This window comes from [Mycobacterium] fortunisiensis (genome assembly GCF_019050325.1).
Taxonomy (GTDB): Bacteria; Actinomycetota; Actinomycetes; order Mycobacteriales; family Mycobacteriaceae; genus Mycobacterium; species Mycobacterium fortunisiensis.
Genome location: NZ_VOMB01000020.1, coordinates 402,843 through 459,678, shown reverse-complemented (window position 1 = coordinate 459,678; position 56,836 = coordinate 402,843). Strand labels below are relative to the sequence as shown.

Below are 56,836 nucleotides of genomic sequence, written 5' to 3'. Positions count from 1 at the left end.
GAGGCACTCAAGCGTCGCTGTCTGTTCCTGCACATCGACTTCCCCGACCCGGAGCTGGAGCGGCGCATCCTGCTGTCCCGGGTGCCCGAGCTGCCCGAGCGCATCGCCGCAGAACTGGTGCGCATCATCGGGGTGCTGCGCGGCATGCAACTCAAGAAAGTGCCCTCGGTCGCCGAGACCATCGACTGGGGCCGCACCGTGCTGGCCCTGGGCCTGGACACCATCGACGACGCGATGATCGCGGCCACCCTCGGCGTGGTGCTCAAGCACCAGTCCGATCAGGTCAAGGCCTCCGGTGAGCTGAGGCTGAATTGATGGGGCCGAACTGATGGTGCCCCGCCGGGTTCGGCCCTCCCAGCCGCTGGCCCCCAACGGCCTGCCCGGGCATCTCGTCGAGTTCGTCGAATCCCTTCGCGGTCAAGGGATCTCGGTCGGTCCGTCGGAAACCGTGGACGCCGGCCGGGTGATGACCGTGCTGGGGTTGGGCGATCGGGAGGCGCTGCGCGAAGGGATCGCCTGCGCGGTGCTGCGCCGTGCCGATCACCGCGACACCTACGACGCGATGTTCGATCTGTTCTTCCCGGCGGCGCTGGGCGCGCGCACCGTGCTCTCGGACGAGGATCAGGACGACGCCGACACCGGCGACGCGGACCGGCCCCAGCTGCCGCCCGAGGACATCGAGGCCATGCGTGAGGCCCTGGTGCAGATGTTGGCCGACAATGAGGATCTGGCCAACCTGGACGACCGGTTGTCGGCGATGATCGCCCGGATCGTGGAGGCCTACGGCCGCTACAACTCCAGCCGCGGCCCGTCGTACTCGTCGTATCAGGCGCTCAAGGCGATGAGCCTCGACGATCTCGAAGGCAGGCTGCTGGCGGGTCTACTCGCCCCGTACGGTGACGAGCCCACCCCGACGCAGGAGGAGATCGCCAAGGCGCTGGCCGCCCAGCGCATCGCCCAACTGCGCAAGATGGTCGAGTCCGAGACCAAGCGGCGCACCGCCGAACAGTTGGGCCGTGACCACGTGCAGATGTACGGGGTGCCGCAGCTGGCCGAGAACGTCGAGTTCCTGCGGGCCTCGGGGGAACAGCTCCGGCAGATGCGCAAGACGGTGCAACCTCTGGCCCGCACCCTGGCCACCCGGTTGGCCGCCCGGCGGCGACGCTCCCGGGCCGGGGAGATCGATCTGCGCAAGACGCTGCGCAAATCGATGTCGACCGGCGGGGTGCCCATCGACGTGGTGCTGCGCAAGCCGCATCCGGCCCGCCCGGAGCTGGTGGTGCTGTGCGATGTGTCCGGGTCGGTCGCCGGGTTCAGCCACTTCACTCTGATGCTGGTGTCGGCGCTGCGTCAGCAGTTCTCCCGGGTGCGGGTCTTCGCATTCATCGACACCACCGACGAGGTCACCGACATGTTCGGGCCGGAGGCCGATCTGGCGGTCGCCGTGCAGCGCATCACCCGTGAGGCCGGGGTCTACACCCGCGACGGGCACTCCGACTACGGGCACGCCTTCGTGTCCTTCCTGGACAAGTACCCGGGTGTGCTGTCCCCGCGCAGCTCGCTGCTGGTGCTGGGCGACGGGCGGAACAACTACCGCAACCCCGAGGTCGAGCTGCTCGAGCACATGGTGTCGGCCAGCCGCCACGCCCACTGGCTCAACCCCGAGCCCAAGCACCTGTGGGGCAGCGGGGATTCCGCGGTACCCAAATATCTCGAGGCCATCCCGATGCACGAGTGCCGCTCAGCCCGGCAACTGGCGGCGGTGATCGACGGGTTGCTGCCGGTCTGAGCCCGCACCACCTGCCGTAAGCTGCCTCTTTGTGGCAGCACGGCGCAGGCTGGGGGTGATGGGTGGGACATTCGATCCCATCCACAACGGGCACTTGGTCGCCGCCAGCGAGGTGGCCGACCTGTTCGACCTGGACGAGGTGGTGTTCGTCCCGACCGGTCAGCCCTGGCAGAAGAACGACCGACGGGTCAGCGCGGCCGAGGACCGGTACCTGATGACGGTGATCGCCACCGCGTCCAACCCGCGGTTCTCGGTCAGCCGGGTCGACATCGACCGGGGCGGGGCGACGTATACCAAGGACACCCTGCGCGACCTGCGTGATCTCAACGCGGACACCGATCTGTATTTCATCACCGGAGCCGATGCGCTGGCATCGATCCTGTCCTGGCAGAACTGGGAGGACTTGTTTTCCATGGCGAGGTTTGTCGGCGTGAGCCGACCCGGCTACGAGCTGGACGGTGAACACATCGCGGCGGCGCTGCGGGAGTTGCCGCCGGAGGCGTTGACGCTCGTGGAGGTGCCCGCGCTGGCCATCTCGTCGAGCGACTGCCGTCAGCGGGCCGCCGAGGAGCGCCCGATCTGGTATCTGGTGCCCGATGGTGTGGTGCAGTACGTGGCCAAGCGCGGGCTGTACACCGCGGACGCGCGGAACACCGGCAACCCGGCGGTGGCCCGATGAGCGCCACCGAGGAAGCCGTCGCGATGGCGACGGTGGCCGCCCGGGCCGCCGCGGCCAAGCTGGCCGACGATGTCGTGGTCATCGACGTGTCGGGCCAGCTCGTGATCACCGATTGCTTCGTGATCGCCTCGGCGTCCAACGAGCGTCAGGTCAATGCGATCGTCGACGAGGTCGAGGAGAAGATGCGGCAGGCCGGGTACAAGCCGGCCCGTCGCGAGGGCACCCGCGAGGGCCGGTGGACGCTGCTGGACTACATCGACGTGGTGGTGCACATCCAGCATCAGGACGAGCGCGACTTCTATGCGCTGGACCGGCTGTGGCGGGACTGCCCGACGGTCCCGGTCGATCTGGATGTTCCTGCGGACCCGGAGCTGCCGGAATGAGGGCGCGATGACGGTCCGCCGGCTGGTGCTGCTGCGGCACGGCCAGACCGAGTACAACGCGGGCAGCCGGATGCAGGGCCAGCTCGACACCGACCTGTCCGATCTGGGCCGCGACCAGGCCGCTGCCGCCGCCGAGGTGCTGGCCAAGCGGCAGCCGCTGCTGATCGTGTCCTCGGACCTCAAACGTGCGCTGGACACCGCGGTCACCCTGGGTGACCGCGCCGGCATTGCCGTCGCGGTGGACAAACGGTTGCGGGAGACGCACCTGGGGGACTGGCAGGGACTGACCCACCTGGAGGTGGACACGATGGCCCCGGGGGCCCGTCGGGCCTGGCGTGAGGACGCGCGGTGGGCGCCGCACGGCGGTGAGAGCCGCGTCGACGTCGCCGACCGCAGCATCCCGGTGGTCGCCGAACTGGTTGCCGGACAACCGGAGTGGGGCGTGGACACCGCCGGCGCCGGTGCCGACCGGCCGGTGGTGCTGGTGGCGCACGGTGGGCTGATCGCTGCGCTGACGGCCGGATTGCTGGGGCTGCCGGTGGACAACTGGCCGGTGCTCGGCGGCATGGGCAACGCCAGTTGGGTTCAGCTGTCCGGGCATTCGCCGGATTCGGCCGGACCCGGCGAGAGCACCGGCTTCGATTCGATCCGCTGGCGGCTGGACGTGTGGAATGCCTCGGCGCAGGTGGCCAACGATGTCCTCTGAACGCTGCGATGACCGCAAGCCGGTGCTGTTGGTGTTCGCCGACTCGCTGTCCTATTTCGGTCCGACCGGTGGTCTGCCTTCCGATGATCCGCGGATCTGGCCCAACATCGTGGCCGAACAACTCGGCTGGGATGTGGAGCTCATCGGCCGGATCGGCTGGACCTGCCGGGATGTGTGGTGGGCAGCCACCCAGGATCCGCGGTCGTGGGCGGCGCTGCCCCGCGCGGGGGCGGTCGTCTTCGCCACCAGCGGGATGGATTCGCTGCCCTCGCCGTTGCCGACGGCGCTGCGCGAGCTGATCCGGTATGTGCGGCCGTCCCGGTTACGCCGGTGGGTGCGGGACGGTTACGGCTGGCTGCAGCCGCGGCTGTCGCCGATCGCCCGCGCGGCCCTGCCCCCGCATCTGACGGTCGAGTACCTGGAGATGACGCGTAACGCCATCGATTTCAACCGGCCCGGCATCCCGGTGCTGGCCTCGTTGCCCTCGGTGCACATCGCCGAGACCTATGGGAAGGCCCATCACGGCCGCGAGCCCACGGTCAAGGCGATCACGGCCTGGGCGGCCGAGCACGACGTCACGTTGGTGGATCTCAAGGCCGCGGTCGCCGACGAGGTGCTGGGCGGGCGCGGCAACCCCGATGGCATCCACTGGAACTTCGAAGCCCACCGGGCGGTGGCCGAGTTGATGCTCAAGGGGCTGGCCACTGCTGGTGTGCCACAACAGAATTCCACTGATTGACGATGGCGGTCATGATAGTGACCGACTCGACGTCCCGGTTGGCGCCCGAGTTGTGTCAGAAGTGGGGTATCCGGCAGGTGCCGCTGCACATCCTCGATGACGGCAGTGACCTGCGCGACGGGGTCGATCCGATTCCATCGGACATTCACGATCGGGCAAAGGCCACCACCGCCGGGGCGTCGCCGGCCGATCTGGCCGCCACGTACCGCGAGGCGCTGGCCGCCAGTGGCGGCGATGGCGTTGTCGCCGTGCATATCTCGGCGGCCCTGTCGGGCACCTATAGCGCAGCGGCGGCGGTTGCCCGGGAGATCGGACCGAGTGTGCGGGTGGTGAACTCGCGGGCGGCGGCGATGGGGGTGGGGTTCGTCGCCCTGGCTGCCGCCGAATCGGCTGGTCGCGGTGACGGTCTCGATGCCGTGGAGGCTGCGGCGCGTGCGGCGATACCGCGTGGGCAGGCGTTCATCGTGGTGCACCGGCTGGACAACCTGCGGCGCGGCGGCCGGATCGGCGCGGCGGCATCGTGGCTGGGCACCGCACTGTCGCTCAAACCGTTGCTGCGCCTCGACGTGGACGGCCGGTTGGTGCTCGCGCAACGGATCCGGACCATTTCGAAAGCCCATGCGGCCCTGGTCGATCAGATCGCCGAGGCGGCGGGGGAGCGTCCGGTGGACGTCGTCGTGCATCACGTCGACAACCCGGACGGGGCCGAGGAGATCGCCGCGACGCTCACCGATCGGCTGCCGAACCTGCGCTCGCTGGCGGTGACGGAGATGGGTCCGGTGCTCGCGGTGCATGTCGGCGGCGGGGCAGTCGGGGTGTGTATTAGCGTGGAGGACGCGTAAGGGGCCAGTTCCGGCTCGGCTCTGAGGTGGCGATACCGATGGCAACCGTGATGATGTTGGCGCGCGACGAGCGTGCGGATTTCGCCGACTTCCTGGAGAAACTGACCGCACAGCAGTGGGAGGGCCCGTCGCTGTGCCAGGGCTGGCGGGTCCACGACCTGGTGGCCCACGTCATCAGTTACGAGCCGTTGAGCGCGAGACAAACTGCCGGTCGGGTGGTCAGGGGACTGGTCACCAAGGGCGGTCCCAACGCGATCGGCGTGGCCGAATTCTCGGCGCTACCGCCCGACGGCCTGATCGAACTGTTCCATCGCTACCCCGAGCCGCGCGGTGCGACTGCGAGTTTCGGCGGTCGTGTCGGGCTCACCGACGGCTTGATCCATCAGCAGGACATCCGCCGTCCGCTGGGGATGCCCCGACGCATCCCGGCCGACCGCCTGCTTGTCGCGTTGGACTTCGCCAGGTGGGCACCGCCCATCCGAGGTGGGCTGCGGGCCCGTGGTCTGCGCCTGGTGGCCACCGATCTGGATTGGTCGGCCGGCCGTGGGCCCGAGGTGTCCGGACCGGCGGAAGCGCTGCTGATGGCGATGGCCGGCCGGGCCGACGCCGTGGCCGACCTCGACGGGCCGGGGTGGTCGCGGTTCGCGCAGCGGTTGGGCGCCGGCGGCTAGGTAGCGGGTTTCGACGACCGGCCCGCAGCGGCGGTCGTGGCGAAAAGCGTTGGCACGCCGATCAGCCGGCGAACCGCCCGGTGATCGGCGGCAGATCCTTGAGCGTGACGATCCCGGGTGCGGCGGCCACCACGGCAGGCACCGCGTTGGTGACCGGCAGTGCGGTGTAGATCGAGCCCAGTCCGGAGAAGCTGGGCTCGGACCAGTCCTTGGGTGGCAGGCAGTGCAGCACTGTGCGCATGTTGGGCAGCCCGAACACCTGGATGACATGTCCGTCGGCCACCGGCTTGGGCGGCGTCACGTGGCTGCCCATGATCCAGTTGAAGCCGACGCTGACGACATTCTTCTCGCCGACCCAGCCGCGGTGATAGCCGTACACGCTGCCGACCGTCCCGGCCGGGATCTTCATGAACCCCAGGTCGCTGTCGGCGGTGGCCGCGGTGAAGGTGACGTCGAACGTGATGCGGTCCAGGGTGGCGCCGATGGCGTCGGCCATCATCGCGGCGGACTCGGCGAACACCTCGCTCTCGCGACGCACACTTTCGGTCAGACCTGGGGTGTCGGGGTCCTGGGCGAAGCCCATCGCGGCCATCGTGTCCGCTGACTCGTAGGTGGAACAGTCCACCGATTCGGTGATGCGGATTTCGTCGACCCGTTCGCACGAACCGGACAGCACCATGCCCACCATGTTGGTGACACCGGGGTGGGCGCCGCTGCCGAACATCGTGGAACTTCCTGTCTCACAGGCCTTCCGGATGCGGTCGAGGTCTTGCGGGGTCTGCTTGCCGCCGGTGATCCAGGCCGCGCTGGAGCACACGTTGACCCCGGCCTCGAGCAGCGCGACGAGTTCATCGATGTTCGGCCACAGCGGGTTGTAGCAACAGGCATCGGGTTCGAGCGCGATCAACTCGTCGATGGAGTTGGTGGCCCGGACACCGGTGGGTTCAGGCCAGCCGGCCAACTCGGCGGCGTCGACGCCGACCTTGTCGGCGCCGTGAGCGTAGACGCCGACCAGTTCCATGTCGTCGCGGCTGATCATCGCGTGCAGCGAGCGTCGGCCGATGTTGCCCGTGGTCCATTGGATGACCCGAATCGGCTTACCTGCGGTCATGATCATCTCCCTCGCTCAGCCCTGTGTGCGGACTAGACACTATCGCCGAAGGTGTCTACCCCGGTAATCCCCAACCCGAGATTCATCCACAGCCGGCCGGCCCTGAGGGCCCGGCGGCCCGGCATCGTCGCAATCCGCCCCTAACGTCGCGGGCATGGGAACCGAACTGTCGGTGCAACGCCTCCGTCGTCTGGGTGGCCGGGACGATCCCGGCACCGAGGCGGACGACACCGCCGAACCTGACACCGTGTCCGAGAGCACGCTGTCGCGATGGCTACCCGATACCGCAGCCTCCGATGGTCCGGGCTGGCTGGCCGCCGTGCGTGCCGACCCGGGCCGCGCCGGGGCCCTGGCACTGGCCGGTGTCGGTGTGCTCGCCATTCTGGTCACTGTCTTCACCCTGATCCGACATCAGCCGCCACCGGTGGCCTCGGCGAATCTGCCTCCGGTGCAGATGGTTTCATCGGCCGTCCCGAAACCCGATGTGGCCGACGGGCCGGTGGTGGTCAGCGTGGTCGGTCTGGTGCACAAGCCCGGGCTGGTGACCTTGCAGGCCGGAGCCCGCATCGCCGACGCGTTGGAAGCTGCCGGCGGGCCGCTCGACGGTGCCGACCTGCTCGGGCTGAACATGGCTCGCCGGGTCGCCGACGGGGAACAGATCGTGGTGGGCATCGAGGCGCCGCCCGACCAGTCCAGCAGCATGGCCAGTTCGGTGGCCGGTGGTACTTCCGACGCTGCACCCGGCAGTGCTCCGGGCACCGCGACAACCGCGGCCACTGCCGCCACTGGGCCGGTGGATCTCAATACCGCCACCGCCGAGGACCTCGACGCCCTGCCCGGTGTCGGTCCGGTGACCGCCGAGGCGATCCTGGCCTGGCGGGCCGCGCACGGACGGTTCGACAGCGTCGATCAGCTCGGTGAGGTCGACGGGATCGGCCCGGCCCGGTTGGAGAAGCTGCGTGAGCTGGTCCGGGCATAACGAGTCGGGTGGCGACGGCCCACACGACGACCGGGGTGACCGGCAGCGCGACGGCCGGAGCGCCGAGGCGCCGGCCGAGGCGCAGCCGCTGGATCTGCGCATCGTCCCGGCCGCGATCACCGCATGGTCGGTGACGGCGTCGGGCATCGTGTGGAATGCCGGCGTCGCCGTGGTGGTGGGGCTGGTGGCGGTCGGGCTCACCTGGCTGGTGACCCGGCGCGGCGCGGGCCCCGGCGCACCGCACGCGACCATGGCCGCGGTGCTGGCGGTCGGCGCCGTCGCGGCCGGGTTCGCCGTCGCGGTCGGGTTACGGGTGCAGCAGGTCGAGCACCATCCGGTGACCAGCCGCTACGGCGGTGCCACCACGGTCGAGGTGGTTCCGGCGGAGACCCCGCGGGTGCTCAACGGTGGGCGACTGATGTTTCGCGCCGCCCTGCGCCGGGTCGAACAGGTGCCCATGGTGGGGCGGGTTCTGGTGTTCGCACCGGCATCCTTCGGTCAGGTGGCCGTGGGCCGCCCGGTCAGTTTTCGCGCCGCCGTGCAGCGCCCCAAGCGGCGGGATCTGAGCGTGGCGGTGCTCGTGGCTTCCGGTAGGTCCGCCTCAGGGCAGGCGTCGGCCGTGCAGCAGGTGGCGCAGCGGATCCGCAACGGCTTCACCGACGCGGCGCGCGCGGCACTGCCGGCCGATCAGGCCGCCATGCTGCCCGCCCTGGTGCTCGGAGACACGTCAACCGTGACCGGCCGGACCACCGAACAGTTCCGCACGGTGGGGCTGACGCATCTGACGGCGGTGTCGGGGGCCAACGTGACGATCGTGTGCGGCGCGCTGCTGCTGTCCGCCGCGCTGATCGGGCCCAGGGCGGCGGTGCTGCTGGCCGGCGCCGGGCTGGTCGGCTTCGTCATCGTGGTGGCGCCCTCGCCCAGCGTGCTGCGGGCCGCGGTGATGGGTGCGGTGACCCTGCTGGCCGTGCTGACCCACCGGCGCCGGCAGGCGGTTCCGGCGTTGGCCGCCAGCGTGATCGCGCTGATGATCGCCGCGCCGGAGCTTGCCGTCGACGTCGGGTTCGCGTTGTCGGTGGGCGCCACGGCAGGCATCGTCGTGCTCGCACCAATCTGGTCGGCCCGGCTACAGGCCCGCGGGTGGCCGCGCCCGGCCGCGGCGGCGGTCAGCGTCGCCGTGGTGGCCCAGCTGATCACCGCCCCGCTGGTGGCCGGAATTTCGGGCACGGTCAGTCTGGTGGCCGTGGCGGCCAATCTCGCGGTGGCCGGCATCATTCCGCCGATCACCGTGCTGGGTACCGCGGCGGCCGCGATCTCGCCGGTCTGGCCGGCCGGGGCCCAGTTGTTGATCCGGTTCACCGGTCCCGAGCTGTGGTGGCTGTTGTCGGTGGCGCGGTGGGCTTCGAAGCTGCCCGCGGCCGCGCTGCCGACACCGTCGGGCCTGGCCGGTGTGGTGGCGGTGGCGGTCGGCGGGGTGGCGCTGAGCGTGCTGTGGCGGCTGCGCTGGGTGCGCCGCGGGCTGGCGGCGCTGGTACTCGGCCTGCTGGCGTGGGGGCTGGCGGGCCAGGTGGTCGGCGCTGTCGCCTCGACGTGACACGATCATCGGCGTGACTGAACAGATCGACGGTCTGCATCTGGTTCTCGGAGATGAGGAGCTGCTCGTGGAGCGCGCGGTGGCCTCAGTGCTGCGCGGGTTGCGGGCGCAGGCCGGTTCCCCTGATGTCCCGGTGGACCGGATGCGTGCCGGTGAGGTCAGCACCAGCGAGCTGGCCGAGTTGCTGAGCCCGTCGCTGTTCGCCGAAGAGCGCATGGTGGTGTTGGAGGCCGCCGCCGAGGCCGGTAAAGACGCTGTGGCCCTGATCGGCTCGGCCGCCGCCGATCTGCCGCCGGGCACCGTGCTGGTGGTTGTCCACTCCGGGGGCGGGCGGGCCAAGGCGCTGGCCGATCAGTTGAAAAAGCTTGGTGCACAGGTGCATCCGTGCGCCCGCATCGCCAAACCGGCCGAACGCGCCGATTTCGTGCGGGCCGAGTTCCGCCGGCTGCGGGCCAAGGTCTCCGAGGACACCGTGACCGCGGTGCTCGACGCGGTGGGCTCGAATGTTCGTGAGCTCGCCGCAGTCTGCTCGCAGTTGGTGGCCGACACCGCCGGACAGGTCGACGTGGCCGCGGTGCGGCGGTACCACAGCGGCAAGGCCGAGGTGAAGGGCTTCGACATCGCCGACAAGGCGGTCACCGGTGATGTCGCCGGGGCGGCCGAGGCATTGCGGTGGGCGATGTTGGCCGGTGAACCGCAGGTGGTGCTGGCCGACGCGCTGGCCGAGGCCGTGCACACCATCGCGCGGGTGGGGCCGCTGTCGGGAGATCCGTACCGGCTCGCCGGAGAGCTGGGGATGCCGCCGTGGCGGGTGCAGAAGGCGCAGAAGCAGGCCCGCCGCTGGTCACGCGACTCAGTGGCCGAGGCGATGCGGGTGGTGGCCACCCTCAATGCAGACGTAAAGGGCGCAGCGGCCGATGCCGACTACGCCCTTGAGACAGCAGTGCGCCGGGTGGCCGAACTCGCCACCCGGTGAACAGCCGTGGGATCAGTCCCGAAAGGTCAGAGCTTGTTGAGCGCCAGGGCCAGGGCCGACTTCTTGTTGGCGGCCTGGTTGGCGTGGATGACGCCCTTGCTGGCGGCCTTGTCGAGCTGACGGCTGGTGGAGACCAGCAACTCGGCGGCCTTGTCCTTCTCGCCGGCCTCGACGGCCTCGCGGAAGCCGCGGACGGCCGTCCGCAGCGACGACTTCACCGACTGGTTACGCAGCCGACGACGCTCGTTGGTGCGGATGCGCTTTTCCTGCGACTTGATGTTGGCCACGTAGAAATTCCTTCGTAATTCTCTTGCTGGGGTTACCGAAGTCTGGGTGCGCCCACCCGCACTGCGGGCAGCGACTGTTCAGGTTACCAGCGAGACGTGCGAACTCCCAAAGCGGCGCTGGTGAAACGGGGGTGCTGCCACGTCGGGCGCCACCTGCCGATACCACGTCAACCCGCCGTTGGCCTGCCGAAACGGGCCGCTCGGTTGGACGGCGAAACGGCGGCGGGTGCGGCAGCATGAGGGGGATGAGCCTGCGAACGGTGCGTGCGCAAGATGCGGAGCCCAACGGGTCGGCGGGGGCCGGGCGCCGTGCCGCCGCGCCGCGGCGGGTCAACCATCAGGGCATCTTCGACGGCTATCACCGGACCGGCCACTACTCGGCCGCCTTCGACGAGATGTTCGACCCGGCCGGCAACGTCCGCGGGCCGTACAAGGGCATCTTCACCGAGCTTGCTCCGTCGGACGCCTCGGAGCTGCGGTCCCGGTCGGACGCGCTGGGCCGGGCATTCATCGACCAGGGCATCACGTTCTCGCTGTCCGGTCAGGAGCGGCCGTTCCCGCTCGATCTGGTGCCGCGGGTGATCTCGGCGGCCGAATGGTCGCGGCTGGAACGCGGCATCACCCAGCGGGTCAAGGCGTTGGAGATGTATCTCGACGACGTCTACGGCGAGCAGGAGATCCTGCGTGACGGGGTGATCCCGCGCCGGCTGGTCACCTCGTGCGAGCACTTCCACCGGGAGGCCGCCGGCATCGTCCCGCCCAACGGGGTGCGCATCCACGTCGCCGGCATCGACCTGATCCGGGACGCCAAAGGTGATTTCCGGGTGCTCGAGGACAACCTGCGCTCGCCGTCGGGGGTGTCCTATGTGATGGAAAACCGGCGCACCATGGCGCGGGTCTTCCCGAATCTGTTCGCCTCCCACCGGGTGCGGGCGGTCGGCGACTATTCCTCCCACCTGCTGCGGGCACTGCGCAACGCCGCGCCGACCAACGTCGCCGATCCCACCGTGGTGGTGCTCACGCCCGGGGTGTACAACTCGGCCTACTTCGAGCATTCCCTGCTGGCCCGGCAGATGGGTGCCGAGCTGGTGGAGGGCCGCGACCTGTTCTGCCGCGACAACGTGGTGTACATGCGCACCACCGAGGGCGAGCGCCAGGTCGACGTCATCTACCGCCGCATCGATGACACGTTCCTGGACCCGCTGCAGTTCCGCCCCGATTCGGTGCTGGGGGTGGCCGGGCTGCTCAACGCCGCCCGGGCCGGCAACGTCGTGATCTCCAGCGCGGTAGGCAACGGTGTCGGCGACGACAAGCTCGTCTACACCTATGTGCCGACCATCATCGAGTACTACCTGGGGGAGAAACCGGTGCTGGCCAACGTCGACAGCTACCGCTGTTGGTTGGACAACGAGCGTGAGGAGGTGCTGGACCGGATCGACGAGCTCGTCATCAAGCCCGTCGAGGGCTCGGGCGGTTACGGCATCGTGTTCGGCCCGGAGGCCTCCGAGAAGGAGCTCACCGCGGTTGCCAGGAAGATCCGCGCCGACCCCCGGGGCTGGATTGCCCAACCGGTGATGCAGCTGTCCACGGTGCCCACCCAGATCGGCAACAAACTGGCGCCCCGGCACGTGGACCTGCGTCCGTTCGCGGTCAACGACGGCAACGAGGTCTGGGTGCTGCCCGGTGGGCTGACCCGGGTCGCGTTGCCGGACGGATCGCTGGTGGTCAACTCCAGCCAGGGCGGCGGGTCGAAGGACACCTGGGTACTGGCCTCGCGCACCTCGGCGGCCGACCGGGAGTTGGCCGCCGCCGAGGTGGTGCGGTCGCTGCCCAAATCCGCCAACGGCCCCAAAGGGGATGGCGCGCTTGATGGTTCGTCGTCCCAACAACAACAGCAGTAGGGGGTGCACAGATGCTGGCGCGCAATGCCGAGTCCCTGTACTGGATCGGCCGTTACGTGGAGCGGGCCGATGACACGGCCCGCATTCTCGATGTCACGGTGCACCAACTGCTGGAGGATTCCAGCGTCGACCCGGACGTCGCGTCCCGGACCCTGCTGCGGGTGCTCGGGATCCCGCCGCCCGCCGAGCGCCTGGACGTGTGGTCGCTGACCGACATCGTGGCCTTCAGTCGGGACAACAGCGGCAATTCGATCGTCGACGCGATCTCGGCTGCGCGCGAGAACGCCCGCGGGGCCCGAGAGGTCACCTCGACCGAGATCTGGGAGTGCCTCAACACCACGTACAACGCGCTGGCCGAGCGGGAGCGGGCGGCCAAACGGCTGGGCCCGCACGAGTTCCTGTCGTATGTGGAGGGGCGGGCGGCGATGTTCGCCGGGCTGGCGGATTCGACCTTGAGCCGTGACGACGGCTACCGGTTCATGTTGCTGGGCCGGGCGATCGAACGGGTCGACATGATGGTGCGGTTGCTGCTCTCGCGCGTCGGTGACAGCGGTTCGTCCCCGGCCTGGGTGACGTTGTTGCGGTCGGCCGGCGCCCACGACACGTATCTGCGGACGTATCGCGGCGTGCTCGACGCCGGCCGGGTGGTCGAGTTCATGCTGTTGGACCGGTTGTTCCCGCGTTCGGTCTTCCACTCGTTGCGGATGGCCGAACACAGTCTGGACGAACTGCTCAACCGGCCGCACAACCGGTTGGGCGCCACCGCCGAGGCGCAGCGGCTGTTGGGCCGGGCCCGCAGCGAGCTCGAGTTCCTGCAGCCCGGTGCCCTGCTGGAATCCCTGGATGCCCGGCTGGCCGGGTTGCAGCACACGTGCCGCGACGTGGGAGAAGCCTTGGCGCTGCAGTACTTCCATTCGGCTCCGTGGGTGGCCTGGACCGATGCCGGGCACGGCGAGCCAGTGGTGATCGAGGAGGGCGAGGTCTAGATGTGGCGGCTGAGGATGGTGCACTCGACCGGGTTCGCCTACAAGTCGGCGGTGACGGCGTCGTTCAACGAGGCCCGGCTGACCCCGCGGTCGGATTCCCGCCAGAACGTGATCCTGAACCGGGTCGAAACCGTTCCGGCCACCCGGTCCTACCGCTACGTCGACTACTGGGGCACCGCGGTGACGGCGTTCGACCTGCACGCCCCGCACACCGAGCTGGAGGTGACGGCCTCCTCGGTGGTCGAGACCGACGTCGCCGAGCAGCCCGAGGAGTTGGTCGGCTGGGCTGATCTGGCCTCCGAGGCCGTCGTCGACCGCTTCGACGAGGTGCTCAGCCCGACGCATTACACGCCACGCAGCCCGCGCATCGCCCGGGTGGGACGTCGCATCGCCAAGGATCACGATCCGTTCCAGGCGGTGCGCGCCGTCGCGCAGTGGATCCGCAGCGAACTCGACTACGTGCCGGGCACCACCGGGGTGCACTCGTCGGGGCTGGATGCGTTGCGCGAGGGGAAAGGGGTGTGCCAGGATTTCGCCCACCTGTCGTTGATCATGTTGCGGTCCATGGGGATTCCGGCCCGTTACGTCTCGGGCTACCTGCACCCGACGGGTGACGCGGTGGTGGGGGACACGATCGACGGGCAGAGCCACGCCTGGATCCAGGCCTGGACCGGCGGGTGGTGGCACTACGACCCCACCAACGACACCGAGATCAACGAGCAGTATGTCAGCGTGGGCGTGGGGCGGGACTACTCGGATGTGGCTCCGCTCAAGGGAATCTATTCCGGCGAGGGTTCGACGGATCTCGACGTGGTCGTCGAGGTCACCCGGTTGGCTTGACGCACATCCCGGGATGGACCTGCACGCGGTGCAGATCGTCACCGAGTTCGATCTGACGGTCGAACTCGGCGGCCGCCAGCGCCCGCCACTGCTCCTCGGTGCCCGCGGCGATCGCCGGCACGTAGTGGGTGAGGATGAGGATCCCGACGCCGGCCCGTGCTGCGGTGGCCGCTGCCTCCTGCACCGAGGAGTGGTAGTCGCAGATGTCGCGAATCCGTTGCTGTGCAAGAAGATCGATCAGGTCCTTGCGGATCACCGTGTGGACCAGGGCGCCGGCGCCGGCGGCCAGGGCATCCAGGCTGGGGCAGGGCACGGTGTCGCCGGCGGCCACCACCGAGGCGCCACCGTGTTCGATGCGGAAGGCGATCGTGGGTGTCACCGGCCGATGATCGGTGGGGGCGACCCGGATTCGGACGTCGTCGTGCTCCCACACCGGCCCCTCGGTGTACTCGTGCACCTCGACCGGCGGCGGGCCGGTGAGATCGGCGTGGTGGGCGATGCGGTAGCCGATGTCGAACCCGAACGCCTTCAGCGTCGCGTCCACCACCTCGGCGGTGCCCGGGGGCCCGATGATCGGCAGCGGCGGTGCGTCCGGGGCAAACGTGCTGACCCAGCGAGTGATGAGGACATCGCCCAGATCGGCGATGTGGTCGCTGTGCAGATGGGTGAGAAGCAATGCGCTGAGCTGGTGGGCGCCCGCGCCGACGGCGGCCAGGCGTTGCAACACCCCGCGTCCACAATCGATCAGGAACATCTGGCCGCCCGCGCGCACCAGGGTCGACGGTCCGGCCCGGTCCGGATCGGGGATCGGGCTACCGGTGCCCAGCAGAGTGACCTCGATCATGGCCTCCTTCCTACTCCGTGTCGCCGCTTCGGGGCGTGGGTTCTTTCCTCTCGGCCGCCGCCGACTTAGCCTGGTGTGATACAGCTCACGATCGGAGGCTGCCGATGCGAATTGCGGACGTGCTGAAAAACAAGGGCGCGGCGGTGGTGACGACGTCACCGGAGGCCACGGTGACCGAGCTGCTGGCCGGGCTGACCGAGCTGAACATCGGCGCCATGGTGGTGCTCGGCCCGGGTGGGAGTGTGGCCGGGATCGTCTCGGAGCGCGACGTGGTGCGCAAGCTGCACGAACGCGGCAGCAGCCTGCTGGCGCAGCCGGTATCGGAGATCATGACGACGGTGGTGGCCACCTGCACCCCGCGCGACAGCGTCGACCATCTCAGCGCCCTGATGACCGAGAACCGGGTGCGCCACATTCCGGTGCTCGACGGCGGGCGGCTGGCCGGGATCGTCAGTATCGGCGACATCGTCAAGACCCGGATGGAGGAGCTGGAGGCCGAGCAGGAGCAATTGCAGGCCTACATCACTCAGGGGCGTTGACCCTGCAGCGAGATCAACTGGTGCAGAACCGAATTGGATGTGCAAGGGTGGGCGTGTGGTTTCCGTAGAGGTGTGCCCCGTGCACAAGTCCGAGGTCAAGGGTCTGGCCGCTGTCCTGGGGCGGGCTTTCTACGACGACCCGGTGATGCGGTGGATGCTGCCCGATGAGGCCCACCGACAGCGGGCACTGGCCCGGATGTTCGCCACCATGACCCGGCACCATTTTCTGTCCGGCGGCAGCAGCGAGGTCGCGTATCGCCAGGACCGGATCGGGGCGGCGGCACTGTGGGATCCACCCGGCCGGTGGCGGCAGACGCCGCTGGAGGAACTTCGGATGATGCCCGGTTTTGCCCGGGCGTTCGGGCGGCACTTCACCCGCGGCAAGCAGGTCGCCGAACTGATGAAGAAGCATCACCCCCAGGAGCCGCATTGGTACCTGGCCGTCATCGGCAGCGACCCAACAGTGCGCGGCGGCGGGTTCGGGCAGGCGCTGATGCGGTCGCGGCTCGACCGGGTGGACGCCGAGCATGCCCCGGCGTATCTGGAGTCGAGCAACCCCGACAACGTTCCGTACTACCTGCGGTTCGGTTTCGAGATCACCGGCGAGATCGAGTTGCCCGACAACGGCCCGGTCATGACCGCCATGTGGCGCCGGGCGCGCTGACCACAAGCGTGGCCGGCTCAGCCGGTGGTTCCCGTCATCTTCAGCACCAACAACACCCCGACCGCCACGAACACCCCGATGAGCAGCACGAGAGCCACGATCGTGGCCACCGAGGTGGGCGTGATCCGATTGCGCGGCCGCGGTTCCGGCTCGCCGAGGCCCGACGTCTGAGCCGAGTCCGGGGGAGTGGCGCCGGGCGTGACCCCGCCACCGGGCTCCAGGTCAGGGGTCTGGGCCGGGTCGGGATCGGGTGGCAGGGCGGTCATCGGCAGGGAATACCCGTTCACCCCGATTTCATACGCTGCCCCGCCGCGCGGACGAGCCGCCCGCATCGTGGCTGTTACAGTGCGAGGGCCGACCAGCAGGGGAATCCGGTGCGAAACCGGAACTGACGCGCAACGGTATGGGGCAGTGCCTCGAGTCCGATCACCTGCGGCCGGGAATGACCGTCGACGGCTCCGCGACCGAGCCCCGCATCGAAGGAAGTCCTGGGCGTGCGTATCTCCGCCGTGCTGCTGTGTCTGTTGTCCGTGACGGTGACCCTTGTCGCCGCCTGCGGTTCGCCCGACCCTGACCCGGGTGCGGACCCCGCTGCCGGTCCCGGCCCGACCAGCTATCCGCTCACCCTCGAGAACTGCGGTGTGCAGGTCACTTTCGACCGTCCACCGCAGCGCGCGGTATCGCTGTACCAGTCCTCCACCGAGATCCTTTTGGCGCTCGGTCTGGCCGACCGGATGGTCGGCACCTCGACCTGGTTCGACCCGGTGCTGCCCGAACTTGCCGCCGCCAATGCCACCGTTGCACGGTTGGCGGACAACGATCCCGGGTTGGAGGCGGTGCTCGATGCCGAGCCCGACCTGGTGACCTCGGCGAGCGCGCACACCTTCACCCCTGCCGTGGTCGCCGAGCGCAGCCGGTTCGCCCAATTGGGCATCCCCACATATCAATCACCGTCGGTGTGCGTCGGAGCGACGGTGGCCGGCGAGACCGTCACCCGCACCCAGCCCTTGGCCCTGGACACGCTGTTCCGGGAGATCCGCGAGTTGGCCGAGATCTTCGATGTGCCACAGCGGGGCGAGGATCTGGTCGGCCGGCTCACCCGGCGGTTGGAGAGCGCCGCGACGGTCACCGCGCCGGACACCAGCGTGGCGTTCTGGTTCTCCGGGTTGCGCACCCCGTATCTGGCCGGCTGCTGCTCGGCGCCCGGTCTGTATGCCACCGAACTCGGCGTCACCAACGTCTTCGCCGACGCCCGCGCGGACTGGCCGGAAATCAGCTGGGAGGCACTGGCCGACCGTGATCCGGACGTGCTGGTGCTGGCCGATCTGCAGCGCAGGCGCATTGACGGCGACGCCCTCGAGACCAAAGTGAAGTTCCTGGAATCGAATCCGGTCACCAAGAACATGACGGCCGTGCGCGCCAAGCGCTATGTCGTGCTGACCGGGTCCGAACTCGATCCCGGAATCCGGGAGATCGATGCGTTGGAGAAGTTGGCCACCGGTTTCAAGACGTTCGGTCTGGCGCGATGAGCCGGGTTCGGCGTGCCGTCGGCGCGATCAGTCTGCTGCTGGTGGCCGGATGCGCCCCCGACACCTCCCGAGCACCGCATCAGGGCGCAGCTCCCGGATATCCACTGTCGGTACCGAACTGCGGCCGACAGGTGGTGATCGACGCGCCACCACAGCGGGCGGTGTCGTTGAACCAGTCCTCCACCGAGATCCTGCTCTCGCTGGGACTGGCGGACCGGATGGTCGGCACGGCCACCTGGACCGACCCGGTCCGCCCCGATCTCGAGGCCGCCAATGCCCGGGTGCCCCGGCTCGCGCTGAACAAGCCGTCGCTGGAGACGGTGCTGGACACCGAGCCCGATTTCGTCTCGGCCTCCTTCGGCGGCACGTTGGGCCCCGGCGGGGTCGCCGACCGCGCCCAGTTCGAACAACTGGGCGTACCAAGCTATCTGGCACCCAGTGACTGCGAGGGCAAGACGTCGGTCAACGGCGATGGGGCGCGCAGCACGCCGTTCACGATGGCGGCCATCCATACCGAGATCCGGGACCTGGCACGGATCTTCGGCGTGGCTGACCGTGGCGAACTGCTCGTCGCGCAGCTGCGGGACCGGATGGGCCAGGTTACCGCGGCACCCTCCGGCGTCGACATGGCCTTCTGGTTCTCCGATGTCCGGGCCCCGTACTTCGCCGGCTGCTGCGGATCTCCCGGCGTGATCGCCGAGAGCGTCGGAGCCCGCAACGTGTTCGCCGACACCACCGACGAATGGCCGCAGGTGAGTTGGGAGAGCGTGGCCGATCGTGACCCGGATGTGCTGGTGCTGGCCGATCTGAGCCGCCGCACGATTGACGGCGACGCGCTGGCGGCCAAAATCGCCTTCCTGGAGTCCAATCCGCTCACCCGGGCGCTCACCGCGGTGCGAGAGCGACGCTACATCGTGGTCAACGGCGCCGATCTCAACCCGTCCATCCGCACCGTCGACGGCGCCGAGAAGGTGGCGCGGGGCCTGCGCGAGCTCGGGCTCGCCCCGGCGCGGTGAGGACCCAAACCGGGTGGCTCGCCGGGTTGTGGGTCGCGGGGCTGGTCCTGTTGGTGTTCTCGGCGGCGGTGGCGATCACCATCGGGCCGGCGGCGTTGTCGGTGGGCGACGTGTATCGCATCGTCGGCGAGCAGTTCGGTGCGGGCCCATCGGGCACGACGCGGCTGCAGGAGAGCATCGTCTGGCAACTGCGGCTGCCCAGGGTGGTGCTGGCGGCGATCTGCGGTGCCGGGCTGGCGCTGTGCGGGGCGATCCTGCAGTCGCTGCTGCGCAATCCGCTGGCCGACCCGTTCGTGCTGGGGGTGTCCTCGGGCGCCTCGACGGGCGCCGTGCTGGTCGCCGTGCTCGGCGTCGGGGCCGGCGCGCTGAGCCTGTCCGGCGGGGCCTTCGCCGGCGCGGTGCTGTCGTTCGCGGTGGTGCTGCTGCTGGCGTACGCGGCAGGCGGCGGCACGGATCGGGTGGTGCTGGCCGGGGTGGCCGGAACCCAGCTGTTCTCGGCGTTGACCTCGTTCATCGTGTTGTCCTCGGCAGATGCCGAGCAGACCAGGGGAGTGCTGTTCTGGCTGCTCGGTTCGCTGGCCGGGGTGTCCTGGTCCGACGTCCTGGCCTGCGCGGTCGTCGTCGCCGTCGGGCTGGCGGTGTGTCTGGCCCAGGCACGCGTCCTCGATGCCTTCGCCTTCGGTCAGGACGCCGCCGCGACACTGGGGGTCGCGGTGACCCGGGCCCGGATCGTGCTGCTGGTGATCACCGCGTTGGTGACCGCCGCCCTGGTCAGCGCGGCCGGGGCGATCGGCTTCGTCGGCCTGGTGCTGCCGCACGCCGCGCGCTTTGTGGTCGGGCCCGGCCATCTGCGCCTGTTGCCGACCGTGGTGATCTTCGGTGCCGTCTTCATGGTGTGGGTGGACACCCTGGCCCGCACCGTGTTCGCCCCGCAGGAGTTGCCCACCGGGGTGGTCACCGCCCTGCTCGGGGTCCCCGCCTTTGCCCTGATCTTGTTGCGACGCAGAGGTATTCATCGATGAGTTTGCGTGCGGTCGAGGTGAGCTGGACCCGGTCGGGACGGCGCGTGCTGCACGGGGTCACGGTGGACCCGGTCCCGGGCAGCACGGTGGGGCTGTTGGGCCCCAACGGATCCGGCAAATCCTCACTGCTGCGTCTGCTGGCCGGCATCGACCGGCCCGACTCCGGCTGCGTGCAACTCGACGGCCAGGAGCTGCACACGATGTCGCGCCGTGCGGTGGCCCGCCGGGTGGCCGTGGTCGGCCAGCATGCCGAGACGGACCTGGATATCACGGTGCGCGACGTCGTCCGGTTGGGGCGCATCCCGCACGCCCCGGTGTTCGGCGCCGGCCGCGACGACGCCGCAGCCGTGGCGGCGGCGCTGACCGCCACCGGTCTGGGCGAGATGTCCGGCCGGCTGTGGCACACCCTGTCCGGTGGGGAGCGTCAGCGCGTGCAGATCGCTCGGGCGCTGGCCCAGGAACCCACTGAACTCCTGCTGGACGAACCCACCAACCACCTCGACATCGCCCACCAACTGGAGATCCTGGCGCTGATCCGCCGGCTTGCGGTCACCAGCGTGGTGGCGCTGCACGATCTCAACCTCGCGGCGATGTTCTGCGACCACTTGGTGGTGTTGTCGGCTGGGTCCGTGGTGGCCGCCGGCAGCCCGGACGAGGTTCTGACCGAAGATCTGGTGGCCGAGGTGTACGGGGTGCGCTGCCGGATCACGGTCGACGCGGCCGGTCCGTTCGTCCGTTTCGAGCCAGGTGCCGACCTGCCCGGTTAACTCCAGGAGTACTGGGCGCGCAGCCGGACGGCGACCGCCTCGAACCGGTGCCGATCCAGGATCGCGCCCTCGCGGCGGATGCCTTCCTCGGGCACATCGAGCACCCGGTCCAGCCGGACCCAACTCGGTCTGCCGTCGTAGTCCCAGCTGCCGGTCCCGATCCCGATCCAGTCCGGATCGTCGCGGTGGTAGTCCTGGCTGGACAGCATCAGACCCAGCAGGGTGCGTTGGTCGCGGCCGACCACCAGGACGGGACGGTCCTTGCCCTGGGTGGGGTCGTCCTCGTAGACCACCCAGGTCCACACGATCTCTCCTGGATCGGCCTGCCCGTCCAGGTCCGGGGCGTAGACGATTTTGCGGGCCCGTTGCGCGGTGGGGACGCTGTGCTCGGACACCGGCCGTCCCGCGGTGATCGCCTGCGGCGGTGGGGCGGCCGCGCCGGCCAACACCCCCAGGCCCAGCTTGATGCCCTGTTGGATGCCCTGCTGCACGGTCCGCGGCACGTTGTCGGTGGTTTGTAACTGACGGACCAGCTTCGGTGCCTCGTTGAACACCAGGTTCTCGGCGCCGTCGCGGACACCCTTGAGAACCTGCTGGAACGTCTTCCACTGCGACGCCATGGTGTCGAGCTTAGGTCAGTCACCCCCGGCGATTGTGTCGTGAGCGGGCTTGCTCGATACCCTTGAGACACACAGCACGTGCTGGACACCCACGCTCACCAGGAGATTCCCATCAGCAGCTTCGCCGACAAGACGTTCACTGCGCCGGCGCAGATCAGGAACTTCTGCATCATCGCCCACATCGACCATGGCAAATCGACGCTGGCGGACCGGATGCTGCAGCTCACCGGCGTCGTCGACGACCGGTCGATGCGCGCGCAGTACCTGGACCGGATGGACATCGAGCGGGAGCGTGGCATCACGATCAAGGCGCAGAACGTCCGGTTGCCGTGGACGGTCAACGGTGAAGAGTTCGTCCTGCACCTGATCGACACCCCCGGCCACGTCGACTTCACCTACGAGGTGTCCCGCGCCCTGGAGGCGTGCGAGGGGGCGGTGCTGTTGGTCGACGCCGCCCAGGGCATCGAGGCGCAGACGCTGGCCAACCTGTACCTGGCGCTGGACCGGGATCTCACGATCATCCCGGTGCTGAACAAGATCGACCTGCCCGCCGCGGACCCGGAGCGCTACGCCGGGGAACTCGCGCACATCATCGGCTGTGAGCCCTCCGACGTGCTGCGGGTGTCCGGCAAGACCGGTGCGGGGGTGACCGAGCTGCTCGACGAGGTGGTCCGGCAGGTGCCGGCACCGACGGGAGATCCGGACGCGCCGGCTCGGGCCATGATCTTCGACTCGGTCTACGACATCTACCGCGGCGTCGTCACCTACGTGCGCGTCGTCGACGGCAAGATCACCCCGCGCGAGAAGATCGCGATGATGTCCACCGGTGCCACCCACGAATTGCTCGAGGTGGGCATCGTCTCTCCTGAACCGAAGGCCAGCGACGGTCTCGGCGTCGGCGAGGTCGGCTATCTCATCACGGGTGTGAAGGACGTTCGGCAGTCCAAGGTCGGCGATACCGTGACGACGGCGCGCAAGGGCGCGACCGAGGCGCTGACCGGGTACCGGGAGCCCCGGCCGATGGTCTATTCCGGGCTCTATCCGGTGGACGGTTCGGACTACCCGGTGCTGCGGGAGGCGCTGGACAAGCTCCAGCTCAACGACGCGGCGCTGACCTATGAGCCGGAGACCTCGGTGGCGCTGGGCTTCGGGTTCCGCTGCGGATTCCTCGGGCTGCTGCACATGGAGATCACCCGCGAGCGCCTGGAACGCGAGTTCAACCTCGATCTGATCTCCACCGCGCCCAACGTGGTCTATCGCGTTGTCAGAGACGACGGCTCCGAGACGGTGGTGACCAACCCGTCGGACTGGCCCGAGGGCAAGGTCCGCGAGGTCTACGAGCCAGTGGTCAAGACCACCGTGATCGCGCCCAGTGAGTTCATCGGCACCATCATGGAGCTGTGCCAGTCGCGGCGCGGTGAGCTCGGCGGCATGGACTACCTGTCGCCCGAGCGCGTCGAGCTGCGCTACACCATGCCGCTCGGCGAGATCATCTTCGACTTCTTCGACTCCCTGAAATCCCGCACCCGCGGTTACGCCAGCCTCGACTACGAGGAGGCCGGCGAGCAGATGGCCGATCTGGTCAAGGTCGACATCCTGCTGCAGGGCGAGGCAGTGGACGCGTTCAGCGCCATCGTGCACAAGGATGCGGCCGCGGCCTACGGCAACAAGATGACCACCAAGCTCAAAGAGCTCATCCCGCGCCAGCAGTTCGAGGTGCCGGTGCAGGCCGCCGTGGGCTCGAGAATCATTGCCCGCGAGAACATCCGGGCGATCCGCAAGGACGTGCTGTCCAAGTGCTACGGCGGTGACATCACCCGTAAGCGCAAGCTGCTGGAGAAGCAGAAGGAGGGCAAGAAGCGGATGAAGACCATCGGCCGGGTGGAGGTTCCGCAGGAGGCCTTCGTCGCAGCGCTGTCCACCGACGCCGCTTCGGACAAGCCCAAGAAGTAACGCTTCCTCCCGCGAGCAGTCCACCGCAAGCGGGAGGCCCCCAGTTTCGCGCCTGCTCGGCGAGGGAAAGGGGCCGCGGACTCAGGCGACGTGCAGGACCGCCTTGCCGGGCACTCTGCGGCCGAGCAGGGCCCGCGCGGCCGTCGCGACGTTGTCCCAGCTGTCACGTAGACCGATCTGCGGGTCGAGTTCCCCGTCGGCCACCAGCCCCAGCAGGTAGTCCAAGTCGGCCTGGAACGGCGCCCGAACCGTGAACGGCTCCAACCGTTTCCGGTTTCCGCGGCGCCGCTCGGCCTCGAAGTCGATGGTCGTCGGCTGATTGGAGGCCATCCCGATCGACTGCACCGAGCCACCGTCGGCCACCAGACCGAAAGCCTGCGCCAGCAACGCGCCACCGACATTGTCGAGAACTCCGAACACCGGTTCGGTCACGGTATCGAGTCCGACCACCACCTCGGACGCGCCCAACTCCTCGAGTCCCTCCCCGCGGGCCGCCGCGCCGACCGCGGCCACCACATGGGCGCCGGCCCGTGCCGCCAACTGCACGGCGAATCGCCCGACGCCACCGGAAGCGCCCGTGATGAGAACCCGGCGTCCTACCACCGGGCCGAGCGCCCGCAGCGCCTGCAGCGCGGTCACCCCGGCCACCGGAAGTGCTGCGGCCTCCTCGAATTCGACGAACTCGGGAAGCTCGGCGAGATTCTCGGTGGACACCACGCGCCGTTCCGCCCACCCGGCTTCGCCACTGAAACCGACCACGCGGGTACCGGCGGCCGGGCCGGACCCGTCGGCAGCCGCCTGGGCCACCACACCCGCACTGTCCCAGCCGGGTACCTCTCCCGGCCGGCGCATGTGGTCGATGAAATGCACCTCACCGAAATTCAGCCCGATCGCGTGGACGTCGATCAGCGCCTGGTGTGGCGCGGCGGACGGTTCGACGACCTCGTCGAACCGGAGGTTGGCCGGAGCGTGCGGGTCGTAGACGATGGCGCGCATGCAGGGGCTAACCCCGGCGCCGTGGGCATCTATTCCCGTGCCGGCCCGTTTCGTAGGGTGGCGCTGATGAGTCAGCAGGATCGCCTCGATTGGGACACCACGTACCGCGGTGTGGACGTGGCCGCCGGCGAGCCGCGCCTGCCCGCGGTATTCGCCGCCCACAGTGACCTTTTCCCGACGACGGGGACCGCGCTCGATATCGCCTGCGGCACCGGCGCGGCATCGGTCTGGCTGGCCAGGCGCGGTCTGCGAGTGCACGGTATGGACGTGTCGCCGGTGGCGATCGGCCACTGCGGTGAGCTGGCGGTCCGCCACGGCGTGGCCGAACTCGCCCAGTTCGGCGTCGTCGATCTCGACGGCGGATTACCCGCGGGGCCATCGGTGGACGTGGTGCTGTGCCACCGGTTCCGCGACCGGCGGCTCTACCGGCCGATGATCGAAAGGCTGGCGAGCGGCGGCATCCTCGCGGTCTGCGTGCTCAGTGAAGTCGGTGCTGCGCCCGGCAGGTTCCGGGCCGCGCCGGGGGAGCTGCGCGACGCGTTCGCGGCGCTGGACGTGATCGACGCGGACGAGGGCGGTGGCCAGGCCTGGCTGCTCGCGCGGGCCGCGACTACCGCGTGGCGCTGACCGGGATTCGCTGAGCCAACAGTTCACCCCAGGCGTTGAAAGCCTCGGCGTATTCGGCCGACGATCCCGACCGGCCGGCGGCGAGGTCGACCAAAGCCCGCGCGATGCTGCCGATTCCGATGCCGGTGCGCTGCACCACACGTACCAGCTCGGCGAACGCCTGATCCGGCGCACAACCGCGCAGGGCGACCAGAACACCGATCGCCACGTCGATCGTGATGCGTGAAGTGTCATCTGCCCGTTGGCGGTGGTAGCTCATGACCCCGATGGTGCGCGCGCCGTGTCACCGAATCCAGACATCCGCGCACGGTGATTTGTGTCCGGTCAGTTGCTGCCGGTCGGGGACAATGGAGGCATGTTCTGCCGCCAGTACCGGATCGTGCCCGTACCCCTGGCCGCCCTGGCTTTGCTGATGGCGGGATGCGCGCAGACGGTCGAGGGAGAGGCCGTGCGGACGCAGAACTCCGTGCCGGTGGTCGCCGAAACCTTCAGCGAGTCCGATCTCGAAGAACTTCTGTTGTCCGGACCCGAAGCCGAAGGCATCGTCGGAGTGCACGGGTTCGCCCCGATGCGAGATCGCGACACCAGCAGCCGGATGAATGTCAACCCGAACCCCGTCTCCGACGAAGGTTGTCGCGCAGCGGTGTTCGCTGCTCAGAAGGCGGTGTACGCGGATTCGGGCTGGTCGGGGGTGCGTGATCAGGTGTTGTCGACGCCGAGCTCGCAGCAAACCGTCGAACAGACGGTGGTGCTGTATCCGTTGGCCGACGAGGCCCGGACGTTCTTCGATTCGGCGCGGCAGACATGGCAAAGTTGTTCGGGGACAACAGTCTCCGTTGGCACCGGCGACGAGGCGACGCACTGGGATATCGGTGACGTCGTCACCGAGCACGCTTTGTTCACCCAGCCGTCGGTCGAGAAGGATCACCCGGAATGGCCGTGCGATCACGCTCTGGCGGTGTCAGCCAACCTGGTGTTCGAAACAATGGCATGCGGGATGGGCATCAGTAACCAGGCCGCCACCATGGCAATTCGCCTGGCCGACAAGGCGGCGTCCAGATAGCGCAGTTGTCCCGGCCCGGCGGTCCCGCACCGCGTAGCGCCCGATCACATCGGGGCGTTGGCCGGCACGAAGACACCCGAGCTGTCGGCTTCCTCCTCGGCGCGGATGACGTGCACCACGGCATTGATCAGGGCCAGGTGGGTGAAGGCCTGCGGGAAGTTGCCCAGATGGCGCCCGGTGCGCGGCTCGATCTCCTCGGCGTAGAGGTGCAGCGGGCTGGCGAAGGACAGCAGCCGCTCCAGCAGATGCTTGGCCCGGCTCACCTCGCCGATCTCGACGAGCGCCGACACCAACCAGAACGAACAGATGGTGAAGGTGCCCTCTTCGCCGGACAGGCCGTCGTCGGTCTCCTCGACCCGGTAGCGCAGCACCAGGCCGTCCTCGGTGAGTTCATCGGCGATGGCCAGCACCGTGGCCCGGACCCGCGGATCATCCGAGGGCAGGAACCGGGTCAGCACCGCCAACAGCAGCGAGGCATCCAGCGCGTCGTCGCCGTAGCGCTGGGTCAGCACCCCGCGGGAGTCCACACCGCGGGCCAGGATGTCGGCCTTGATCTCCTCGGCGGTGGCGCGCCACTGCTGCGCATAGCTCTTCTCGCCCTGCAGTTCGGCCAGTTTGGAGCCACGGTCGAGGGCCACCCAGCACATGATCTTGCTGGAGGTGAAGTGCTGCGGTTCGCCGCGTACCTCCCAGATGCCCCGGTCGGGTTCCTTCCAGTGCTTGATGGCCTCTTCGACCTGGTTCTTGAGCACCGGCCACAGCGCCTCGGGTATCTGCTCGCGCGACTTGGCGTGCAGGTACACCGAATCGAGCATGGTGCCCCAGATGTCGTGCTGCATCTGGTTGTAGGCGCCGTTGCCGATGCGCACCGGCCGGGCGTTGTCGTAGCCCGACAGGTGTGGCAACTCCTCCTCGACCAGGCTGCGTTCACCGCCCACCCCGTACATCACCTGCAGGGGGTGGCGTTCGCCGTTGTTGGCGCCGGACACGTCGGCGATGAACGAGAAGAAATCGTCGGCCTCGCGGTCCAGGCCCAGCGTGTAGAGCCCCCACAGGGCGAACGTGGAGTCCCGGATCCACGAGTAGCGGTAATCCCAGTTGCGCTCGCCGTGCGGGGTCTCGGGCAGCGAGGTCGTCGGCGCCGCCAGCAGCGCACCGGTCGGCGAATAGGTCAGGCCCTTCAGGGTCAGGGCACTGCGCTGCAGATATGACCGCCACGGGTGGTCGGGAAAGTCGCCGATGTTGATCCACTGCCGCCAGGACTCACTGGTCTTCCACATCTTCTCGGCGGCCTCTTCGTAGGTCTGCGGCGCCGGGTGCTTGGACCAACTGAGCGCGACGAACACGTTGTCGCCCTCGGTCAGCCGGGTGCGGGCCCGGGCCTCACGGCCCTCGATACCGATCCGCAGGTTGGTGGTGAGCCGCAGAGTGGGGTGCGAATCCGGGTTGCGGCCGGCTCGGGCGATGGCCTCGCCGTAGGCCGGGCCGGAGTACTCCCAGGACGCGGGGACCCGGTGGTAGTCGAACGCCGGTTCGCAGTTCATCACCAGCTCCACCGTGCCGCTGACGCAGCGCACGGTGCGCAGCAGGATGTGCTCGGCGTCCCAGTCCATCGGGGTGCGCCGGTGGGTGCGTGAACGGGTCTCGAGGTCGTGCCAGGGGCCCATCACCAGCGCGTCGCGCACGATCAGCCAGCCGGTGTGGGTCTGCCAGGTGGTCTCCAGGATCAGGCTGCCCGGCAGGTAGCGGCGGGCCGACGGCACGCTCACTCCGTAGGGGCCGAGCCGGAAGTGGCCCGCATTGCGGTCCAGGATCGCGCCGAACACGCTGGGGGAGTCGGGCCGGGGCACGCACAGCCACTCCACCGAACCGGCCGAGGAGATCAGGCAGGTGTTCTCGCAATCGGACAGGAAGCCGTAGTCGGCGATCGGCGGGAAAGGGTTCCGCAGCCCCGCACCGGCCGAGTACGGCACCGGCGCGGTCACGGTCAACGGTGCCTCCGGTGTTCTGGTGGACGTTTTGCCGAGTGCCGCGACGACATCCGTGGGCTCGGTGTGTTGCAGAACCATCCGCACATCATCATCTGCGAATACAGGTGCCGTCTACCCAAGACAGGCGTGTCGAACGTTACGGGTGGGTCAGGGATGAAAACGGAGAAGTGCCCGCGATCGCCTAGGCTTGGCCCATGGCGGCAATCCTGAACTGGTGGGACGGCGTCGAACTGTGGCTGACCGGACTGCCGTTCGGCGTGCAGACCGCGGTGGTGATGCCGGTGGTGCTGGCGCTGGCCTACGGCATCGCCGTGGTGCTCGACGGCGCCCTGGGCTGGGGAATCGCCGGGCTGCACCGGCTGCGCCACGCCGGCGACGAGGCGGCACCCGAGTGACCGGGATGCCGCGCTCACGTGTCACGGTGATCCTGGTGATCCTGGTTGTGCTCGTCATCGTGATGTGGTTGCTGACCCGCTGAGCCAGTCCTGCGATCGCCCGGCGGGCGCGACACCGGAATTCTGTTATTCTTCGCGCCATGTATTCAGCGTCCGGCAGCACCGAGAGCCAGGTCTTGGCGCTCCTTGCCGTGGTTTCATGCGCTGTTGCTGACGTCGACTGTTGTCGCTGACCCGAACCCGTCCGCGGTTTGGTGTCGGCAGGCGTTCTGCGCCCGGATGCTTTTCTCTTGGCTCCCTCGCCTCCCTAACCTTTCCGTCTGACGGACCACCAGGCCCGTTGTCCGTAAGAAAGGTCCGCAGTGCCCCTCAACTCGCCCAAAGTCCTCAAGTTCTGGCATACCGCCACCGCCCTGGCCGTCACCGGAGTGCTGGCCGTCGGCTGCGCCGGCGGTGCCAGTGACGTCGCAGGTGGAGACGACAGTGTCGCGGGGGCCGACACCACCCTGACGCTCGTCGCCTACGCCGTCCCCGAACCGGGCTGGAGCAAGATCATCCCGGCGTTCACCGCCACCGAGGAGGGCAAGGGCGTGGGGGTGCGGACCTCCTACGGTGCCTCCGGCGACCAGTCCCGCGCGGTGGCCGACGGCAAACCGGCCGACCTGGTCAACTTCTCCGTCGAACCCGACATCAGCCGACTGGTCAAGGCCGACAAGGTGGCCGACGACTGGAACGCCGGCAACACGAAAGGCGTCCCGTTCGGATCCGTGGTGTCATTGGTGGTGCGCAAGGGAAACCCCAAGGGCATCAAGGACTGGGACGATCTGCTGCAACCTGGGCTGGAGGTGGTCACCCCGAACCCGCTGAGTTCCGGTTCGGCCAAGTGGAACCTGCTGGCCCCGTACGCGGCCAAGAGCAACGGTGGCCGGGATTCGGCGGCCGGTCTGGACTTCGTCGACAAGCTCGTGACCGAACACGTCAAGACCCGGCCGGGCTCCGGCCGTGAGGCCACCGACGTGTTCCTGCAGGGCACCGGCGACGTGCTGATCAGCTACGAGAACGAGGCCATCAACGTCGAGCGGCAGGGCAAGCCCGTCGAGCACGTCAACCCGCCGCAGACCTTCAAGATCGAAAACCCGGTGGCGGTCGTCAAGACCAGCGCCCACGCCGCGGCGGCCAAGGCACTGGTGAACTTCCTGTTCACCCCCGATGGTCAGAAACTGTGGGCCGAGGCGGGGTTCCGGCCGGTCGATCCGGCGGTCAAGGCGCAGTTCACCAAGGACTACCCGACGCCGGAGAAGCTCTGGACGATCGCCGACCTGGGTGGTTGGGAACAGGCGGATCCGTCGCTGTTCGACAAGGACAACGGCTCGATCACCAAGATCTACAAGCAGGCGACTGGATGACTTCGGTAGCCGAGGCCGGTGCCGCCCAGCCTGATTCGGTTGCACCCGAGCCCGGGGAGCCGACCCCCGGCGCGCGGAGCGGCCGGTACGGCAGCACCTCCCTGCGGGTGGGCGCCGCCTCGATCTGGTTGAGCGTCATCGTATTGCTGCCGCTGGCCGCGATCGTGTGGCAGGCGGCCGGCGGCGGCTGGGATGCCTTCTGGTTGGCCGTCACCTCCAACGCGGCGGTGGAGTCGCTGCGGGTGACGCTGACCATCTCGGCCGGGGTGACCGTGGTCAACCTGGTGTTCGGGCTGATTGTGGCCTGGGTGCTGACCCGCGACGACTTTCCCGGCAAGCGCATCGTCGATTCGGTGATCGATCTGCCGTTCGCGCTGCCCACGATCGTGGCCAGCCTGGTGATGCTGGCGCTGTACGGCCCGGCCAGCCCGATCGGGCTGCACCTGCAACACACCAAATGGGGTGTCGGGGTGGCACTGCTGTTCGTCACGCTGCCGTTCGTGGTGCGTTCGGTGCAGCCGGTGCTGCTCGAACTCGACCGCGAGACCGAAGAAGCGGCCGCCTCGCTGGGCGCGAGCAATCGGGTCATCTTCGTGCAGGTGATCCTGCCTGCGCTGCTGCCGGCCCTGCTGTCGGGGGCCGGCCTGGCGTTCTCCCGGGCCATCGGCGAATTCGGTTCGGTGGTGCTGATCGGTGGCGCGGTGCCGGGCGAGACCGAGGTGTCCTCCCAGTGGATCCGGACCCTGATCGAGAACGACGACCGCACCGGGGCCGCAGCGATCTCCATTGTGCTGCTGGTGATCTCCTTTGTGGTGCTGCTGGTGTTGCGGACGGTGGGTTCGCGGGCGGCCAAGCGTGAGGAGCTCTCGGCATGACGCTCTCGCCGTCGGTGCGTTACCTGCTGCGGTTCCTGGCGCTGGCCTACGTGGCGGTGCTCGTGGTGGTTCCGGTCGGGCTGATCCTGTGGCGTACGTTCGGGCCGGGCATCGGCGCGTTCTTCGCGTCGGTCGGTACGCCCGCGGCGATCTCGGCGCTGAACCTGTCGCTGCTGGTGGTGGCCATCGTGGTTCCGCTGAACATCCTGTTCGGCGTTCCCACGGCGCTGGTGCTGGCGCGCAACCGGTTTCGCGGCAAGAGTGCCCTGCAAGCCGTCATCGACCTGCCGTTCGCGGTGTCGCCGGTGGTGGTGGGCGTGGCGCTGATCCTGCTGTGGGGCTCGGCCGGGTTGTTCGGCTCGGTCGAGAACGACCTCGGGTTCAAGATCATCTTCGGGTTCCCCGGCATCGTGCTGGCCAGCATCTTCGTCACGGTGCCGTTCGTGATCCGCGAGGTCGAACCGGTGTTGCACGAGATCGGCACCGATCAGGAGGAAGCCGCCGCGACGCTGGGATCGACCTGGTGGCAGACGTTTTGGCGGATCACGTTGCCGTCCATCCGTTGGGGCCTGACCTACGGCGTCGTGCTGACCATCGCCCGCACGCTCGGCGAGTTCGGTGCGGTGCTCATGGTGTCGTCGAACCTGCCGGGGGTGTCCCAGACCCTGACACTTCTGGTGGCCGACCGTTACAACCGTGGCACCGCCGATTCCGTCTACGGCGCATATGCCATCTCGACGTTGCTCATGGGCGTGGCCGTGCTGGTCCTGGTGGTCCAGGTGATCCTCGACCGACGCCGAACCAAGGCCGCGCAGTAGGCCTGAAGAAGGAGTGAGTGCTATGACCGACGCCATCGTGGTTCGGGGCGCCAACAAGAGGTACGGCGATTTCGCCGCGCTCGACAACATCGACTTCGAGGTGCCGTCGGGTTCGCTGACCGCCCTGTTGGGCCCGAGTGGCTCGGGCAAGTCGACGCTGCTGCGCGCCATCGCCGGACTGGACCAACCCGACACCGGCACCATCACCATCAACGGGCGCGACGTCACCGGCATCCCGCCGCAGCGCCGGGGGATCGGGTTCGTGTTCCAGCACTATGCCGCGTTCAAGCATCTGACCGTGCGCGACAACGTGGCCTTCGGTCTCAAGATCCGTAAGCGTCCCAAGGCCGAGGTCAAGGAGAAGGTCGACAATCTGCTGGAGGTGGTGGGGCTGGCCGGTTTCCAGACCCGCTACCCCAATCAGCTCTCGGGTGGTCAGCGCCAGCGCATGGCGCTGGCCCGGGCCTTGGCGGTGGATCCGCAGGTGCTGCTGCTCGACGAACCGTTCGGGGCGCTGGACGCCAAAGTGCGCGACGACCTGCGGACGTGGCTGCGACGCCTGCACGACGAGGTGCACGTGACGACCGTGCTGGTGACCCATGACCAGTCCGAGGCGCTGGACGTGGCGGACCGGATCGCGGTGCTGAACAAGGGGCGTATCGAGCAGGTCGGCTCACCGACCGAGGTGTACGACGAGCCTGCCAATGCGTTCGTGATGTCGTTCCTCGGGGCGGTATCCGAGCTCAACGGAATCCTGGTGCGCCCGCACGATATTCGCGTGGGCCGGAATCCGGAGCTGGCCGTCGCCGCCGGTGACGGCACGGCCGAGGCCACCGGGGTGCTGCGGGCCACGATCGACCGGATCGTGATGCTGGGCTTCGAGGTGCGGGTGGAGCTGACCGGCGCGGCGACCCACGTTCCGTTCACGGCACAGATCACCCGCGGCGACGCCGAGGCGCTGGGGTTGAAGGAGGGCGACACCGTCTACGTGCGGGCGACGCGGGTTCCGCAGATCGCCGGCGATGTGCAGGTTGCGGTGAGCGGCAAGGCTTCCGGGGACGATCCGGAGAAGAGCAGCGACGAGGACCAGCCGGTGACCGTCGGCTGAGACGGCCACCGTCGGATCAAGCCAGGGTCAGGAACAGCTTCTCCAGCTCGGCGACGTCCATCGGTTCGTCGCTCTCGCCGGAGAGGCATTCCCGCAGACTGGTGGCGACGATCTTGAAGCCGGCGCGGTCCAGCGCGCGGGAGACCGCGGCCAACTGGGTGACCACGTCCTTGCAGTCACGCCCCTGCTCGATCATGGCGATGACGCCGGTGAGCTGGCCCTGGGCCCGCCGCAGCCGGTTGAGGATGGCGGCGACCGATTCTTCGTCGCAGATCATGTTGTCTCCTGGTCGATGTCGCAGTTGGTGATGCCCATCATACCCTCCGGGGTATGGGGCCTCGGGATTATCGGGTTGCCGCGGGCGGGCCGGTCAGCCACCGCAGCGGGCACCAGCCCAGCCGGGCACAGCTGAGGTTGCCCAGACCGGCCAATGCCGTCAGGGCGGCCGCGAGAACCCCGACGACGGGGTGGATCTCCTGGCCGAGCATCACTGACGCCATGGCCAACACGAACCAGCCGAAGGCCCGCCGCAACACGTCAGGATCGACGCGCACGGTGAGGTGGCTGCCCAACAGGCTGCCGAGCACGGCTGCGGCCGTGACGGCGCCGGCCACCGCCCAGTCGATCGAGGTGGAACTCAGGTGTCCGGCCAGCCCGGCGGCCGAGTTCATCGTGATCACCAGCAGCGAGGTGCCCACCGCGACAGGCATCGGCAGGCCGCCCAGCAGCACCAGCGCCGGCACCACGAGGAATCCGCCGCCGGCGCCCACGGTTCCGGTGACCAAGCCGACCGCCAGACCCATCAACGCGACCTTTGCGATCGACGTCGTGCGCGTGGGTGCTTCGCCGGCCGGGCGCCGCGTGATCATCGCGATCGCGGTGGCGATCATCACCGCGGTGAACGCGATCAGCAGCACCGATCCGGGGATCGCCTGGCTCACCATGCCGCCGAGGTAGGCCCCGGCCATGCCGGCAACACCGAACGCCAGGCCGCTGCGCCATCGCACGCGCCCGGCCCGGGCATGGGCGAATGTGCTGACCGCGCTGGTGATCCCGACCACTACAAGCGAGGTGGCGATCGCCTGCTTGGTGTCCATGCCGGCGACGTAGGCCAACAGCGGAACGGTCAGGATCGAGCCGCCGCCGCCGAGGAGTCCGAGTGACACCCCGACCAGGACGGCCAGCGCGACAGCGAGGGTGATCATGCCGGTCAGACCAGACCTTTCAGCATCAGGTTCCAGTACAGCGCGGGCAGGCCGTACTTCTTCAGGTACCAGTAGGCGCGGTGCGGCCGGACCGGATCGAGCACCGGGACAGAGGGTTTCAGGGCGAAGTCGTAGTCGAACTCGGCCAGCAGCATCTCGCGTGACGAGGTGACGATCGGGCACGACGCGTAGCCGTCGTAGGCGCCGGGCAGGGGGCGCCCGCTCAGCACCGCGCCGATGTTCTGAACCACCACCGGTGCCTGTTTGCGAATGGCCGCACCGGTTTTCGAGTTCGGTGAGGAGCCGGCGTCGCCGAGGGCGAACACGTTCGGGTACCGGACGTGCTGCATGGTGTGCTTGTCGATGTCGACATAGCCTCCCGCGTCGCCGCCGGTGTGGCTGGTGGACAGCGGGCTGTTCTTGATCCAGTCCGGTGCCGACTGATGCGGTACCGCGTGCAGCACGTCGTAGGGCAGCGTGGTCTCCACCCGGTCCGCATTCGCGCCGACATGTGTCATCGTCACCTTGCCGGCCGCCGCATCCACGGCGACGACTTCGCTCCCGGTGTGCAGCTGGATGCCGTAGTCGGCGATGACCTTGTCCAGGCTGTCGGCGATCGCCGGAATGCCGAAGATCCGCGGCGTGGGCACCACCAGGTGCACGTCGATGTCGTCCAGCACCCCCTGGCGGCGCCAGTGGTCACAGGCCAGATACGCGATCTTCTGCGGCGCCCCGGCACACTTGATCGGCCCCGACGGCATGGTGAACACCGCGGTGCCCGACCGGGTGTTGCGGATGAATTCCCACGTGCGCGGGGCCAGGTCGAAGCGGTAGTTGGACGAGACCCCGTCCGTGCCGAGCGTGTCGGTCAGACCCTCGATGCGTTCCCAGTCGAGTTGGATGCCCGGGCACACCACCAGCACGTCGTAGGCGTATTTCGCGCCGTCCGCGCAGGTCACGGTGTGAGATTCGGGGTCGACGCCGGTCACGGCGGTTTTGATCCACGTCGCGGCCGCCGGCATCACCGATGCTGTCGAGCGTTCGGTTCCCTCGGCGGCGGCCTGCCCGCCACCCACGAGCGTCCACAGCGGTTGGTAGTAGTGCTTGTCGGACGGTTCGACGACCGCGACGTCGCGGTGACCCGCGCGCAGCAACCGCGCCGCCATCGTGATGCCCGCGGTGCCGCCACCGATGATGAGGATCTCGTGCTTGTGCATACGTGTGGTGAATTCCTTTGTCGCTCGGTCGGTTCGATCAGACCAGATGGGTGGCCTCGGCCCAGGCGCCGTATCCACCGAGGATGTCGCTGACGTCGGTGAAGCCGTGGCGGCGCAGCAGGCTCGCGGCCACCGAGGAGCGGTAGCCGCCGGCGCAGTACACCACGGTCGGACGGGTCGGGTCGAGTTCACCGATGCGGTTGGGCAACTGCCCCACCGGGATGTTCACCGCGCCGGGGACCATTCCGGCTTCGGCCTCACCGGGATTGCGCACGTCCACGATCTGCAGGTCGTCCAGTGTCGCCGCACGCTCACCGAAGGCTTCGGCAGTCAGCCGCGAGGCGGTCTGCACGTCGCCGCGCTGGGAGAACATGACCCGTTCCGGGTCGGCGAGATAGCCCACCACGCGGTCGAACCCGATGCGCGCCAGCCGGTTCTTGCCTTCGAGCTCCTGGCCCTCGTCGGTGATCAGCACGATGTCCACGTCGTGGGGCACCACCGAACCCGCGAACTCGGCGTAGCGTCCGGCCAGGCCGATGTTGATCGCGTCGCGCAGGTGTCCCAGCGCGAACTCTTCGGGGCTGCGGCCGTCGATCAGCATGGCACCGCCGGCCACGGCGGTACGCAGCTGGTGGTAGTCCAGAGCCGGCGGCAGGGCGTCTTCGTCCAGCAGGGCGCGGTCCTTGCGGTTGAGGATCGCGTCGTAGACGAAGTATCCCGGGGCCGGCTGCTGGCCGGCGGTGACGAGCTCGATGAACGCGGCCTTGTCCGGGGCGCGCAGGGCGTAGTTGGTCCGCTTCTGGTCACCCATCGTCGACCAGCGGTCGGTGGACAGGTTCTTCCCGCAGGCCGAACCGGCGCCGTGGGCCGGATAGACCCGGGTGGCATCGGGCAGCGGCATCAGCTTGTCGTGCAGCGAGTGGTAGAGCATGTCGGCCAGCTCGTCGCGGGTGAAACCGATCGAGGCCAGCAGGTCCGGCCGCCCGACGTCGCCGATGAACAGGGTGTCGCCGGTCAGCACGCCGTAGGGGACCTCGTCGTCGGGATGCTCGTAGACCACGATGCTCATCGACTCCGGGGTGTGCCCGGGGGTGTGGCGGAACTCCAGCACCACCTCACCCAGCGAGATACGCCGGCCGTCGTCGACCCCGAGGTGGTCGAACTCGGGCTGGGCGACCGACGAGTACACGATCGTCGCGCCGGTGGCCTCGGCCAGCTCGAGGTGCCCCGACAGGAAGTCGGCGTGGAAGTGGGTCTCGATGACCAGCTCGATCGACAGACCGTACTTCTCGGCGTCGGTCAGATATTCCGCGACGTCGCGTTGCGGGTCCACGACGACAGCGCGGCCGGTGGTCTCGTCGCCGATCAGGTAGGAGGCGTGCGACAAGCAGTCCAGGTAGTACTGGATGAACTTCATTGTTCAACTCCTCGATGGGTACGCATGTATACCTGTGGGGGTATACCAATGAAACCCAATATACCCCCTAGGGTATAGGAGTCAAGTGTGATCGCTGCTGCGTCCATCGTGGCGAGCAGACCCGCAGGTACCCGGCGCGGGACGATAAGGGGTACCCACGCGTCTGCTCGGCGGAGGGTGGCGGCAGCAAACTAGGCGGCGAAACCCGCGCGGCGGGCCGCCAGGGCCTCTTCGTAGCGGTCCAGCACGGTGGCCGCCACCAGTCGATGCGGCCCCAGCGGCTCGGCCATCGGAATGCCTGCCGCGGCGGCGAATTGGGCAACGCGGTCGGTGATGAGGCCGTGCGCCAGGAACCAGGGGGCGATCACCAGGCGGTGCGCCCCGCGCTGACGCAGCCGGTCCACCGCCTCGGGCAGGGACGGGGACTGGCCGGTGGCGAACGCCACATGGGTACCGGCCCAGCGGGTGCCCTCGGCCAGCGCGTCGGCCAGGGCGGCCGTGCGGGCATTGGCAGCCGGATGCGACGAGCCCACCGCCGCCAGGATCACACCCAGCCCGGCGTCGAACCGGGACACCCCGACCGCGGTCAGGCGCTCGCGCACCACCTGCAGCAGGCGCGGGTCGTCACCGAGCACGTCGGCCTGGCTCACCTCGGCACCGGAGTTCGCGATCAGCTCCGGAATGTCGATCCGGGCGTGGTATGCGCTGCCGAGCAGCAGCGGCACCACCACCGCGCCCGGGGCCACCCCGGGCAGCACCTCGGTGAGGTTGGGGGCGTTCTGCTCACAAAACGCCACCCGCACCTCGGTGTCGGGCAGTAGTCGGCGCAGATGACCGCCGATGGCACGCGCGTTCGCCGACGAGCGCGGATCCGCGCTGCCGTGTGCGGTGAGAACGAGCGTCACAGCAGCCTCACGAGGCGTGCAGCCCGCATTCGGTCTTGGACTGGCCGGCCCACCGACCGCTGCGCGGGTCGGCGCCCGCCACCGGCTTGCTGGTGCACGGCGCGCATCCGATGGACGGATAGCCTTCGTGGACAAGGGGATTGACCAGGATACCGTTGGCGTCGATGTAGTCCTGCATGTCCTCGTCGGACCACGCCGCGAGCGGGTTGATCTTGACGAGTCCGAAGCCGGCGTCCCAGCTGATCAGCGGTGCGTTGGCGCGTGTCGGCGCCTCCACCCGGCGGATGCCGGTGACCCACGCCGTGTAACCGCTGAGTGCCTTGGTCAGCGGCTCCACCTTGCGCAGCCGGCAGCATTCACCGGCGTCGCGGGAGAACAGGTCCTTGCCCAGCAGCTCGTCCTGCTGCGCCACACTGCGCTCCGGGGACACGTTGACCACGCGCACGTCGTAGACCGCCTCGACCGCGTCGCGGGTGCCGATGGTCTCGGCGAAGTGGTAGCCGGTGTCCAGGAACAAGACGTCGACGCCCGGGCGCACCTTGGCCGCCATCTCGACCAGGACGGCATCCTGCATGTTGGAGGCCACCACGTAATTGCCGGCGAAGTGCTCGTCGGTCCAGCGCAGCAGCTCCTCGGCGCCGGCATCAGCCAGTTCGGCCGCGCCGCGTTCGGCGAGCTCGATCAATTCGGCTTCACTCAATGCGCTCACCTCGGTCATCGGTTCGTCATCTCTTCGCGCAGGCGGCTCATCGCAAGTCGTCCTCGTCGGCACGCACCGCCCACTGGGCGAAACGCTCACCGTCCTCGCGTTGTTTCACGAAATTGCGAACCACCCGGTCGACGTAGTCGACGAGCTCGGTGGCCAGCACCTTGTGCTGACGCAGTTTCCGGCCGAAACCGCTGTCCAGGCCCAGGCTTCCGCCCAGGTGCACCTGGAAACCCTCCTCGGGGCCGTTCCCGTCGTCCACCATCTGCCCCTTGAAGCCGATGTCGGCGACCTGGATCCGGGCGCACGAGTTGGGGCAGCCGTTGAGGTTCACGGTGATCGGCACGTCGAGCTCGGCGTTGAGGTCGCCCAAGCGGGCTTCGAGCTCGGGTACGAGCGTCTGGGCCCGTCCACGCGTATCGGCGAAGCTCAGCTTGCAGTACTCGATGCCGGTGCAGGCCATCAGGTTGCGGCGCCAGTGCGACGGCCGGGTGTCCAGGCCGAGGGCCTCCAGCCCGTCGCGCAGCGCGTCGAGCTTCTCGTCGGGGACGTCGAGGATGATCAGCTTCTGGTAGGCGGTCAGGCGCGCCCGGTCCGAGCCGGCGGCCTCCATCAGCTCGGCGACCTTGGTCAGGATGGTGCCCGAGACCCGGCCGGCGATGGCCGAGGCGCCCACCGCGTTGAGGCCGTTGCGGATCTTCTGCACGCCGACGTGGTCGACGGTGTGCGGCACCTGCTGGGGGGCCGGGCCGTCGTGCAGCTTGCGGTGCAGGTACTCGGTCTCCAGCACCTCGCGGAACTTCTGTGGGCCCCAGTCCTTCACCAGGAACTTCAGCCGTGCCTTGGAGCGCAGTCGACGGTAGCCGTAGTCACGGAAGACCGAGGTGATGGCCTCCCAGACATCGGCAACTTCCTCCAGCGGCACCCACACACCCAGGCGCTGGGCCAGCATCGGGTTGGTGGACAGGCCGCCGCCCACCCACACGTCCAGGCCCGGGCCGTGCTCGGGATGGTTGACACCGATGAACGAGACGTCGTTGATCTCGTGGGCGACATCCTGCAGGCCCGAGATCGCGGTCTTGTACTTACGCGGCAGGTTGGAGAACTCCGGGTTGCCGATGTAGCGCTGTTCGATCTCCCGCAGCGCCGGGGTGGGATCGAGCACCTCTTCCAGCGAGTCACCGGCCACCGGCGACCCCAGCATGCCGCGCGGGCAGTCGCCGCACGCCTCCATGGTCTGCAATCCGACCTCATCGAGCCGGCGCCAGATCTCTGGGATGTCCTCGATACGCAGCCAGTGGTACTGCAGGTTCTCCCGGTCGGTGATGTCGGCGCTGTCCCTGGCAAACTCAGTCGAAATCGTCCCCAAAGTGCGGACGGCCTGCGCCGACAGCGCCTTGCCGTCGGTGCGCACCCGCATCATGAAGTACTTGGCTTCGAGCAGGTCGGCATTGTCGTCGCCGGTCCAGGTGCCGTCGTAGCCCTCGGTGCGCTGCGTGTACAGGCCCATCCAGCGGAAGCGGCCGCGCAGATCGTCCTTGGCGATCGAGTCGAAGCCCTGTTTGGAGTAGACGTCGAGGATGCGCCGTCGCACGTTGAGTGCGTCGTCTTCCTGCTTGAACGTCTCGGGATGGTTGAGCGGGTCGCGGTTGCCCAGCGCCCACTGGCCCTCGTCGCGGGGCTTCTTCGCGGGACGGTCGGCCTTGGCGGGGGCCTGGGGGGTTGTCACTGTTGTGCTCCTTGGTCAAAGGAGCTGGCGTTCAGACCGCGCAGATCACCGGTGGCTGTCCGGCGGCGCAGATCCGGTGCCAGCTGAAACTATGAGGCGGGCGGGGTCCGAAATCAACGCGAGGTCAGGGCAGACAGCAACAGCTACAAACGCGCTTGAAATCGACATGCCGACGAGCCACCAGCGCAATGCGGGTGGTGCTGTTGTGGGCGGCAGTCACGCCCGACATTCTGCCACGATTGTCGCCACCTGCCCTAACCGGGCCATATTTGCGTTCACGGTGAGCAAAAGTCTGCGCTGGACAGTCTGGGAAAATGGGGGATATGAGTACTCGGGCCGCAGGCATCGATCTGGCCGCTGCGTCACGTTCTTTGCGCACGCGCTCATGGGAACGCTCATGGGAAACAGCCCGCCCGTTCGGCATCTACATCCACGTGCCGTTCTGCGGCACCCGCTGCGGATACTGCGACTTCAACACTTACACCCCGGCCGAACTGGGCGCTGGTGACCCCGCGGGGGCGACCCCGGAAGGCTGGCTGGCCGCGTTGCGGGCCGAACTGCGGCTGGCCGCCGCTGCGGTGGGGCCGGTGCCGGTGCAGACGGTGTTCGTCGGCGGTGGCACCCCCTCGCTGCTCGGTGGGGCCGGTCTGGCCGCGGTGCTGGGGGCGGTCCGGGACAACTTCGAACTGGCCGCCGGAGCCGAGGTGACCACCGAGGCCAATCCGGAATCCACCTCGCCGGACATGTTCGCGACGCTGCGCGAGGCCGGCTACACCCGGGTGTCGCTCGGCATGCAATCGGCCGCCACCCGGGTGCTGGCGGTGCTGGACCGCACACATTCGCCGGGCCGGGCACCCGCGGCCGCCGCGGAAGCCAGGGCTGCCGGTTTCGACCACGTCAGCATCGACCTGATCTACGGCACCCCCGGCGAGACCGACGACGATCTGCGACGCTCGATCGACGTTGCGGTGGATGCCGGGATCGACCATCTGTCCGCCTACGCGCTGGTGGTCGAGGACGGTACCGCCCTGGCCCGACGGGTACGCCGGGGCGAGATCAGCCGGCCCGACGACGACGTGCTCGCCCAGCGCTACGAGCTGCTGGACAGCCGGCTGTCGGCGGCTGGTCTGCAGTGGTACGAGGTGTCGAACTGGAGCCGTGCCGGCGGGGAGTGCCGGCACAACCTCGGCTACTGGAACGGCGGCCAATGGTGGGGTGCCGGCCCCGGAGCGCACGGGTTCCTGGGCGCCACTCGGTGGTGGAATATCAAGCACCCCAACGCATATGCGCAGGCATTGGCGGACGGCAGGTTGCCCATCGCGGATTTCGAGGACCTCGGCGCCGCCGACCGGCACATCGAGGACGTGATGCTGCGGGTACGGTTGCGCCGCGGCCTGTCCGATGAAGATCTGACCCCGGCAGAACGCGAACGGGTGCCCGGTTTGGTGGCCGACGGATTGCTCGCCGTGGACAACGGCGGGGTGGCCGGTCGCGTGGTGCTCACCGATCGTGGTCGGTTGCTGGCCGATGCGGTGGTGCGCACCCTGTTGGCATAACCGGGATCACACTCCCGGATCGCGGTGTAGATCGCCTCGATGATGAAGGTTAGGCTACATTTACTTTCCGTGACGAATGTGGGTATCGAGACTAGTTCCGAAAATGCCACGTCGATCGAGCTGCCGCTGCCGCCCGGCGTAAACCCTGTCGATCTGGTGGCCGAGTTGGCCCGGGTGCTGCCCGAGTGTGACGGCGAGGATTACGTCGTCTACGAGCGCGACAGGGTGTGGACGCTGGCCACCGGCGCTCGCGCTGTCATCGAACTCGACTCCGATGAGCTTCGAGTGGTTCAGGACGGTCAGGACGGCCCGGTGCAGCGCCAGGTGTGGAGCGGGCGGCCGGGGGACGTGCTCGGCGAGACCGTCGACCGATTGCTGTTGGAGACCGATCGGTTGTTCGGCTGGGTGTCCTTCGAATTCGGCACCTACCGTTTCGGGTTGCAGCAGCGGCTGCAGCCGGGCACGCCGTTGGCCAGAATCCTTTGGCCGCGTAGCCAATTCATCATCACCGAGAGTCAGATCAGGTTGCTCGACGTCGACGAGCGGCAGGCCGAGACGGTGCGTGCCGTGCTGGCCGACGGCGTGGCCGACACGCCAGTGCCCGCGGGTGTGGACGTGCGGGCCGACTCGACGGACTACCGGGACCGGGTGGGCACCGCCATCGCCGAGATCACCGAGGGGCGCTATCAGAAGGTGATCCTGTCGCGCCGGTTCGACGTGCCCTTCGCGCTCGACTTTCCAGCCACCTATCGCGTCGGCCGGCACAACAACACGCCGGCCCGTTCGTTCCTGCTGCACCTCAGCGGGGTGCGCGCGCTCGGCTACAGCCCGGAACTCGTGGCCGCGGTGCGGGCCGATCGCACGGTGCTCACCGAACCGCTGGCCGGCACCCGTGCCCTCGGCCGCGGTGCGGACAATGACCGGGCGGCTCGTGAGGACCTGGAGTCGAACCCGAAAGAGATTGTCGAGCATGCGATTTCGGTCCGCACCTCGATGCAGGAGATCAACGAGGTGGCCGAGCCCGGAACGGCCGTGGTGCTCGACTTCATGACGGTGCGGGAACGCGGTAGCGTCCAGCACCTCGGCTCGACGGTGGGCGGGCAACTGCAGCGCTCGATGGACCGGATGGACGCCCTGGCGACCCTGTTTCCGGCCGTGACGGCCTCGGGTATTCCCAAGGCCGAGAGTGTGGACGCGATCCTGCGGCTGGACGAGTCGCCGCGCGGTCTGTATTCGGGCGCGGTGGTCACCTTCTCCGCCGACGGCAGCATGGATGCGGCGCTCACCCTGCGTGCGGCCTACGAAGCCGACGGTCAGACCTGGCTTCGTGCCGGTGCCGGCATCATCGGCGACTCGACCCCGGACCGGGAGTTCGAGGAGACATGCGAGAAGCTCACCACCCTGGCCCCGCACCTGGTGCCGCGCGACTGACGCGTCGTCCCCGCAACGCGACCAACGCGACCCTCTCGACCAACGCGACCCTCTCGACCAACGCGACCCTCTCGACCCCGAGCGTCACGCCAGAGTGGCTCTCGGGGTCGATGGCCACCCTGGCGTGACGCTCGGACGGCGGGGCGGTTTCCCCGCCCGCGTCACCCGGTCAGCGCAGCGATGATCGCCTTCTTGTCGATCTTGCCGACCGCGGTGGTCGGCAGCGAGGGCATCGGCACCAGGACGTCGGGCCGGGCGTGTGCCGCCACACCCCGCTGCTCCAGGTGCTGGTGCAGATCGGCAAGGGTTGCCGGCGCGCCGTCGAAGACCAGGACGGCGCATACCTTTTCGCCGAGGAACTGATCGGGCAGGGCCACCGCGGCGGCCGAACAGACCGACGGATGGGTGAGCAGGTGCTCTTCGAGGTCCAGCGCCGACACGTTCTCCCCGCCCCGCACGATGACGTCCTTGATCCGGCCGGTGACCTCGAGGTATCCGGCCCGCGGACCGTCGGCGAAGCGTCGCACCCGGTCACCGCTGCGGTAGAACCCGTCCGGGCTGAACGACCGTTCGTTGGCGGCGTCGGCGTTGAAGTAGCCGTTGATCGTGTACGGCCCGCGCACCAGCAGCTCGCCCTCCACACCGTCGGGCACCTCGTTGCCGTCCTCGTCGACGATGCGGATCTCGTCATCGGCGGACAACGGGCGGCCCTGGGTGCCCTCGATCACCTCGGCCGGATCGCCGATGCGGGTGTAGTTCAGCAGGCCCTCGGCCATGCCGAATACCTGCTGCAGCCCGGGGGTGAGCGCGCCGCGGACCAGCGCGGCGTCGGCCGCGGGCAGCTTGGCGCCGCCGACCTGCAGCAGGCGCAGTGTCTTCGGGGCCAGCGGCTCCCAGTCGCAGGCCTGTGCCCACAACTTGGCCAGCGCCGGCACCAGGGCGGCGGCCGTCACCCGGTGTTTGTCGATGGTGGCGAAGGCCGATTCCGGGCTGGGATCGGTGGTGAACACCGTGGTGGCACCGACGCTCAGGGCGCCGAGCAGCCCGGGGCAGGCCAGCGGGAAATTGTGGGCCGCCGGCAGTGCCACCAGGTACACGTCGTCACCGGTCAACTCGCACAGCGCAGCGCTGGCGGTGCAGTTGTAGACGTAGTCCTGATGGGTGCGCGGGATGAGCTTGGGTGCACCGGTGGTCCCGCCGGACACCAGCAGCAGTGCCGGCGTGCCGGGGTTGCAGTCGAACTGCGGCCTGACGCCCGAGGACGCGCGTGCGACCTCGGCCCAGGACCGGAACTCCGCGTGTTCGCCGTGCACCAGTACGTGCTTCAGCCCGGGGTGGGCTTGGACCAGCCGGCGGGCCATCTCCCGGTAGTCGAAGCCGCCGGCGGTGTCAGCGATCAGCAGGCCGACGGCGCCGCTGACCTCGGCGAAGTGGGTCAACTCCGTCAATCGGTGTCCGGGTAGGCACATCACCGGAATGACGCCGGCACGCAGCAGTCCGAACAGCGCGACGGCGAACTCGCAGGAGTTGGGGAGCTGCACGAGCACCCGATCTCCGGGGTTGATGCCGAGTCCGGCGATGCCGGCGGCGGCGCGGTCCGCGAGTGCGTCCAGCTCGTCGTAGCGGTAGGAACCGTGGGCATCGGCGATGGCGATGCGATCTGGCCATTGTGCTGCGGCATCTCGCAAGATCGTGTCGAGTAGCTGGTCAGCCCAATGGCCGGCGGAGCGGTAGGCTTCGGTACGGTCGCTGGAGAACGGCACAAAGCCCGGCATCGATGGGCTGTGAGCTGCGGATTCGTCGGGATCTGGGGTTGACGCAGGGGTGGTCAGGGTCACTGTTGGCACCTCGGGGTAGGTGTATTCGACCCCCTGAGGATAGGGTAGCCTTCACGAAGTTAGGACAGCCTGTGCTACCGTTCGGGAGGCCATTGTGGGCGACGTCGCAATCGCGGACTCGCAGACCATCAGGGAGGCGGTGGCCGACCTTCTCGGCGTCGGCACGGACACGGTGGATCCCAACGCCGATCTCATCGCACAAGGTCTGGATTCCATCCGGATGATGTCGTTGGCCGGTCGCTGGCGGCGCCACGGTATTGATGTCGATTTCGCTTCTCTGGCAGCAACTCCCACGGTTTCGGCGTGGGTCGAGTTGGTTTCCGATCGCGCAGCTGCAACGGAACCAGTTGCTGCCCAAGAAAATTCGGTGACACGATCCGATTCCCAAGGCGCAGAACCGTTCCCACTCGCACCGATGCAGCACGCCATGTGGGTCGGCCGGGAGGGCGATCAGCAACTCGGCGGTGTCGCCGGCCACCTCTATGTCGAATTCGACGGCGACGGTGTGGATCCCGACCGGCTGCAGCGAGCGGCCAACGCGCTGGCCGACCGTCATCCGATGCTGCGGGTGCAGTTCCTGCCCGACGGCACACAGCGCATCGGCGCCATGGGCGAGCCGTTGCGTGTCACCGTCGAGGATCTGCGGCAGGCCACGCCCGAACAGGTGGCCGAACGGCTCGCGCAGGTCGTCCGGACGAAGTCCCACCAGCAGTTGCACGACGAGGTCTTCGAGCTGACGCTGTCGCTGCTGCCCGGCGGCGCCACCCGGCTGCACGTCGATCTGGACATGCAGGCCGCCGACGCGATGAGCTACCGCACCCTGATGGCCGACCTGGCGGCGCTCTACAACGGCGCCCAGCTACCGGAACTGGACTACACATACCGCGAATATCGGCTCGCCTCAGCGGATTCCAGCGAGGACGAGACCGACCGCGACTGGTGGACCGAACGCATCCCCGAACTGCCCGATCCGCCCCGGTTGCCGGTGGTTCCGGCGGCCGAACAGGCCGATCCGCACCACACCACCCGCCGTCACCACTGGCTGGACCCCGAAACCCGCGACGCGCTGTTCGCCGCGGCCCGCAAGCGGGGCATCACCCCGGCGATGGCGCTGGCGGCATCCTTCTCCGATGCGCTGGCCGGCTGGTCGGCCGAGCCGCGTTTCCTGCTCAACGTGCCGTTGTTCGGCCGCGAGCAGCGCCACCCCGACGTCGACAAGCTCGTCGGTGACTTCACGTCCTCGCTGCTGCTGGACATCGATCTGCGCGCGGCCAAGACCGCGGCGCAGCGGGCGCGCGCGGTGCAGGACACGTTCCACGCCGCCGCGGGTCACGCGGGTTATTCGGGTCTGTCGGTGCTGCGCGATCTCAGCCGCCATCGCGGCACCCAGGTGCTCGCGCCGGTCGTCTATACCAGCGCACTCGGGCTCGGCGAGCTGTTCGGCTCCGAGGTGACCGCCACCTTCGGCAAGCCGGTATGGATCAATTCACAAGGGCCGCAAGTACTTCTGGATGCACAGGTCACCGAGTTCGACGGCGGGGTGCTGGTGAACTGGGACGTGCGGGAAGACGCTTTCCGCCCCGGCGTCATCGACGCGATGTTCGACCGCCACATCACCGAGCTGCGCAGGCTGGCGCTCGACGACACGGCCTGGGAAGCGCTCTCGGCCCCGCTGCTGCCGCAATCCCAGCGTGACGTGCGGGACGCGGCGAACGCGGCTTCGGCCGCCCCCACCGGACACAATCTGCATCAGGGCTTCTTCGCCCAGGCGCTGGTCCGGCCCGACGCACTGGCCGTGATCGGTTCGAAGGGGCAGCTGAGCTACGCCGAGCTACGGGAGCAGGCGCTCGCTGTCGCGGCCGCCCTGCAGATCGCCGGCGTGCGCCCCGGCCAGAGTGTGGCGGTGATGGGACCCAAAGGGCCCGATCAGATTCCGGCGCTCTTGGGCATTCTGGCCGCCGGTGCGGTCTACGTGCCGGTCGGTGTGGACCAGCCGGCCGACCGCGCCGAACGGATGCTGGCCAACGCCGACGTGCGGATGGCGCTGTTCTGCGGTGACGGCTCCCCGACCTGGCTGCCCGCCCTCACCGTGACCGAGGCTTTGCGGATCGGTCGGCGCGCCGACCGGATTGAGCCTGCCCCAACGGCTCTCGGTGAACTGGCGTACATCCTGTTCACCTCTGGCTCCACCGGTGAGCCCAAGGGCGTCGAGGTCACCCACGACGCCGCGATGAACACGTTGGAGACGCTCAACACCTATTTCGGGATGGGACCCGAGGACAGCGTGCTGGCGCTGACCCATCTGGAATCCGATCTGTCAGTGCTCGACGTGTTCGGCACGCTGGCCGCCGGTGCCACCATCGTGGTGGTGGACGAGGCCGATCGGCGCAACCCCGACCATTGGGTCGAGCAGATCAACACCCACGGCATCACCACGCTGAACTTCTTGCCGGGCTCGCTGGAGATGCTGGTCGAATCGGCCTGGTCCAGGCAGATATCGATGCCGACGATTCGTGCGGTGCCCACCGGTGGGGACTGGGTCCGCACCACCATGGTGCGCAAGTTGCAGGAACTGTCTCCGGGGGTCCGGGTGACCGGGCTGGGCGGCGCCACCGAAACCGCGATCCACGCGACGCTGTTCGAGGCGCGAGACCTTCCGGATGGCTGGACGGCCGTGCCGTATGGAAAGCCGTTCCCCAACAACGCCTGTCGCGTGGTCAATGCCGCCGGCCAGGACTGCCCCGACTGGGTGCCCGGTGAACTGTGGATCGGCGGACGCGGTCTGGCCCGTGGATATCGAGGACAGCCGGAGCTGACCGCGGACCGGTTCGTGGCCTACTGTGGTCGCACCTGGTACCGCACCGGGGATCTGGCGCGGTACTGGCCCGACGGCACCCTGGAGTTCGTCGGCCGCGCCGACCACCGGGTCAAGATCAGCGGCTACCGGATCGAGCTCGGTGAGGTCGAGGCCGCGCTGCAGCGGCTGTCCGGAGTGCACGCCGCCGTCGTGGACATCGTGGCCGGCCCCACCGGTGAGCTGCTCGCGGCGTTGGTGGCGGTCGACGACCCCTCGCGCAGCACCGCGGAGCTGCGTTCCGAGCTTGCCGAACTGATTCCGCCCCACATGGTTCCGCGGCACATCGAGCTGGCCCAGACCATCCCGTTCACCGTCGGCGGCAAGACCGACCGGCGGGCGGTGGGCGGGCTGCTGACCGACGCCGCCCAGGGCGCCCAGCGGGGCAGCGGGCGAGCGCCCGAGACGGCGCTGCAGCGGGCCCTGGCCGCGATCCTGGGCGAGTTGCTCGGAGTGGCCGAGCTGGGCATCGACGAGGACTTCTTCGAACTGGGCGGCGACTCGGTGCGGGCCACCGCAGCGGTCGCGCGGATCCGGGATTGGTTGGACACCCCGACGGTGATGGTTCCCGACGTCTTTGCGACCCGCACGGTCGAGAAGCTCGGTGACCGACTCATCGCACGGGAGACGAACAGCGACCGTCTCGAGCAGGTCGCCGAGCTTTACATGGAGGTCGCCGATATGGACGATGCCGATGTGATGACCGCACTCGACTCCACCTCGACATCGTGACGGGACTGGACGCCCTCACCTTCAAGCCCTGGATCAAGCGGTATCCGGCGGATGTGAGCGCCAGGCCCACCCTGGTGTTCCCGCACGCCGGCGGCGCCGCGTTGGCCTACCGCGGATTCGGGACGGCACTGGCCGCGGCCGGATCCGACGCCTACGTCATGCAGTACCCGCAGCGCGGGGACCGGCTCACCCATCCGGCACCGGCCACGGTGGCCGAGCTGGCCGAGGATCTGTTCGGGGCCGGGGACTGGGCCGGTATCGGCCCGCTGCGGCTGTTCGGCCACTGCATGGGAGCGGTCGTGGCCTTCGAGTTCGCCCGGGTCGCCGAACGCCGTGGGGTCGGGATCGAGGCCCTCTGGGTCTCGGCGAGTGAAGCCCCGTCGGCGGCGGCCTCCGCGCCGGCCCTGCCGATGGCCGAATCCGAGATCCTCGCCGAGATGGTCGATCTCGGTGGGACCGACCCCGCGCTGCTGGCCGACGAGGATTTCGTCGAGCTGTTGCTGATGGCCGTGCGCGCCGACTACGCCGCATTCAACCGTTACGCGTGCGGTGAGGACGTCAAGGTGGCCACCGACATCTTCGCCGTCGGCGGCCAGGGCGACCATCGCATCAGCGAGGACATGCTGCGGCGCTGGGAAGTGCACACCGAGGGGGCATTCACGGTGTCGATGTTCGACGGCGGCCACTTCTATCTCAACGAGTTCACCGCGGACGTCGCGGAGCTGGTCAATGACCTCTAGCGAGCAGCCACACCCCGTCGCCGCCGACCCGGTGGTGATCGTGGGGATGGCGCTGGAGGCACCCGGCGGGATCGACACCGCCGACGGATACTGGTCGCTGCTGGCCGAGCAGCGCGAGGCGCTGAGCCATTTTCCCACCGACCGCGGCTGGTCGGTGCGCGAGCTGCTTGATGGCTCTCGCCGCGACGGGTTCAAACGTATCCACGATCTCGGCGGTTTCCTTTCCGGCGCAGCGACATTCGATCCGGCCTTTTTCGGCATCTCGCCGCGGGAGGCCGTGGCGATGGACCCGCAGCAGCGCATCGGTCTGCGGTTGGCCTGGCGTGCACTGGAGCACAGCGGCATCAATCCCGACGATCTGGCCGGTCATGACGTGGGCTGCTATGTCGGTGCGTCGGGACTGGAGTACGGTCCACCGCTGTCGGAGTTCTCCCACCACAGTGGCCATCTGATCACCGGCACCTCGCTGGGCGTCATCTCCGGGCGGATCGCCTACACCCTGGACCTGTGTGGCCCGGCGCTGACCGTCGACACCTCCTGCTCGTCGGCGCTGACCGCATTTCACACCGCGGTCACCGCGGTGGCCGCGGGCGACTGCGACATGGCGCTGACCGGGGGTGTCTGCGTGATGGGTACGCCCGGGTACTTCGTCGAGTTCGCCAAACAGCACGCGTTGTCCGACGACGGACACTGCCGGCCCTACAGTGCCCACGCCAGCGGAACGGTGTGGGCCGAAGGCGCCGCGATGTTCGTCCTGCAGCGCAAATCGGCTGCACTGCAGGACCACCGGCGCATCCTGGCCGAGGTCCGGGCCACGGCGGTGAACCAGGACGGTCGGACCACCGGCTTGACTGCACCCAGCGGCGCGGCCCAGCAGCGGCTGTTTGCCAAGGCGATCGCCAAGGCCGGGGTCCGCCCGCAGGACGTCGGGATGATCGAGGGCCACGGCACCGGGACACGGCTCGGTGATCGAACCGAATTGCGTTCGCTGGCACAGACATACGGGGCCACCGCGCCTGGAACCGGAGCCCTGCTGGGGTCGGTGAAGTCCAACGTGGGTCACTCCCAGGCCGCTGCCGGCGGGCTCGGTCTGGCCAAGGTGATCTTGGCGGCCGAGCATGCCGCCGTCCCGGCCACCCTGCATGTCGACGAGGCCAGCCGGGAGATCGACTGGGACAGCCAAGGGTTGCGGCTGGCCACCAAGCTGACGCAGTGGCCGGCGGTGAACGGGCAACGCATCGCTGCGGTATCGGCATTCGGCATGAGCGGCACCAATGCGCACGCAATCGTGTCGGTTCCCGACGTGATCGAGGGGGCGGCGGCATGACCGAAACCGTCGAGCGCATCGTGTTTCCCGACGAACGCACCGCCGTCCTGCTCAGCGCCCACGCCGAGGACCTGATCGCCACCGACGCCGCCGCGATCCTGCGGTATCTGCACGCCCACCCGCAGGTGAGCCCCGCCGACGTGGCCGCCACCGTGCGGTCCACCCGGCGGCTGCGCCGGCACCGCGCCGTGGTCCGGGCTTGCGACCGCGACGAGCTCGTCGCCGGTCTGCGGGCGTTGGTCGAGGGGGTCGACCATCCGCTGGTCACCCGCGGCCAGAGCGGCCCGCCGGGTTCCGGCGGGCCCGGGCGGATCGCCTTCGTGTTCCCGGGCCAGGGCAGCCAGTGGCCGTCGATGGGGGTGCAGGCCTACCAGCGGCTGCCGGTCTATCGGGCCGAAGTCGACACGTGTGCGGCCCTTTTCCGGGCCGCCGGGGTGGCCTCACCGCTGGATTATCTGCTCGCTGAACCTGATTCGGGTGTCAGCACCAACGATTTCTCCCAGGTTCAGATCCAGGGCGCGCAGTTCGTCCACGGGGTGGCGCTGGCGGCGGTGTGGCGGGCCTGCGGCGTGCTGCCCGATCTCACCGTGGGGCACAGCCTGGGCGAGATCGGGGCGGCCTACGTGGCCGGCAGCATCACGCTGCGCGAGGCGGTCGCGGTGGTGATCGCCCGGGCCACGGTCCTGGACCGGTTGACCGGACCGTACCGGGTGGCGGTCCTCGGGATCACCCCCGAGGAAGCCGCGGATGTGATCGCCGGGACGCCGGGCTGGCTGGAGCTGTCCGTGGTGAACTCCCGGTCCTCGGTGGCAGTCTCGGGTGAGACCGACGCGGTGACCGCCGCGGTCGCGACCGTCACCGGTCGCGGAGCGTTCGCCAAAGAGATCGAGATGTGGTTCCCGGCGCACACCACCGCGCTCGACGGTGCCCGCGGTGAGCTGGAAAAGCTCCTGCCGGCAGGCCAGTTCAGCGAGTCTGCGGTGCAGTTCATCGGATCGGCCACTTCCGAGGTGGTCAGGCCGGGAACTGATTTCACCGACTACTGGTACACGAACCTGCGCAGCACGGTGCGCTTCGACCGGGCCGTCGAGACGGCGGCGCGGCGCGGGGCCCGGATTTTTGTGGAACTGTCGGCGCACCCGGCCCTGCTGTTCGCGATGGGCGACCTGCTCGACGACGCGGCCGATCTCACCGGCGGGCCGGTCGTGATGGTGGGGTCCGGCCGGCGTGACGAACCGATCCGCGAGCGCCTGAGCGCCAACCTCGTTTCGGTCGCGATGGCCGACCCGGGCTACCGCTGGGCCGATCTGCCGGTGCACGGTGCGGCGCTGCCCGATTTTCCGTTCGCTCCGATGCGGGCCGAACACCTCTGGGCCACACCGCAACCGCTGCCACCGGTCGCCGGTCTGACGGTGGCGCTGGAGCATTGGGAGGAACTGACCGACATTTCGGCGCCGCCCGCTCTGCGCCGGGTGGCGGTGCTCGACCTGGCAGCGGGACAGGGCCCGGCGGCCGCGCTGACCCGAGCAGTAGAGGAGTCCGGCGCCGCCATGGCGGCCGGGCCGGCCGAGGCGGACCTGGTGATCGTGGTGGCGCCGGTGTCCGACGAGGTCGACGCGGCGCGTGCGGCCGCGGCCCTGAGCCGGCGCGTCGAAGCGGGCCTGCTCGGCTACGCCGGGACCGTCACCTCCGCGACCCACGACGTGTGGTTGGTCACCGTCGGCGGTGAGCAGGTGACGGGCGATCCGCAGGGTCCACGGCCGGAGGCCGCTGCACTGGCGGCGGTGCACCGCAGCCTGGGCTACGAGCATCCGGATCAGACTTTCCGGCATCTGGACCTGCCCTCGGCGACACCCGATCCCGCCGTCGCGGCCGCCGCGGTGGCCGCCATGCTGACCGATGCCGAGGATATTGCGTTGCGGGTCAACGGGTCCGGTCCGGCGGTCTGGCGGCGGGGGATGCGTGACGATGCTCCCGAGCCGCAAACCTGGACCGCGGAGTCGGGCATTTTCGAGGACGTGGTGATCACCGGCGGAGCCGGAGCGGTGGGCCTGCAGTTTGCCCGTGCGTTGGCCGAGCAGGGGGCGCGACGCATCGTATTGCTCAGCCGCAGCGGTCTGGACGATCGGCAGCTGGCCGGGTTGGCCACCGACGGCGTCGAGATCGTGGCGCCCCGCTGTGATCTCACCGATCCCGCGCAGATCACCGCGACGGTCGCCGAGCTGGCCATCGGGCCGGCCTCCCTGGTGATCCACGCGGCAGCGTCCGCGACGATCGCCCCGGGAGATGAGCTGACCGGCACCGCGGTACGGGATACGTTCGGGGCCAAGATCCTCGGGTTGTCCAACCTGACCGAACTGTGGCCGCTGCGCCCGGACGCCCGCATGGTGTTGTGCTCCTCGGTGTCCGGCCTGTGGGGTGGACACGGTCACGCGGCGTACTCGGCGGCCAACCGGTTGCTCGACACCCTGGCCGCCCAGCTTCGTGCGGCGGGCAGGCATTGCACCGCGGTGCGGTGGGGCCTGTGGCCGGGCGACGGCATCATCGACTCCGGTGAGATCAGCCGGGTCGAGCGGTCGGGGCTGCGGGCGATGGCGCCGGACTTGGCGGTGGAGGCCGCACTGCGCGACCATCCGGCCGATCCGCTGGTGTTCACCGCCGACGCCGGGCGGTTGCGCACCTTTCTCGGGGCGAGTGACATCGCGAGCAGACGCGTAGGTACCCCAAGTTCGACTGTTTCGGGTACTCACGTGTCTGCTCGCGATGAGGAAACGGCCACTGACGCCACGGGCGCGATGCGCATCGCCCTGGGGTCGGTGCTCAAACTCAGCGATGTCAGCGGACTTGATCTGGACGCCTCGCTGCTGGATCTCGGCGTCGACTCGCTGTTGGCAATTGATCTGCGTAAGAAGCTCAAGAAGGCCACCGGAAGATCTGTTCCGCTGGCCACCATCCTCGGTGGCGCCACCGCCACCGAATTGATCGAGCATTTGGAAAAGACCTGAAAAGGAAGCATTTTCGCGTGACTGACATGGTTAGTGCCGATTCGGCAGCCCCTCGCACCTCCGACGCCCGTCTGGAGTTGATGCGGCGCAGGCTTGCCGAGCGCGGGCTGGCCTCGGACGACGGGGCGGCCCCAGGGCGGGGAGCCGACGGAAACGCAAGCGCCCCGGTCGATCCCACCGTGCTCTCGGATGGGCAGCGGCGGATGTGGTTCGTGCAGGGATTCGACCCGAGCGGGGTCCTGCTCAACATCTGCCTGTCCTACCGCCTCGACGGAGTGATCGACGCCGACCGGCTGCACGCTGCCCTCGACGCGGTGGCACGGCGGCATCCGATCCTGCGCACCACCTACCGCGCCGACGAGAACGGCGAGCCGACGGCGACGGTGCACGACGACCTCACCCCGGGCTGGGCCACCCACGATCTGTCCGACAAATCCGAGCGGGCCCGCAAGCTGCGCCTGGAGGTGCTGGCACAGCGGGAATTCGGCACCGCATTCGATCTGAGCAGTGACTCCCCGCTGCGCATCACGCTGATCAAGACCGGCCCGAGCGAGCATGTGATGCTGCTGGTCGCTCACCACATCGCCTGGGACGACGGATCCTGGCGGGTGTTCTTCACCGACCTCACCCACGCGTATTCCGGGGCGCAGCTTGCCGATACGCCCCGGGTGCCGGCCCGCGGGGCCGATTCCACCGACGAGGATCTGGCGTACTGGCGCCAGACGCTGGCGAACCCGCCCGAGCCGCTGGAGCTGCCCGGGCCGGCAGGCTCGGTGGTCCCCACTGGTTTCCGGTCCCAGCGCAGCACGATCCGGTTGTCCGCCGACACCGTCGCGCGGGTGTCGGCGCTGGCCCGCGACACCGGGTCCACGCCGTACATGGTGCTGTTGGCGGCATTCGGCGCGCTCGTCCACCGCTACACCCACACCGACGATTTCCTGGTCGCCACCCCGGTGCTGAACCGCGACAGCGACGACACCATCGGTTACTACGGCAACACGGTGGCGATGCGGCTGCGACCCCAGGGCTCGGTCGGCTTCCGGGATCTGGTCGTGGCCACCCGAGACACCGCGATCGGCGCGTTCGCCCATCAGCGGGTGAACCTGGACCGGGTGGTGGCGGAGTTGAACCCGGACCGGCGTCACGGGGCCGAGCGGATGACCCGGGTGAGCTTCGGTTTCCGTGAGTCCGACGGCGGCGGCTTCAACCCCGACGGGGTGCGCTGTGCGCGCGCCGAACTGCGCGGGCAGCACACCCAGCTGCCGCTGGGCTTCATGGTGGAAACCGACGCCGACGGCGCCGTCGTGGAGGCCGAACACCTCACCGAGGTGATGGACGCCGAGTTGGCGGGTCAGATGCTGCGGCACTTCGCGGTGCTGCTGGACAGTGCGCTCGCCGACCCGGACCGGCCGCTGTCGCGGCTGGAGTTGTTCACCGCCGAGGACGCCGAGTGGCTGCGCAAAGTCTCCACCGGTGAGCAGTTCGACACCCCGGCCACCACGTTGACCGCACTGGTCACGGAGCAGGCGGCCCGTGCCCCCGACGCCATCGCCGTGGTGTACGAGGGACGTCACTACAGCTACCGCGAGATCAACGAGTCGGCGAACCGGTTGGCGCACTGGCTGATCGCGCAGGGTATCGGCACCGAGGACCGGGTGGCCGTGCTGTTGGAGAAGTCGCCGGACCTGATCGTCACCGCGTTCGCCATCGTCAAGGCCGGTGCGGTCTACCTGCCTGTCGACCCGACCTATCCCGAGGACCGGCTCAACTACATCCTCGGCGATTCCGACCCCAAAATCGTTCTGCGTGAACCGGTTACCGGGTTGGAGGACTACCCGGTCACCGATCCCACCGACGCCGATCGGGTCCGACCGCTGCGTCCGGACAACACGGCATACCTGATCTACACCTCCGGGTCCACCGGCCTGCCCAAGGGCGTCCCGGTGCCGCACCGGCCGATCGCGGAGTACTTCGTCTGGTTTGGTGGCGACTACCAGGTCAGCGAGGCCGAGCGGCTGCTGCAGGTGGCCTCGCAGAGCTTCGACGTCTCGATCGGTGAAATCTTCGGCATGCTGGCCGCCGGTGCGCGCCTGGTGATCCCGAAGCCCGGTGGGCTCGGCGACATCGGATATCTCACCGACCTGCTGCGCGACGAGGGCATCACCTCGATGCATTTCGTGCCGTCGCTACTCGGGCTGTTCCTGTCCCTGCCCGGCGTCAACGAGTGGCGCACGCTGCAGCGGGTGCCGATCGGCGGTGAGGCACTGCCGGGGGAGATCGCCGACAAGTTCCATGCCACGTTCGACTCCCTGCTGCACAACTTCTACGGGCCCACCGAAACGGTGCTCAACTGCACCCGGTACAAGGTCGAGGGCAAGCAGGGCGCCCGCATCGTGCCCATCGGCACCCCGAAGATCAACACCACGATCCACCTGCTCGACGATGCCCTGCAGCCGGTTCCGGTGGGTGTGATCGGTGAGATCTACATCGGCGGCACGCATGTCGCACACGGCTACCACAACCGCCGTGGCCTGACCGCCGAACGGTTCGTGGCCGATCCGTTCAACCCCGGCGGCCGGATGTACCGGTCCGGCGATCTGGCCCGGCGCAACGCCGACGGTGACATCGAGTTCGTCGGGCGCGCCGACGAACAGGTCAAGATCCGTGGCTTCCGGATCGAGCTCGGCGAGGTGTCGGCCGCGATTTCGGTCGATCCGTCGGTGGGGCAGGCCGTGGTGGTGGTCAGCGACCTGCCGTCGCTGGGCAAGAGCCTGGTCGCCTACATCACCCCGGCCGCCGACGCCGAGCGTGTCGAGATCGACCGGATCCGGGCCAGGGTCGGTGCCGCGCTGCCCGAGTACATGATCCCGGCGGCCTTCGTCGAACTGGCCGAGATCCCGATCACCGCGCACGGCAAGATCGATCGGCGGGCACTGCCCGAGCCGGAGATCGGATCGGCCACCGAGTTCCGGGCGCCGGGGACCGACACCGAACACGAGATCGTCGCGCTGTTCGGCGAGTTGCTCGAGCGTGACCGGGTCGGTGCCGACGATTCGTTCTTCGACCTGGGCGGGCACTCGCTGCTGGCGACCAAGCTGGTGGCCGCGGTCCGGTCCCGCTGTGGTGTCGAACTCGGGGTGGCCGATGTGTTCGAGCACGCCACGGTGGCGGGCCTGGCCGCCCGCGTCGACGAACTGCGTGCCGCCGGCGACGGCGCGGTCCGGCCGGCAATCGTGGCCACCGCCCATGACGGGCCGTCGCAGATGTCGGCGGCCCAGCACCGCCAGTGGTTCCAGTTCCGCATCGACGGCCCCAACCCGGTCAACAACGTGCCGTTCGCGGCGCGACTGACCGGCCCCTGTGACGTCGACGCCTTGGCCGCGGCGGTCAGCGATGTGGTGGCCCGGCACGAGATCCTGCGCACCACCTATCGCGAGATCGACGGCGTACCACATCAG

53 protein-coding genes (2 of these 53 only partly in view) are annotated in these 56,836 nt (G+C 68.8%); 36 read left to right on the top strand and 17 right to left on the bottom strand.

What is annotated here, in order from left to right:
• The 8 genes in view from FR943_RS18175 to FR943_RS18140 are tightly spaced (at most 49 nt apart) and all read left to right on the top strand, a layout consistent with a single transcriptional unit that may run on beyond the window.
• Positions 1–315, top strand: partial view of an AAA family ATPase gene (locus FR943_RS18175; protein WP_217159616.1) — the 3' portion only. It extends 573 nt beyond the left edge of the window; 315 of the gene's 888 nt are visible here — the last part of the coding sequence; its start codon lies beyond the left edge, outside the window; it ends in the stop codon at positions 313–315.
• Between the two features lie 13 nt (positions 316–328).
• A complete protein-coding gene (locus tag FR943_RS18170) occupies positions 329–1,789 on the top strand; it encodes a vWA domain-containing protein (protein ID WP_217159615.1) in 1,461 nt (486 codons plus the stop codon).
• 49 nt (positions 1,790–1,838) lie between these two features.
• The gene (nadD, locus tag FR943_RS18165; protein WP_275957465.1) at positions 1,839–2,468 is read left to right on the top strand and encodes a nicotinate-nucleotide adenylyltransferase; all 630 of its coding nucleotides are present in this window, start codon (positions 1,839–1,841) and stop codon (positions 2,466–2,468) included.
• Entirely contained in the window at positions 2,465–2,851 is a 387-nt protein-coding gene (gene rsfS / locus FR943_RS18160) for a ribosome silencing factor (RefSeq protein WP_217159613.1), read from the top strand. Before nadD ends, rsfS begins: the two co-directional genes overlap by 4 nt.
• Before the next feature lie 7 nt (positions 2,852–2,858).
• A complete protein-coding gene (gene gpgP / locus FR943_RS18155) occupies positions 2,859–3,557 on the top strand; it encodes a glucosyl-3-phosphoglycerate phosphatase (RefSeq protein ID WP_217159612.1) in 699 nt (232 codons plus the stop codon).
• On the top strand, positions 3,547–4,296 hold the full coding sequence (gene octT, locus FR943_RS18150; RefSeq protein ID WP_217159611.1) for a diglucosylglycerate octanoyltransferase: 750 nt from the start codon (positions 3,547–3,549) through the stop codon (positions 4,294–4,296). Before gpgP ends, octT begins: the two co-directional genes overlap by 11 nt.
• Before the next feature lie 2 nt (positions 4,297–4,298).
• A complete protein-coding gene (locus FR943_RS18145; protein ID WP_217159610.1) occupies positions 4,299–5,138 on the top strand; it encodes a DegV family protein in 840 nt (279 codons plus the stop codon).
• A gap of 38 nt (positions 5,139–5,176) precedes the next feature.
• The gene (locus tag FR943_RS18140; protein WP_217159609.1) at positions 5,177–5,809 is read left to right on the top strand and encodes a maleylpyruvate isomerase family mycothiol-dependent enzyme; all 633 of its coding nucleotides are present in this window, start codon (positions 5,177–5,179) and stop codon (positions 5,807–5,809) included.
• 61 nt (positions 5,810–5,870) lie between these two features.
• On the opposite strand, the gene FR943_RS18135 is transcribed toward FR943_RS18140, so the two are convergent.
• A complete protein-coding gene (locus FR943_RS18135) occupies positions 5,871–6,920 on the bottom strand; it encodes an NAD(P)H-dependent amine dehydrogenase family protein (protein WP_217159608.1) in 1,050 nt (349 codons plus the stop codon).
• Positions 6,921–7,074: 154 nt separating this feature from the next.
• Here FR943_RS18135 and FR943_RS18130 point away from each other — a divergent pair, with 154 nt between their 5' ends.
• From FR943_RS18130 to holA, 3 genes are read left to right on the top strand one after another with little or no spacing between them, the layout of a single operon-like run.
• Positions 7,075–7,899, top strand: coding sequence for a ComEA family DNA-binding protein (locus tag FR943_RS18130; RefSeq protein ID WP_217159607.1), 825 nt, complete (start codon positions 7,075–7,077; stop codon positions 7,897–7,899).
• Entirely contained in the window at positions 7,880–9,493 is a 1,614-nt protein-coding gene (locus tag FR943_RS18125) for a ComEC/Rec2 family competence protein (RefSeq protein WP_372448173.1), read from the top strand. Before FR943_RS18130 ends, FR943_RS18125 begins: the two co-directional genes overlap by 20 nt.
• Positions 9,494–9,500: 7 nt before the next feature.
• Positions 9,501–10,469 (top strand): DNA polymerase III subunit delta, encoded by a 969-nt coding sequence (gene holA, locus FR943_RS18120; protein ID WP_372448182.1) that lies wholly within the window; start codon positions 9,501–9,503, stop codon positions 10,467–10,469.
• A gap of 26 nt (positions 10,470–10,495) precedes the next feature.
• On the opposite strand, the gene rpsT is transcribed toward holA, so the two are convergent.
• On the bottom strand, positions 10,496–10,756 hold the full coding sequence (gene rpsT / locus FR943_RS18115; protein WP_217159606.1) for a 30S ribosomal protein S20: 261 nt from the start codon (positions 10,754–10,756) through the stop codon (positions 10,496–10,498).
• 344 nt (positions 10,757–11,100) lie between these two features.
• Between rpsT and FR943_RS18110 the strand changes: the two genes are divergently transcribed.
• Genes FR943_RS18110 through FR943_RS18100 form a run of 3 tightly spaced genes read left to right on the top strand, consistent with a single transcriptional unit; the run spans position 11,101 to position 14,483 of the window.
• Positions 11,101–12,657 (top strand): circularly permuted type 2 ATP-grasp protein, encoded by a 1,557-nt coding sequence (locus FR943_RS18110; protein ID WP_217159720.1) that lies wholly within the window; start codon positions 11,101–11,103, stop codon positions 12,655–12,657.
• 11 nt (positions 12,658–12,668) lie between these two features.
• Positions 12,669–13,643 carry an alpha-E domain-containing protein gene (locus FR943_RS18105; RefSeq protein ID WP_217159605.1) on the top strand — a complete coding sequence of 325 codons (975 nt, stop codon included), beginning with the start codon at positions 12,669–12,671 and terminating at the stop codon, positions 13,641–13,643.
• Positions 13,644–14,483 carry a transglutaminase family protein gene (locus tag FR943_RS18100; RefSeq protein WP_217159604.1) on the top strand — a complete coding sequence of 280 codons (840 nt, stop codon included), beginning with the start codon at positions 13,644–13,646 and terminating at the stop codon, positions 14,481–14,483.
• On the opposite strand, the gene FR943_RS18095 is transcribed toward FR943_RS18100, so the two are convergent.
• Entirely contained in the window at positions 14,467–15,327 is an 861-nt protein-coding gene (locus tag FR943_RS18095) for a ribonuclease Z (protein ID WP_217159603.1), read from the bottom strand. The genes FR943_RS18100 and FR943_RS18095 overlap by 17 nt on opposite strands.
• Before the next feature lie 104 nt (positions 15,328–15,431).
• On the opposite strand from FR943_RS18095, the gene FR943_RS18090 reads away from it, so the two are divergent.
• Together FR943_RS18090 and FR943_RS18085 are read left to right on the top strand one after the other, a co-directional pair.
• Positions 15,432–15,866, top strand: coding sequence for a CBS domain-containing protein (locus FR943_RS18090; protein ID WP_217159602.1), 435 nt, complete (start codon positions 15,432–15,434; stop codon positions 15,864–15,866).
• Positions 15,867–15,903: 37 nt separating this feature from the next.
• Positions 15,904–16,530, top strand: a complete 627-nt coding sequence (locus FR943_RS18085) for a GNAT family N-acetyltransferase (protein ID WP_217159601.1) — start codon at positions 15,904–15,906, stop codon at positions 16,528–16,530.
• A gap of 17 nt (positions 16,531–16,547) precedes the next feature.
• Here FR943_RS18085 and FR943_RS18080 read toward each other — a convergent pair whose 3' ends face one another.
• Positions 16,548–16,796 carry a DUF6480 family protein gene (locus FR943_RS18080; protein WP_217159719.1) on the bottom strand — a complete coding sequence of 83 codons (249 nt, stop codon included), beginning with the start codon at positions 16,794–16,796 and terminating at the stop codon, positions 16,548–16,550.
• A gap of 228 nt (positions 16,797–17,024) precedes the next feature.
• Between FR943_RS18080 and FR943_RS18075 the strand changes: the two genes are divergently transcribed.
• The 4 genes from FR943_RS18075 to FR943_RS18060 are packed head-to-tail and all read left to right on the top strand — an operon-like array spanning position 17,025 to position 20,864.
• Positions 17,025–18,059, top strand: coding sequence for an ABC transporter substrate-binding protein (locus FR943_RS18075; RefSeq protein WP_308170590.1), 1,035 nt, complete (start codon positions 17,025–17,027; stop codon positions 18,057–18,059).
• The gene (locus FR943_RS18070; protein ID WP_217159600.1) at positions 18,056–19,075 is read left to right on the top strand and encodes an ABC transporter substrate-binding protein; all 1,020 of its coding nucleotides are present in this window, start codon (positions 18,056–18,058) and stop codon (positions 19,073–19,075) included. The genes FR943_RS18075 and FR943_RS18070 overlap by 4 nt, the downstream gene beginning before the upstream one ends.
• Positions 19,072–20,097 carry a FecCD family ABC transporter permease gene (locus FR943_RS18065; RefSeq protein WP_217159599.1) on the top strand — a complete coding sequence of 342 codons (1,026 nt, stop codon included), beginning with the start codon at positions 19,072–19,074 and terminating at the stop codon, positions 20,095–20,097. Before FR943_RS18070 ends, FR943_RS18065 begins: the two co-directional genes overlap by 4 nt.
• Positions 20,094–20,864: an ABC transporter ATP-binding protein gene (locus FR943_RS18060; protein WP_217159598.1), complete on the top strand. Its 771-nt coding sequence runs from the start codon at positions 20,094–20,096 to the stop codon at positions 20,862–20,864. Before FR943_RS18065 ends, FR943_RS18060 begins: the two co-directional genes overlap by 4 nt.
• Here FR943_RS18060 and FR943_RS18055 read toward each other — a convergent pair.
• Entirely contained in the window at positions 20,861–21,484 is a 624-nt protein-coding gene (locus FR943_RS18055) for a type II toxin-antitoxin system PemK/MazF family toxin (protein WP_217159597.1), read from the bottom strand. The genes FR943_RS18060 and FR943_RS18055 overlap by 4 nt on opposite strands.
• 78 nt (positions 21,485–21,562) lie before the next feature.
• Here FR943_RS18055 and lepA point away from each other — a divergent pair, with 78 nt between their 5' ends.
• Complete coding sequence (gene lepA, locus FR943_RS18050) at positions 21,563–23,437, top strand: translation elongation factor 4 (RefSeq protein WP_308170589.1); 1,875 nt, start codon at positions 21,563–21,565, stop codon at positions 23,435–23,437.
• Positions 23,438–23,518: 81 nt separating this feature from the next.
• Here the strand turns inward: lepA and FR943_RS18045 are convergent, their stop codons facing one another.
• Positions 23,519–24,433, bottom strand: a complete 915-nt coding sequence (locus FR943_RS18045; protein ID WP_217159596.1) for a zinc-binding dehydrogenase — start codon at positions 24,431–24,433, stop codon at positions 23,519–23,521.
• A 66-nt stretch (positions 24,434–24,499) separates the two neighbouring features.
• On the opposite strand from FR943_RS18045, the gene FR943_RS18040 reads away from it, so the two are divergent.
• Complete coding sequence (locus tag FR943_RS18040) at positions 24,500–25,060, top strand: class I SAM-dependent methyltransferase (RefSeq protein WP_217159595.1); 561 nt, start codon at positions 24,500–24,502, stop codon at positions 25,058–25,060.
• Here the strand turns inward: FR943_RS18040 and FR943_RS18035 are convergent.
• Entirely contained in the window at positions 25,044–25,319 is a 276-nt protein-coding gene (locus FR943_RS18035; protein WP_217159594.1) for an ANTAR domain-containing protein, read from the bottom strand. The two genes, FR943_RS18040 and FR943_RS18035, sit on opposite strands and share 17 nt — an antisense overlap.
• Positions 25,320–25,415: 96 nt before the next feature.
• On the opposite strand from FR943_RS18035, the gene FR943_RS18030 reads away from it, so the two are divergent.
• The gene (locus tag FR943_RS18030) at positions 25,416–26,123 is read left to right on the top strand and encodes a sensor domain-containing protein (protein WP_217159593.1); all 708 of its coding nucleotides are present in this window, start codon (positions 25,416–25,418) and stop codon (positions 26,121–26,123) included.
• 44 nt (positions 26,124–26,167) lie between these two features.
• Here the strand turns inward: FR943_RS18030 and FR943_RS18025 are convergent, their stop codons facing one another.
• Positions 26,168–28,192 carry a glycoside hydrolase family 15 protein gene (locus FR943_RS18025; RefSeq protein WP_217159592.1) on the bottom strand — a complete coding sequence of 675 codons (2,025 nt, stop codon included), beginning with the start codon at positions 28,190–28,192 and terminating at the stop codon, positions 26,168–26,170.
• 116 nt (positions 28,193–28,308) lie between these two features.
• On the opposite strand from FR943_RS18025, the gene FR943_RS18020 reads away from it, so the two are divergent.
• The 6 genes from FR943_RS18020 to FR943_RS18000 all read left to right on the top strand — a co-directional run bounded on the left by FR943_RS18020 (position 28,309) and on the right by FR943_RS18000 (position 32,716).
• Positions 28,309–28,509, top strand: coding sequence for a hypothetical protein (locus tag FR943_RS18020; RefSeq protein WP_217159591.1), 201 nt, complete (start codon positions 28,309–28,311; stop codon positions 28,507–28,509).
• Positions 28,510–28,649: 140 nt separating this feature from the next.
• The gene (locus FR943_RS26880; protein ID WP_372448172.1) at positions 28,650–28,742 is read left to right on the top strand and encodes an Ms4533A family Cys-rich leader peptide; all 93 of its coding nucleotides are present in this window, start codon (positions 28,650–28,652) and stop codon (positions 28,740–28,742) included.
• Between the two features lie 129 nt (positions 28,743–28,871).
• Positions 28,872–29,915 (top strand): sulfate ABC transporter substrate-binding protein, encoded by a 1,044-nt coding sequence (locus FR943_RS18015; protein ID WP_217159590.1) that lies wholly within the window; start codon positions 28,872–28,874, stop codon positions 29,913–29,915.
• Positions 29,912–30,790 carry a sulfate ABC transporter permease subunit CysT gene (gene cysT, locus FR943_RS18010; RefSeq protein WP_217159589.1) on the top strand — a complete coding sequence of 293 codons (879 nt, stop codon included), beginning with the start codon at positions 29,912–29,914 and terminating at the stop codon, positions 30,788–30,790. Before FR943_RS18015 ends, cysT begins: the two co-directional genes overlap by 4 nt.
• Entirely contained in the window at positions 30,787–31,608 is an 822-nt protein-coding gene (gene cysW, locus FR943_RS18005; protein WP_217159588.1) for a sulfate ABC transporter permease subunit CysW, read from the top strand. The genes cysT and cysW overlap by 4 nt, the downstream gene beginning before the upstream one ends.
• Before the next feature lie 22 nt (positions 31,609–31,630).
• Positions 31,631–32,716 (top strand): sulfate/molybdate ABC transporter ATP-binding protein, encoded by a 1,086-nt coding sequence (locus tag FR943_RS18000; RefSeq protein WP_246585081.1) that lies wholly within the window; start codon positions 31,631–31,633, stop codon positions 32,714–32,716.
• 16 nt (positions 32,717–32,732) lie between these two features.
• Here the strand turns inward: FR943_RS18000 and FR943_RS17995 are convergent, their stop codons facing one another.
• The 8 genes from FR943_RS17995 to FR943_RS26875 all read right to left on the bottom strand — a co-directional run bounded on the left by FR943_RS17995 (position 32,733) and on the right by FR943_RS26875 (position 40,124).
• Positions 32,733–32,993, bottom strand: coding sequence for a metal-sensitive transcriptional regulator (locus FR943_RS17995; RefSeq protein WP_217159587.1), 261 nt, complete (start codon positions 32,991–32,993; stop codon positions 32,733–32,735).
• A 67-nt stretch (positions 32,994–33,060) separates the two neighbouring features.
• Entirely contained in the window at positions 33,061–33,921 is an 861-nt protein-coding gene (locus FR943_RS17990; RefSeq protein ID WP_217159586.1) for a sulfite exporter TauE/SafE family protein, read from the bottom strand.
• Between the two features lie 5 nt (positions 33,922–33,926).
• On the bottom strand, positions 33,927–35,138 hold the full coding sequence (locus FR943_RS17985; RefSeq protein WP_217159585.1) for an NAD(P)/FAD-dependent oxidoreductase: 1,212 nt from the start codon (positions 35,136–35,138) through the stop codon (positions 33,927–33,929).
• A 37-nt stretch (positions 35,139–35,175) separates the two neighbouring features.
• Positions 35,176–36,555, bottom strand: coding sequence for an MBL fold metallo-hydrolase (locus FR943_RS17980; protein ID WP_217159584.1), 1,380 nt, complete (start codon positions 36,553–36,555; stop codon positions 35,176–35,178).
• Positions 36,556–36,746: 191 nt separating this feature from the next.
• Positions 36,747–37,460, bottom strand: a complete 714-nt coding sequence (locus tag FR943_RS17975) for a sirohydrochlorin chelatase (protein WP_217159583.1) — start codon at positions 37,458–37,460, stop codon at positions 36,747–36,749.
• A 7-nt stretch (positions 37,461–37,467) separates the two neighbouring features.
• Positions 37,468–38,178 carry a phosphoadenylyl-sulfate reductase gene (locus tag FR943_RS17970; RefSeq protein ID WP_217159582.1) on the bottom strand — a complete coding sequence of 237 codons (711 nt, stop codon included), beginning with the start codon at positions 38,176–38,178 and terminating at the stop codon, positions 37,468–37,470.
• 28 nt (positions 38,179–38,206) lie between these two features.
• Positions 38,207–39,895 carry a nitrite/sulfite reductase gene (locus tag FR943_RS17965; protein WP_217159581.1) on the bottom strand — a complete coding sequence of 563 codons (1,689 nt, stop codon included), beginning with the start codon at positions 39,893–39,895 and terminating at the stop codon, positions 38,207–38,209.
• A 124-nt stretch (positions 39,896–40,019) separates the two neighbouring features.
• A complete protein-coding gene (locus FR943_RS26875) occupies positions 40,020–40,124 on the bottom strand; it encodes an Ms4527A family Cys-rich leader peptide (RefSeq protein WP_350222970.1) in 105 nt (34 codons plus the stop codon).
• Positions 40,125–40,218: 94 nt separating this feature from the next.
• Here FR943_RS26875 and hemW point away from each other — a divergent pair, with 94 nt between their 5' ends.
• Positions 40,219–41,451 (top strand): radical SAM family heme chaperone HemW, encoded by a 1,233-nt coding sequence (gene hemW, locus FR943_RS17960; RefSeq protein ID WP_217159580.1) that lies wholly within the window; start codon positions 40,219–40,221, stop codon positions 41,449–41,451.
• A gap of 69 nt (positions 41,452–41,520) precedes the next feature.
• Positions 41,521–42,882, top strand: coding sequence for a salicylate synthase (locus tag FR943_RS17955; RefSeq protein ID WP_217159579.1), 1,362 nt, complete (start codon positions 41,521–41,523; stop codon positions 42,880–42,882).
• 161 nt (positions 42,883–43,043) lie between these two features.
• On the opposite strand, the gene FR943_RS17950 is transcribed toward FR943_RS17955, so the two are convergent.
• Positions 43,044–44,714: a (2,3-dihydroxybenzoyl)adenylate synthase gene (locus FR943_RS17950; protein WP_372448181.1), complete on the bottom strand. Its 1,671-nt coding sequence runs from the start codon at positions 44,712–44,714 to the stop codon at positions 43,044–43,046.
• A gap of 100 nt (positions 44,715–44,814) precedes the next feature.
• On the opposite strand from FR943_RS17950, the gene FR943_RS17945 reads away from it, so the two are divergent.
• The 5 genes in view from FR943_RS17945 to FR943_RS17925 are tightly spaced (at most 26 nt apart) and all read left to right on the top strand, a layout consistent with a single transcriptional unit that may run on beyond the window.
• Positions 44,815–48,306 (top strand): non-ribosomal peptide synthetase, encoded by a 3,492-nt coding sequence (locus FR943_RS17945; protein WP_217159577.1) that lies wholly within the window; start codon positions 44,815–44,817, stop codon positions 48,304–48,306.
• Positions 48,303–49,046 carry a thioesterase II family protein gene (locus tag FR943_RS17940; RefSeq protein ID WP_308170588.1) on the top strand — a complete coding sequence of 248 codons (744 nt, stop codon included), beginning with the start codon at positions 48,303–48,305 and terminating at the stop codon, positions 49,044–49,046. The genes FR943_RS17945 and FR943_RS17940 overlap by 4 nt, the downstream gene beginning before the upstream one ends.
• Positions 49,036–50,373: a beta-ketoacyl [acyl carrier protein] synthase domain-containing protein gene (locus FR943_RS17935; RefSeq protein ID WP_217159576.1), complete on the top strand. Its 1,338-nt coding sequence runs from the start codon at positions 49,036–49,038 to the stop codon at positions 50,371–50,373. Before FR943_RS17940 ends, FR943_RS17935 begins: the two co-directional genes overlap by 11 nt.
• Entirely contained in the window at positions 50,370–53,378 is a 3,009-nt protein-coding gene (gene mbtD / locus FR943_RS17930; protein ID WP_217159575.1) for a mycobactin polyketide synthase MbtD, read from the top strand. The genes FR943_RS17935 and mbtD overlap by 4 nt, the downstream gene beginning before the upstream one ends.
• Before the next feature lie 26 nt (positions 53,379–53,404).
• Positions 53,405–56,836 carry the 5' portion of a non-ribosomal peptide synthetase gene (locus FR943_RS17925; RefSeq protein WP_218045908.1) on the top strand. It continues 2,040 nt past the right edge of the window, so only the first 3,432 of its 5,472 coding nucleotides appear in the window; it begins with the start codon at positions 53,405–53,407; the stop codon falls past the right edge of the window.

Excerpts from the sequence above, each read along its gene's own strand:
- FR943_RS17935 (WP_217159576.1), top strand. The coding sequence starts at position 49,036 with ATGACCTCTAGCGAGCAGCCACACCCCGTCGCCGCCGACCCGGTGGTG.
- cysW (WP_217159588.1), top strand. The coding sequence starts at position 30,787 with ATGACGCTCTCGCCGTCGGTGCGTTACCTGCTGCGGTTCCTGGCGCTG.
- FR943_RS18130 (WP_217159607.1), top strand. The coding sequence starts at position 7,075 with ATGGGAACCGAACTGTCGGTGCAACGCCTCCGTCGTCTGGGTGGCCGG.
- FR943_RS17970 (WP_217159582.1), bottom strand. The coding sequence starts at position 38,178 with ATGACCGAGGTGAGCGCATTGAGTGAAGCCGAATTGATCGAGCTCGCC.
- cysT (WP_217159589.1), top strand. The coding sequence starts at position 29,912 with ATGACTTCGGTAGCCGAGGCCGGTGCCGCCCAGCCTGATTCGGTTGCA.
- FR943_RS18135 (WP_217159608.1), bottom strand. The coding sequence starts at position 6,920 with ATGACCGCAGGTAAGCCGATTCGGGTCATCCAATGGACCACGGGCAAC.
- FR943_RS18020 (WP_217159591.1), top strand. The coding sequence starts at position 28,309 with ATGGCGGCAATCCTGAACTGGTGGGACGGCGTCGAACTGTGGCTGACC.
- FR943_RS18035 (WP_217159594.1), bottom strand. The coding sequence starts at position 25,319 with ATGAGCTACCACCGCCAACGGGCAGATGACACTTCACGCATCACGATC.
- octT (WP_217159611.1), top strand. The coding sequence starts at position 3,547 with ATGTCCTCTGAACGCTGCGATGACCGCAAGCCGGTGCTGTTGGTGTTC.
- hemW (WP_217159580.1), top strand. The coding sequence starts at position 40,219 with ATGAGTACTCGGGCCGCAGGCATCGATCTGGCCGCTGCGTCACGTTCT.
- FR943_RS17990 (WP_217159586.1), bottom strand. The coding sequence starts at position 33,921 with ATGATCACCCTCGCTGTCGCGCTGGCCGTCCTGGTCGGGGTGTCACTC.
- FR943_RS18060 (WP_217159598.1), top strand. The coding sequence starts at position 20,094 with ATGAGTTTGCGTGCGGTCGAGGTGAGCTGGACCCGGTCGGGACGGCGC.
- FR943_RS18070 (WP_217159600.1), top strand. The coding sequence starts at position 18,056 with ATGAGCCGGGTTCGGCGTGCCGTCGGCGCGATCAGTCTGCTGCTGGTG.
- FR943_RS17980 (WP_217159584.1), bottom strand. The coding sequence starts at position 36,555 with ATGAAGTTCATCCAGTACTACCTGGACTGCTTGTCGCACGCCTCCTAC.
- gpgP (WP_217159612.1), top strand. The coding sequence starts at position 2,859 with ATGACGGTCCGCCGGCTGGTGCTGCTGCGGCACGGCCAGACCGAGTAC.
- FR943_RS18085 (WP_217159601.1), top strand. The coding sequence starts at position 15,904 with ATGTGCAAGGGTGGGCGTGTGGTTTCCGTAGAGGTGTGCCCCGTGCAC.
- rsfS (WP_217159613.1), top strand. The coding sequence starts at position 2,465 with ATGAGCGCCACCGAGGAAGCCGTCGCGATGGCGACGGTGGCCGCCCGG.
- FR943_RS18045 (WP_217159596.1), bottom strand. The coding sequence starts at position 24,433 with ATGCGCGCCATCGTCTACGACCCGCACGCTCCGGCCAACCTCCGGTTC.
- FR943_RS18145 (WP_217159610.1), top strand. The coding sequence starts at position 4,299 with ATGGCGGTCATGATAGTGACCGACTCGACGTCCCGGTTGGCGCCCGAG.
- FR943_RS18170 (WP_217159615.1), top strand. The coding sequence starts at position 329 with ATGGTGCCCCGCCGGGTTCGGCCCTCCCAGCCGCTGGCCCCCAACGGC.
- FR943_RS18100 (WP_217159604.1), top strand. The coding sequence starts at position 13,644 with ATGTGGCGGCTGAGGATGGTGCACTCGACCGGGTTCGCCTACAAGTCG.
- FR943_RS18140 (WP_217159609.1), top strand. The coding sequence starts at position 5,177 with ATGGCAACCGTGATGATGTTGGCGCGCGACGAGCGTGCGGATTTCGCC.
- FR943_RS17995 (WP_217159587.1), bottom strand. The coding sequence starts at position 32,993 with ATGATCTGCGACGAAGAATCGGTCGCCGCCATCCTCAACCGGCTGCGG.
- FR943_RS18090 (WP_217159602.1), top strand. The coding sequence starts at position 15,432 with ATGCGAATTGCGGACGTGCTGAAAAACAAGGGCGCGGCGGTGGTGACG.
- FR943_RS17985 (WP_217159585.1), bottom strand. The coding sequence starts at position 35,138 with ATGCACAAGCACGAGATCCTCATCATCGGTGGCGGCACCGCGGGCATC.
- FR943_RS26875 (WP_350222970.1), bottom strand. The coding sequence starts at position 40,124 with ATGTCGGGCGTGACTGCCGCCCACAACAGCACCACCCGCATTGCGCTG.
- FR943_RS18105 (WP_217159605.1), top strand. The coding sequence starts at position 12,669 with ATGCTGGCGCGCAATGCCGAGTCCCTGTACTGGATCGGCCGTTACGTG.
- FR943_RS18000 (WP_246585081.1), top strand. The coding sequence starts at position 31,631 with ATGACCGACGCCATCGTGGTTCGGGGCGCCAACAAGAGGTACGGCGAT.
- FR943_RS18025 (WP_217159592.1), bottom strand. The coding sequence starts at position 28,192 with ATGGTTCTGCAACACACCGAGCCCACGGATGTCGTCGCGGCACTCGGC.
- FR943_RS18080 (WP_217159719.1), bottom strand. The coding sequence starts at position 16,796 with ATGACCGCCCTGCCACCCGATCCCGACCCGGCCCAGACCCCTGACCTG.
- FR943_RS18030 (WP_217159593.1), top strand. The coding sequence starts at position 25,416 with ATGTTCTGCCGCCAGTACCGGATCGTGCCCGTACCCCTGGCCGCCCTG.
- FR943_RS26880 (WP_372448172.1), top strand. The coding sequence starts at position 28,650 with ATGTATTCAGCGTCCGGCAGCACCGAGAGCCAGGTCTTGGCGCTCCTT.
- FR943_RS18040 (WP_217159595.1), top strand. The coding sequence starts at position 24,500 with ATGAGTCAGCAGGATCGCCTCGATTGGGACACCACGTACCGCGGTGTG.
- FR943_RS18055 (WP_217159597.1), bottom strand. The coding sequence starts at position 21,484 with ATGGCGTCGCAGTGGAAGACGTTCCAGCAGGTTCTCAAGGGTGTCCGC.
- FR943_RS18095 (WP_217159603.1), bottom strand. The coding sequence starts at position 15,327 with ATGATCGAGGTCACTCTGCTGGGCACCGGTAGCCCGATCCCCGATCCG.
- mbtD (WP_217159575.1), top strand. The coding sequence starts at position 50,370 with ATGACCGAAACCGTCGAGCGCATCGTGTTTCCCGACGAACGCACCGCC.